Annotated in this window: 42 protein-coding genes; 30 read left to right on the plus strand and 12 right to left on the minus strand. The window is 66.2% G+C overall.

All coding sequences use genetic code 11. The features are described 5' to 3' along the window. From GXB81_RS14290 to bioB, 10 genes are all read left to right on the plus strand, one after another. Positions 1–1,015, plus strand: a 1,015-nt coding sequence (locus GXB81_RS14290; protein WP_205989486.1) for an acetyl-CoA C-acetyltransferase, incomplete at its 5' end; no start/stop codon positions are given. Between the two features lie 74 nt (positions 1,016–1,089). After that, positions 1,090–1,767, plus strand: a complete 678-nt coding sequence (locus tag GXB81_RS14295) for an SDR family oxidoreductase (protein WP_205989488.1) — start codon at positions 1,090–1,092, stop codon at positions 1,765–1,767. A gap of 11 nt (positions 1,768–1,778) precedes the next feature. After that, entirely contained in the window at positions 1,779–2,909 is a 1,131-nt protein-coding gene (locus tag GXB81_RS14300; protein WP_167042349.1) for an acyl-CoA dehydrogenase family protein, read from the plus strand. Between the two features lie 7 nt (positions 2,910–2,916). Beyond that, entirely contained in the window at positions 2,917–3,372 is a 456-nt protein-coding gene (locus tag GXB81_RS14305; protein WP_205989490.1) for a YchJ family protein, read from the plus strand. A 606-nt stretch (positions 3,373–3,978) separates the two neighbouring features. Further along, on the plus strand, positions 3,979–5,304 hold the full coding sequence (locus GXB81_RS14310) for a CocE/NonD family hydrolase (protein ID WP_167042345.1): 1,326 nt from the start codon (positions 3,979–3,981) through the stop codon (positions 5,302–5,304). Between the two features lie 187 nt (positions 5,305–5,491). Beyond that, positions 5,492–9,091: a hypothetical protein gene (locus GXB81_RS14315; RefSeq protein WP_205989492.1), complete on the plus strand. Its 3,600-nt coding sequence runs from the start codon at positions 5,492–5,494 to the stop codon at positions 9,089–9,091. Between the two features lie 547 nt (positions 9,092–9,638). Further along, a complete protein-coding gene (bioA, locus tag GXB81_RS14320; RefSeq protein ID WP_241016365.1) occupies positions 9,639–10,916 on the plus strand; it encodes an adenosylmethionine--8-amino-7-oxononanoate transaminase in 1,278 nt (425 codons plus the stop codon). After that, positions 10,916–12,100: an 8-amino-7-oxononanoate synthase gene (bioF, locus tag GXB81_RS14325; protein ID WP_205989495.1), complete on the plus strand. Its 1,185-nt coding sequence runs from the start codon at positions 10,916–10,918 to the stop codon at positions 12,098–12,100. The genes bioA and bioF overlap by 1 nt, the downstream gene beginning before the upstream one ends. Beyond that, positions 12,097–12,837: a dethiobiotin synthase gene (gene bioD, locus GXB81_RS14330; RefSeq protein WP_205989497.1), complete on the plus strand. Its 741-nt coding sequence runs from the start codon at positions 12,097–12,099 to the stop codon at positions 12,835–12,837. The genes bioF and bioD overlap by 4 nt, the downstream gene beginning before the upstream one ends. A 53-nt stretch (positions 12,838–12,890) precedes the next feature. Next, complete coding sequence (bioB, locus tag GXB81_RS14335) at positions 12,891–13,988, plus strand: biotin synthase BioB (RefSeq protein WP_205989498.1); 1,098 nt, start codon at positions 12,891–12,893, stop codon at positions 13,986–13,988. 213 nt (positions 13,989–14,201) lie between these two features. Here the strand turns inward: bioB and GXB81_RS14340 are convergent, their stop codons facing one another. Next, positions 14,202–14,804: an alpha/beta hydrolase gene (locus GXB81_RS14340; RefSeq protein WP_205989500.1), complete on the minus strand. Its 603-nt coding sequence runs from the start codon at positions 14,802–14,804 to the stop codon at positions 14,202–14,204. Positions 14,805–15,182: 378 nt separating this feature from the next. Between GXB81_RS14340 and GXB81_RS14345 the strand changes: the two genes are divergently transcribed. The 6 genes from GXB81_RS14345 to GXB81_RS14370 all read left to right on the plus strand — a co-directional run bounded on the left by GXB81_RS14345 (position 15,183) and on the right by GXB81_RS14370 (position 19,417). Continuing rightward, positions 15,183–16,124 carry a glyoxylate/hydroxypyruvate reductase A gene (locus GXB81_RS14345; protein ID WP_205989502.1) on the plus strand — a complete coding sequence of 314 codons (942 nt, stop codon included), beginning with the start codon at positions 15,183–15,185 and terminating at the stop codon, positions 16,122–16,124. 148 nt (positions 16,125–16,272) lie between these two features. After that, on the plus strand, positions 16,273–17,199 hold the full coding sequence (locus GXB81_RS14350; RefSeq protein WP_167042332.1) for a hydroxymethylglutaryl-CoA lyase: 927 nt from the start codon (positions 16,273–16,275) through the stop codon (positions 17,197–17,199). A gap of 58 nt (positions 17,200–17,257) precedes the next feature. Then, positions 17,258–17,779, plus strand: a complete 522-nt coding sequence (locus tag GXB81_RS14355; protein WP_205989503.1) for a YbaK/EbsC family protein — start codon at positions 17,258–17,260, stop codon at positions 17,777–17,779. Positions 17,780–17,787: 8 nt separating this feature from the next. Further along, positions 17,788–18,033 carry a DUF1289 domain-containing protein gene (locus tag GXB81_RS14360; RefSeq protein ID WP_205989505.1) on the plus strand — a complete coding sequence of 82 codons (246 nt, stop codon included), beginning with the start codon at positions 17,788–17,790 and terminating at the stop codon, positions 18,031–18,033. Then, positions 18,030–18,503: a MaoC family dehydratase gene (locus GXB81_RS14365; protein ID WP_205989507.1), complete on the plus strand. Its 474-nt coding sequence runs from the start codon at positions 18,030–18,032 to the stop codon at positions 18,501–18,503. Before GXB81_RS14360 ends, GXB81_RS14365 begins: the two co-directional genes overlap by 4 nt. Further along, positions 18,500–19,417, plus strand: a complete 918-nt coding sequence (locus tag GXB81_RS14370) for an MBL fold metallo-hydrolase (protein ID WP_205989509.1) — start codon at positions 18,500–18,502, stop codon at positions 19,415–19,417. The genes GXB81_RS14365 and GXB81_RS14370 overlap by 4 nt, the downstream gene beginning before the upstream one ends. Positions 19,418–19,751: 334 nt before the next feature. On the opposite strand, the gene GXB81_RS14375 is transcribed toward GXB81_RS14370, so the two are convergent. Continuing rightward, entirely contained in the window at positions 19,752–20,663 is a 912-nt protein-coding gene (locus GXB81_RS14375; RefSeq protein WP_205989510.1) for a DMT family transporter, read from the minus strand. A 111-nt stretch (positions 20,664–20,774) separates the two neighbouring features. Here GXB81_RS14375 and GXB81_RS14380 point away from each other — a divergent pair, with 111 nt between their 5' ends. Continuing rightward, positions 20,775–21,245 (plus strand): Lrp/AsnC family transcriptional regulator, encoded by a 471-nt coding sequence (locus GXB81_RS14380; protein ID WP_205989511.1) that lies wholly within the window; start codon positions 20,775–20,777, stop codon positions 21,243–21,245. A gap of 31 nt (positions 21,246–21,276) precedes the next feature. Here the strand turns inward: GXB81_RS14380 and GXB81_RS14385 are convergent, their stop codons facing one another. Continuing rightward, on the minus strand, positions 21,277–22,167 hold the full coding sequence (locus GXB81_RS14385; protein WP_205989513.1) for an alpha/beta hydrolase: 891 nt from the start codon (positions 22,165–22,167) through the stop codon (positions 21,277–21,279). A 312-nt stretch (positions 22,168–22,479) separates the two neighbouring features. Between GXB81_RS14385 and GXB81_RS14390 the strand changes: the two genes are divergently transcribed. Beyond that, the gene (locus GXB81_RS14390; protein ID WP_167042315.1) at positions 22,480–23,439 is read left to right on the plus strand and encodes a nitronate monooxygenase family protein; all 960 of its coding nucleotides are present in this window, start codon (positions 22,480–22,482) and stop codon (positions 23,437–23,439) included. Positions 23,440–23,553: 114 nt separating this feature from the next. Here GXB81_RS14390 and GXB81_RS14395 read toward each other — a convergent pair whose 3' ends face one another. From GXB81_RS14395 to GXB81_RS14410, 4 genes are all read right to left on the minus strand, one after another. Beyond that, positions 23,554–27,297, minus strand: coding sequence for a methylmalonyl-CoA mutase family protein (locus GXB81_RS14395; protein ID WP_205989515.1), 3,744 nt, complete (start codon positions 27,295–27,297; stop codon positions 23,554–23,556). A gap of 202 nt (positions 27,298–27,499) precedes the next feature. Continuing rightward, positions 27,500–28,432 carry a LysR family transcriptional regulator gene (locus GXB81_RS14400; protein WP_205989517.1) on the minus strand — a complete coding sequence of 311 codons (933 nt, stop codon included), beginning with the start codon at positions 28,430–28,432 and terminating at the stop codon, positions 27,500–27,502. 149 nt (positions 28,433–28,581) lie between these two features. Beyond that, positions 28,582–29,667, minus strand: a complete 1,086-nt coding sequence (locus GXB81_RS14405) for a porin (RefSeq protein WP_167042309.1) — start codon at positions 29,665–29,667, stop codon at positions 28,582–28,584. Positions 29,668–30,238: 571 nt separating this feature from the next. Continuing rightward, positions 30,239–30,787 (minus strand): hypothetical protein, encoded by a 549-nt coding sequence (locus tag GXB81_RS14410; protein ID WP_167042515.1) that lies wholly within the window; start codon positions 30,785–30,787, stop codon positions 30,239–30,241. 570 nt (positions 30,788–31,357) lie between these two features. Between GXB81_RS14410 and GXB81_RS14415 the strand changes: the two genes are divergently transcribed. The 6 genes from GXB81_RS14415 (at position 31,358) to GXB81_RS14440 (ending at position 36,631) form a co-directional block, all read left to right on the plus strand. Further along, a complete protein-coding gene (locus GXB81_RS14415; RefSeq protein ID WP_205989519.1) occupies positions 31,358–32,383 on the plus strand; it encodes a bile acid:sodium symporter family protein in 1,026 nt (341 codons plus the stop codon). A gap of 338 nt (positions 32,384–32,721) precedes the next feature. After that, positions 32,722–33,708 (plus strand): LacI family DNA-binding transcriptional regulator, encoded by a 987-nt coding sequence (locus tag GXB81_RS14420; protein WP_205989520.1) that lies wholly within the window; start codon positions 32,722–32,724, stop codon positions 33,706–33,708. Then, positions 33,705–35,006 carry an AGE family epimerase/isomerase gene (locus GXB81_RS14425; protein ID WP_205989522.1) on the plus strand — a complete coding sequence of 434 codons (1,302 nt, stop codon included), beginning with the start codon at positions 33,705–33,707 and terminating at the stop codon, positions 35,004–35,006. The genes GXB81_RS14420 and GXB81_RS14425 overlap by 4 nt, the downstream gene beginning before the upstream one ends. Continuing rightward, a complete protein-coding gene (locus tag GXB81_RS14430) occupies positions 35,003–35,911 on the plus strand; it encodes a carbohydrate kinase (RefSeq protein ID WP_205989524.1) in 909 nt (302 codons plus the stop codon). The genes GXB81_RS14425 and GXB81_RS14430 overlap by 4 nt, the downstream gene beginning before the upstream one ends. Before the next feature lie 191 nt (positions 35,912–36,102). After that, positions 36,103–36,333 (plus strand): hypothetical protein, encoded by a 231-nt coding sequence (locus GXB81_RS14435; RefSeq protein ID WP_167042299.1) that lies wholly within the window; start codon positions 36,103–36,105, stop codon positions 36,331–36,333. 52 nt (positions 36,334–36,385) lie between these two features. Then, complete coding sequence (locus GXB81_RS14440; protein ID WP_167042297.1) at positions 36,386–36,631, plus strand: hypothetical protein; 246 nt, start codon at positions 36,386–36,388, stop codon at positions 36,629–36,631. A 105-nt stretch (positions 36,632–36,736) separates the two neighbouring features. On the opposite strand, the gene GXB81_RS14445 is transcribed toward GXB81_RS14440, so the two are convergent. After that, entirely contained in the window at positions 36,737–37,198 is a 462-nt protein-coding gene (locus GXB81_RS14445) for a DUF3828 domain-containing protein (protein WP_205989526.1), read from the minus strand. A 144-nt stretch (positions 37,199–37,342) separates the two neighbouring features. Between GXB81_RS14445 and GXB81_RS14450 the strand changes: the two genes are divergently transcribed. Beyond that, positions 37,343–38,314, plus strand: a complete 972-nt coding sequence (locus GXB81_RS14450) for an ion channel (RefSeq protein WP_167042293.1) — start codon at positions 37,343–37,345, stop codon at positions 38,312–38,314. Between the two features lie 16 nt (positions 38,315–38,330). On the opposite strand, the gene GXB81_RS14455 is transcribed toward GXB81_RS14450, so the two are convergent. Further along, positions 38,331–39,437 carry a porin gene (locus GXB81_RS14455; RefSeq protein ID WP_167042291.1) on the minus strand — a complete coding sequence of 369 codons (1,107 nt, stop codon included), beginning with the start codon at positions 39,435–39,437 and terminating at the stop codon, positions 38,331–38,333. Positions 39,438–39,838: 401 nt separating this feature from the next. Here GXB81_RS14455 and GXB81_RS14460 point away from each other — a divergent pair, with 401 nt between their 5' ends. The 4 genes from GXB81_RS14460 to GXB81_RS14475 all read left to right on the plus strand — a co-directional run bounded on the left by GXB81_RS14460 (position 39,839) and on the right by GXB81_RS14475 (position 46,956). Next, the gene (locus tag GXB81_RS14460; protein ID WP_205989528.1) at positions 39,839–40,735 is read left to right on the plus strand and encodes an N-formylglutamate amidohydrolase; all 897 of its coding nucleotides are present in this window, start codon (positions 39,839–39,841) and stop codon (positions 40,733–40,735) included. 17 nt (positions 40,736–40,752) lie between these two features. Then, a complete protein-coding gene (locus tag GXB81_RS14465; protein WP_205989530.1) occupies positions 40,753–41,523 on the plus strand; it encodes an IclR family transcriptional regulator in 771 nt (256 codons plus the stop codon). A gap of 13 nt (positions 41,524–41,536) precedes the next feature. Beyond that, the gene (locus GXB81_RS14470) at positions 41,537–43,042 is read left to right on the plus strand and encodes a YfcC family protein (protein WP_167042285.1); all 1,506 of its coding nucleotides are present in this window, start codon (positions 41,537–41,539) and stop codon (positions 43,040–43,042) included. Positions 43,043–43,368: 326 nt separating this feature from the next. Continuing rightward, positions 43,369–46,956, plus strand: coding sequence for an indolepyruvate ferredoxin oxidoreductase family protein (locus tag GXB81_RS14475; RefSeq protein WP_205989531.1), 3,588 nt, complete (start codon positions 43,369–43,371; stop codon positions 46,954–46,956). 159 nt (positions 46,957–47,115) lie between these two features. Here GXB81_RS14475 and GXB81_RS14480 read toward each other — a convergent pair whose 3' ends face one another. After that, positions 47,116–47,817: a copper homeostasis protein CutC gene (locus GXB81_RS14480; protein ID WP_205989533.1), complete on the minus strand. Its 702-nt coding sequence runs from the start codon at positions 47,815–47,817 to the stop codon at positions 47,116–47,118. Between the two features lie 47 nt (positions 47,818–47,864). Next, positions 47,865–49,139 (minus strand): EAL domain-containing protein, encoded by a 1,275-nt coding sequence (locus GXB81_RS14485; protein WP_167042279.1) that lies wholly within the window; start codon positions 49,137–49,139, stop codon positions 47,865–47,867. Positions 49,140–49,543: 404 nt separating this feature from the next. Between GXB81_RS14485 and GXB81_RS14490 the strand changes: the two genes are divergently transcribed. Beyond that, entirely contained in the window at positions 49,544–51,199 is a 1,656-nt protein-coding gene (locus GXB81_RS14490) for a Na+/H+ antiporter (protein ID WP_205989535.1), read from the plus strand. A gap of 145 nt (positions 51,200–51,344) precedes the next feature. On the opposite strand, the gene GXB81_RS14495 is transcribed toward GXB81_RS14490, so the two are convergent. Next, complete coding sequence (locus GXB81_RS14495; RefSeq protein ID WP_205989537.1) at positions 51,345–52,652, minus strand: solute carrier family 23 protein; 1,308 nt, start codon at positions 52,650–52,652, stop codon at positions 51,345–51,347. Between the last annotated feature and the right edge of the window lie 293 nt (positions 52,653–52,945).

Here is a 52,945-nt window from a genome sequence, read left to right on the forward strand (position 1 = left end):
CGTGCTGCCCGCCGGCCTCGGCCAGGCGCCCGCGCGCCAGGCCGCGCTCGGCGCGGGCTTGCCGCTCGCCACCGGCTGCACGACCGTCAACAAGATGTGCGGCTCGGGCATGCGCGCGGCGATGTTCGCGCACGACATGCTCGCGGCCGGCTCGCTCGACGTGATCGTCGCGGGCGGCATGGAGAGCATGACGAATGCGCCGTACCTGCTGCCGAAGGCGCGCGGCGGCATGCGCATGGGCCACGGCCAGGTGCTCGACCATATGTTCTACGACGGCCTCGAAGACGCCTACGAAAAAGGCCGTCTGATGGGCACGTTCGCCGAGGAATGCGCGGCGTCGTTCGCTTTCACGCGCGAGGCGCAGGACGCGTTCGCGGTCGAATCGCTGAACCGCGCGAAGCGCGCGAACGAGGACGGCTCGTTCGACTGGGAAATCGCACCGGTCAAGGTGGCGAGCCGCAAGGGCGAGGTCACGATCACGCACGACGAGCAGCCGTTCAAGGCCAACCTCGAAAAGATCCCGACGCTCAAGCCCGCGTTCAGCAAGACCGGCACCGTGACGGCGGCGAATTCGTCGTCGATCTCGGACGGCGCCGCCGCGCTCGTGATGATGCGCGAATCGACGGCGAAGCGGCTCGGCGTCGCGCCGCTCGCGCGCGTGGTTGGTCATTCGACCTTCGCGCAGGAGCCCGCGAAGTTCACTACCGCGCCGGTCGGCGCGATCCATAAGCTGTTCGGCAAGAACGGCTGGCGTGCCGGCGAGGTCGATCTGTACGAGATCAACGAAGCGTTCGCGGTCGTCACGATGGCCGCGATGAAGGAACACGGCTTGCCGCACGACAAGGTCAACGTGCATGGCGGCGCATGTGCGCTCGGCCATCCGATCGGCGCCTCGGGGGCGCGCATTCTCGTCACGCTGATCGGCGCGCTCCGCCAGCGCGGCGGCAGGCGCGGCGTCGCGACGCTGTGCATCGGCGGCGGCGAGGCGACGGCGATGGGTATCGAACTCGTCTGACGCGCCGGCTTCGACACCTGATTCACGGCGCCGAAGCCGCGCCGGCAATGAATGAGAAACCAGCGAGGAATGCGATGAAAACAGTGTTGATCGTCGGTGCGTCACGCGGCATCGGCCAGGAATTCGTACGGCAGTACAGGAAGAGCGGCTGGCGCGTGCTCGCCACCGCGCGCGACGGCGCCGCGCTCGACGCGCTCAATGAACTCGGCGCCGAAACCTTCACGCTCGACGTGACCGCGCCCGAGGAAATCGCCGCGTTCGGCTGGAAGCTCGACGGCGAACGGCTCGATGCGGCGATCCTCGTGTCGGGCGTGTACGGCCCGCGCACCGAAGGTATCGAAACGATCACGGCCGAGGACTTCGATCACGTCATGCACACGAACGTGCGCGGCCCGATGCAACTGATGCCGATCGTGCTGCCGCTCGTCGAAGATGCGAACGGCGTGTTCGCGGTGATTTCGAGCCATATGGGCAGCATCGCCGATGCAACCGGCACGACCGGCTGGCTCTATCGCGCGAGCAAGGCCGCGCTGAACGACGTGCTGAAGCTCGCCTCGCTCGAAACGCGCCGCGCGACCTGCGTGTCGCTGCATCCGGGCTGGGTGCGCACCGACATGGGCGGCGCACAGGCGGCGCTCGATCCGGCGCACAGCGTCGCCGGCATGCGCGACGTGCTCGCCCAGGCCGCGGCCGCGCGCGACGCGTTCCACGGCCGCTTCTTTCAATACGACGGCACGCAGCTCGACTGGTAAGGAACTAGACCATGGTGCTCGATCAGGATCACCTGATGGTGCGCGACGCGCTGCGCACCTTCGTGCGCGAAGCAATCACGCCCTATGCGGCCGCCTGGGACCGCGAACGCACGTTCCCGCGCGACGTGCATCGCCAGCTCGCCGAACTCGGCGCGTATGGCGTGCTCGTGCCCGAAGCGTATGGCGGCGCGGGCATGGACGCCCTTGCGCTCGCCTTGATTCTCGAAGAAATCGCGGCCGGCGACGGCGGCACCTCGACCGCGATCTCGGTCAACAACTGCCCCGTGTGCAGCATCCTCTTGAGCTACGGCAACGACGCGCAGAAACGCGCCTGGCTCACGCCGCTCGCGCGCGGCGACATGCTCGGCGCGTTCTGCCTGACCGAACCGCAGGCGGGCTCCGACGCCTCGGCGCTACGCACCACCGCCACACGCGATGGCGACAGCTACGTGCTGAACGGCGTCAAGCAGTTCATCACGAGCGGCAGGAACGGCCAGGTGGCGATCGTCATGGCCGTCACCGATAAAGCCGCGGGCAAGCGCGGCATCAGCGCGTTCATCGTGCCGACCGATACGCCCGGCTACGGCGTCGCGCGCATCGAAGAAAAGCTCGGCCAGCATTCGTCGGATACCGCGCAGATCGTCTTCGAGAATTGCCGCGTGCCGGCCGCGAACCGGATCGGCGCCGAAGGCGAAGGCTACCGGATCGCGCTGTCGGGACTCGAAGGCGGGCGCATCGGCATCGCCGCGCAAAGCGTCGGCATGGCGCGCGCCGCGTTCGAGGCGGCATTGGGCTATGCGAAGGAGCGCGAGAGCTTCGGCGCGCCGCTCTTTTCGCATCAGGCGGTACAGTTCCGTCTCGCCGAGATGGCGACGCAACTCGAAGCCGCGCGTCAGCTGATCTGGCATGCGGCCTCGCTGAAGGACGCCGGCCAGCCCTGCCTGACCGAAGCCGCGATGGCGAAGCTGTTCGCCTCGGAAGCCGCCGAGCGCATCTGTTCGGCGGCCTTGCAGATTCACGGCGGCTACGGTTATCTGAGCGACTTTCCGGTCGAGCGGATTTACCGCGATGTGCGTGTATGTCAAATCTACGAAGGCACGAGCGACATCCAGAAGATCCTGATCGCTCGCGCGCTGAACTGAAATATCGATGAACAAGCCATTGCTGTCGCAGCAACGACCCGCCGACTGCCCATGCGGCGGCGCCACCCCCGAGCCACGCAGCGGCGCCGCCACGCGAGCGCCGCGCTTCGCGCAATGCTGCGGACGCTATATCGATGGCGGCGAAGCGGCGCCGCGCGCGCTCGAACTGATGCGCTCGCGCTACAGCGCCTACGTGCTCGGCGCGAACGACTATCTGCGCGCGACATGGGACGCTCGCACCTGCCCCGCCGATCTCGACGCGGACCCGGGCGCCCCCGGCGCGCCGCGCTGGCTCGGACTGCAGATCAAGTCGTTCGCCGAGAGCGACGCGCATCACGCAACCGTCGAGTTCATCGCGCGCTACAAGGTGGGCGGGCGCGCGCATCGGCTGCATGAACTGAGCCGCTTCGTGCGCGGCGACGACGGCCGCTGGCGCTACGTCGACGGCGACGTCAGCGAGTAAGCCTCATCGCATGGATATGGCCGCCAGCGCGCGCGCCGAACCTTTCTCTTCCCCTTCACCGGCTGACGCCAGGGTCGGCACACCACCGCACCCCAAGCCCTCGATCAGGGCTTTTTTTCGTGTTGGCCTCGCACCACAGCACGCAACCGACCATCGTTCGCCACTTGCCGCCATCCCGCGCCGAGGCCCGCCCGCCGTGGCTTTGCGGGCCCCGGCGCGGGTCCGGCAATTTCTGCGGCGCGGGTTCTCCTTGATTGCACAAAACAAAATTGTCATGCCAGGATGAGTCCGTTGTCTCATGACGTCACCTTGCGAGAGCGGGTCATACCGGCTCCGCGAAATGCGCAGGAAACCGTGCCGGCCGCCACGTCAACGCGAGCCGCGGCGGTTCGCAGCGCATGAAGTGACGCTCATCATCGGCGCGTGGGGTCGCGTCGGCCGTTGGGTTCATCCCGTGCGATCTCGATTGGCGTGCGTGCGCTTGGCGCACAACGTACGCGAGTGAGTCTGTTTGTCGAAAACGCTGACGAAAGCAGGCTGTCAGCAAGCGTTGTCGAGGAACGGACCGCACGGAGTTCAGGACAGGTCTTTCAGGCAGGTGCGTCAATGGTGTTGAGCAAGGTTCTGAAAAAGTGTGCGGCGGTCTGCGCCGCGACCACTTGCGCTGTCGCGATCGCACATGCCGATCCGCTCTCCTACGCGTCGACCTCCTCCAAGCTGAACGCCACGCCGCTCACCGACAACCAGGGCGGACCGCTCACGCGCGCCCGCGTGCCGCGCATCGCGCTCGACGACGACGCCTATCTGCCGACCGCGCACCTGAACGAGCAGATCATCCGCGTGCCGGTCAACGCGGATGGCTCGATCACGCTCGAAACGACGATCTACAAACCGGACGGCCCCGGCCCGTTCCCGATGATCGTGTTCAACCACGGCAAGATTCCGGGCGATCCGCACCTGCAGGAACGCAGCGACCCGCTGCCGTTCGCGCGCGAATTCGTCCGCCGCGGCTACGTGGTGGTCGCGCCGAACCGCCAGGGCTTCGGCCATTCGGACGGCGTGTACGAGCAGGACGGCTGCGACGTCGAACTCAACGGTCTCGGCCAGGCGAGCGACGTGGCCGCCACGATCGACTACATGGCAAAGCAATCGTATGTCGACGCGGCGCATATCGCGGTAGCCGGCACCTCGCACGGCGGTCTCGCGACGATCGCCTACGGCACCGAAGCCGCGCCGGGCGTGCGCGCGCTGATCAATTTCTCGGGCGGCCTGCGCCAGGACGCCTGCACCGACTGGCAGGGCAATCTGACACGCGCGTTCGGCGCGTATGGCGAAAAGAGCAAAGTACCGTCGCTGTGGCTGTACGGCGACAACGACTCGGTCTGGAACGCGCCGCTCGTCGCCGGCATGTATGCCGCCTATGGCGCGCACGGTGCGAGCGCGAAGATGGTCGATTTCGGCAACTACAAGAACGACGCGCATCGGCTGGTCGGCGATCGCGACGGCGTGCACGTGTGGTGGCCGGCCGTCGAGTCGTTCCTCGCGCGCGCCGGCATGCCGACGGCCGTGCAGTATCGCGTGGCCGATCCGTCCGCGCCGAAGGCCACCGGCTTTGCCGCGCTCGACGCGGTCGATGCGGTGCCGTATCTCGACGCGGCGGGCCGCGACGGCTATCGCAACTTCCTGCATCAGTATCCGAGCCGCGCGTTTGCGGTGTCGGATTCGGGCGCGTGGTCGTGGGCCGAGGGCGGCGACAATCCGATGTCGGTGGCGATCAACAATTGCCAGAAGCAGAGCGCCGATCCCTGCCGCCTGTATGCGGTCGACAACGCCGTCGTGTGGAACAACCAGGCTTCGCAGACGGCGGATGCGAACGGTTCTGCGCCGACGGCCGATGCCGATGGCCGGCACGCCATTGCGAGCCGCGAGTGACGCGCGCGCAGCGCTGGCCTTTCTAGCTGTTACGCATAAGTCGAGGCGAGGAATTTCACCTTCTATCTGCTGCGCATAAGTTAGGACAAGGAACTTCGCTGTTTGCGCGCTCGCTTCGCACGGGTCACTGGAGCGTCATCGGGCAAATCGATAGTGGGCCGCATGCCGCTATTGCTTCCGACCGCCCATGAACAATCCGATCCAGCCCACCTCCCGCAGGGATGCCGCAGTCTCGCAACTGCAAGGCGCCACCCCGCAGAACGCCTCCGCCGCGTCCACCTCCCGACCGGCCGCACCGCCCACGCCTGAGCGGAGCGGCGGCTTGCTCGAAGGACTGAAGCCACGCCTGCACGTGACGCACAAGGCCGCCGACGTCACCCTCGGATCGCTCTTCAGGTTCAGCACAAAGGGCAAACCGGTCCTGCCGTCGCATACCGTCGATGCCAGCAAGGCGGTGAAGATGCCGCCGGTCGTCGCCGGCGATGAGAGCCAGGCCGCCGAGTTTGCCTTTCCCGATCGGCGCTCGGCAGCGCCCAAACCCGAGAGCTCCATGCAGAAAGCGCTGGAGAGTTTCCATGCACGTCGAGGCGGGAACCCGCGCGTCATGAACACAGCCCCCGCGCATCTCGGGGCCAGCGAGGATCTCGAAACCGGCCGGATGCCCGTGCGCTTTTTTCCCCGTGCGAAGCCAGACCAACTCGAAGGGCTGACGGACCAGATCGATGAGGCGCTGTTGAAATTGCCCAACTCGCAATTTCACGAGGTGCGGACGATGCAGCGCGCGTTGGTGTTGAGCGCGCTGGAAACGGCTTCGGGTGGAGACCTTGAGATCGCGCAACAGGTGTTCGGCCGCATGCAGGCGGGACTGAGTTTCGACACTGGCGCAGCGGTCCAGCCGCGCCAGCCCGCAACGGCACCATCAGCGGCACCAGCGCCCGCGCCCACCACCACCCTTGACGCCTCGATGCTGGCGGTCTTCGACGATTTCGCCCGTAGCACGCCGCGCGCCGACATCGCCGACATTCACCTCGCGTCGCGCGACAACGACGGCGCGCCTTCGACACCCGCGACTCAGACACACGACCTCGATACACGCAACCTCGAAGCACGCGCCTGGCGCGCCGCCCAGGAACTGTCCATGACGGCGGGCGGTTTCGAGAGCCTGCGCGAAATCGCGGGACAGCATTGGCCCAGCGATGGCGAAGCGCGCTTCGCGCCGCGCGCCTGGCTTCAGGCCGCCGAGCTGCTCGCGCGGACGAACGGACACACGCCGCTCGACGCCGATCCGCCTAGCATCGAGCGAAGCGCGCAGCGCATTCTGAATAGCCCGGCACCCGCGCGCAACGACACCACGGCCCACACCCAACGGCATCTTGCCTCGATCGCGCTCGCGGCCACGAAGCTGATGCGCGTGAACGATCTGGAGCAGATGAGCACGCGCGAAGCGGGCGCGCTGCTTGCCGCCCGTCAGGGCTTTTTTGCCGACGGCGCCGGCACACCGCTCGCCGCGAGCAAGAACCGCCTCGAACGCTTCCTTAATCAAACGGTGCCGCGGGCGACGTCGACTCGCCCCGAACAGGACGGCCAACACGGCGACGGCGCGATGCCGGTGGCCCGGCAGCGCGGCCTCAATCGCCAATGGTACAAATCGATTGGACGGCCGTTCGGCTTCAACAAAAGCCCGCTCGTGGCGATGCAGGGCGGCATCGAAGGCACGGGCCTCGGCTCGTGGGACAAAGACGAACAGGCACTCGACAAGGCCACCGGCAAGATGATCGACGAACTGAACCGGGCGCTGTCGACGGGTGAAAACGCGGCGTCCGGCGCCCCGGCGAGCGAGCCGGGTGTCAAGGGCGACGGTACGGTCTCCGACCTCGTGAGCCGCACGCTGCTTCAGGTGCTCGCCGGTCGCCCCGAAGGCAGCGATGCAAGAAAGTTCGAAGCCCCTCTCGACGACAGCGTGATCGACGAAATCGCCGAACGTCTGCGCACGCATCTCGATACGCCCGGCGGCGCGCCGGCCTCGGGGTTCCGCGCCGGCCGCAAAGCGAAAGCGTTCGCGGCGTTCCGCGCGCGGCTCGCCACGCCGGAGAACGGCGGCAACGCCGACGACGCACGCAAGGCGATCCGCAAGCAGTTGCCCGGCGGAGCAGGCGTCATCGACGCGAAGCTGCTTCGCAAGTGGCACAAGTCCTACGCCAAAGGCACCGGCACCGCGAATAGCGATGCGCTGGACCATGCGCTCGACGTCATCGACCGGGTTGCGCTCGGCAAGGCAATCAAGCCCGCCGGCGATACGAACGAGGATTACCGTGCCGTGGGCGCGCGCATCATCGCCAACCTCGAAGGCGGCGGCAAGGCCATCGTGACCGAAGGCGGCATAGTCGGTCTGAGCACGCGAGGCGTGAGCGCAGCAGCGGCCTCGCTCCCGCTGGTCGCGCCGCGCCTGAACCTGCAAAGCTCGCGCGGGCGTCAGGCCGTACTCGAATACAGCCGCTCGACGCCCGCGTACAAGATCAGCTTCGGCACGCAGAAGCGCGCGCGGGCGAGCGCGGGCGCCGGCCTGCAGATCGGCCACGATTTCGGCATGGCGCGCCTCGCGGGCAACCTCGAAGCCGCGCACGAGTGGGACGACACCGAGCAATGCACGGTCGATCTGAGCATGGCCCGCCGTCTTCGCAGCGATAAGGATGCCTATGACGACGAACGCAGTAAGGAGCAACTCACACATATCAACAACTATTTATTCGATAACGCTGGACGCGGCCGCAGCGGTGACGAACTTTGGGGCAATCTGGCGAAGCAGTTTCTGAACAACGACGATTTCTCCGTCGCCTGGAACAATCAGAAAGGCGCGGTGCGCCACCACGGCGAATCGTTGACGTTCCGGCCCGGGCTCAAGATCGGCACGGGCACGGTGTCGGCGCGCACCAACGGGATCGTCGGCGTTTCGCACGACCGCGTCTACAAGGCCACGCTCGACGTGCAGGACCAGGCCGGTCACACGCAGATCGAATCGCACCGCTTCGGGCGCGGCAATCGCGTGACGTTCCAGGCGGGTGCGAACTTCAGCGTCAGCGACAAGGTCGAGAAGACCGGCGCCAGCGGCGCCGACCCCACCGACATCGCGAGCGTCTCGGTGTTCGCGCCGAACGCGGTGTCGCTCGAAATACCGATCTACGACGGTTTTCACCAGGCGAAGGCCACGCTCGTGCGCGAGGGCGGCAGGCTCCAGGCGCGCACCTCGCTCGCCGACACCGAGTTTTCGAGTCTCAACGACTACAAGAAAGCCTTGCGCGAAGACCCGGCGTGGCAACTCACGTTCGGCGTCGCGCCGGGCGAGCCGATGCCCGAGGGCGGCAACCTGACGGCGGCGATGGAGCGAGGGCGGCGGCGCATCGAGAAGTATCTGTCGGATCTCTCGGCCAACGAGGTGCAGAATCTCCGCTTTGTCGCGCGGCGGCGTCTGCGCAGTCACGCGGCGATCGGCGCCGATGCGCTCGACGACCAGATCGCGATGCTGAAGGCGCGCAATCGCGAGGACGAGCGCGGCAAGATCGACGTCCTGACGCAACGGCGCGATGCGCTTCTTCGCCGCGACAACGCCTGGCTGCCGACCGAGCTGATGGCCGTGCAGGCCAACGATCGTCAGGTGGCCGTGGGCCTGCGCATGGGCTTGCAGATGACGGCGACGAAGGGCTCGCGCGGCGAACGGGAAGTCGAATCGCTCAAACTCACGCCCAAGGACACCGACAGGCTCGACGGCGTGTGGCCGAGGCAGGCGTAAGCGTCGCCGCCTGCGTGCCCGATGCGGCCGGTTCCGGCACGGCCGTCCTGTCGGCGATTCATGTGGCACAGCCGAGCGGCCAGCCCCCAAAAAACCCGCTCGCCGCCGATTCCCGCTCATTCCCGCCAATTCCCGCCGGTCATGGCCCATTACTTTGACGTCGTCATCTGCGGCGATCGGCGGGCTTCGACCCCAAAGTGATTCCAGTTGTGCCGAACGACGCCAAACCCCGGCGCCATAAGGAAAACCGCGCCTCAAGTCGCTGATGCGCGCGATTAAAGAAACCGCTAATCTCGACCCCGTGCGCGCGCCGAGGCCTGCGTGCCGTGGTGCGAACAGTCCCATCGGCACGTCGAAAAAGCCCTGAAAAAGGGCTCAAAACAAAGGCGCCCAAACACCCTCGCGCGCTAGCGGCAAAAAAGCATCCTGGAGTACCTTTTTGGACAATTCAGCAGTACCTTCCGTCGCCCCGCCAGGGACGTCCTCGAACGCCCCTGACGACTGGGTCGCCCGCAGCCTGCGCGCGGTATGGCATCCGTGCACGCAGATGAAGCACCACGAACGTCTGCCGCTCGTGCCTGTCGCGCGGGGTCAGGGCGCGTGGCTCTACGACCGCGCCGGCCATCGCTATCTCGACGCGATCAGTTCGTGGTGGGTCAATCTGTTCGGTCACGCGAACCCGCGCATCAACGCGGCGCTGAAAGACCAGCTCGATACGCTCGAACACGCGATGCTCGCCGGCTGCACGCACGAGCCCGCCGTCGAACTCGCCGAACGTCTCGGCGCGCTGACCGGCAACACGCTCGGCCACGCGTTCTTCGCCTCGGATGGCGCGTCGGCGGTCGAGATCGCGCTGAAGATGAGCTTCCACAGCTGGCGCAACCGGGGCTTTGCCGACAAGCAGGAATTCGTCTGCATCGCCAACAGTTACCACGGCGAGACGATCGGCGCGCTCGGCGTGACCGACGTCGCGCTGTTCAAGGACGCCTACGATCCGCTGATCCGTCACGCGCATGTCGTCGCCTCGCCCGATGCGCGGCTCGCTCAGTCGGGAGAGACCGCCGCCGACGTCGCGCGCCGCGCGCTCGACAACGTGCGCACGCTGTTCGACGCACGCGCAAACCGCATCGCCGCGCTGATCGTCGAGCCGCTCGTGCAATGCGCGGCCGGCATGGCGATGCACGACGCGTCGTATATCGCGGGCTTGCGCGCGCTGTGCGACGAATACGGCGTGCATCTGATCGCCGACGAAATCGCGGTCGGCTGCGGACGCACCGGCACCTTCTTCGCCTGCGAACAGGCGCACGTGTGGCCGGACTTCCTGTGCCTGTCGAAAGGCATCAGCGGCGGTTATCTGCCGCTGTCGATCGTGCTGTCGCGCGACGAGATCTTCGCGGCCTTCTACCACGACGACACCGCGCGCGGCTTCCTGCACTCGCACTCGTACACCGGCAATCCGCTCGCGTGCCGCGCGGCGCTCGCGACGCTCGACCTGTTCGCGAGCGACGACGTGCTCGCCGCGAACGCACGCAAGTCGGCCACGCTGAAAGCCGCGCTCGCGCCGCTCGCCGGGCATGCGCAGGTGCGCAATCTGCGCCAGTGCGGCACGCTCTTCGCATTCGATGCGGTGATCGACGATGCTCAGCAGGCCCGAACGTTTTCGCGCCGCTTCTTCGACAACGCGTTGCAGCGCGAGCTATTGCTGCGCCCGATCGGCACCACCGTGTACCTGATGCCGCCGTACATCCTCGACGACGAAGAACTCGCGCTGCTTGCCGCCCGCACGCGCGAGACCTTCGACGCCACGCTCGCAGAGGTCCGCTGATGCATCTGCTCGACACGCTCGCCGCAGGGCTCGCAGACATCGACGCGCGCGGATTGCGCCGTCGCCGCCGCACCGCCGATACGCCCTGCGCCGCGCACATGACGGTCGACGGCCGCGAGATCATCGGCTTCGCGAGCAACGACTACCTCGGCCTCGCCGCGCATCCGCAACTGATCGAGGCCATCGCCGAAGGCGCGCGCCGGTACGGCGCGGGCAGCGGCGGCTCGCATCTGCTCGGCGGCCACTCGCGCGCGCATGCGCAACTCGAAGACGATCTCGCGGAATTCGCGGGCGGCTTCGTCGACGACCCGCGCGCGCTGTATTTCAGCACCGGTTATATGGCGAACCTCGCGACGGTGACCGCGCTCGCGGGCCGCGGCACGACGCTGTTCTCCGATGCGCTCAATCACGCCTCGCTGATCGACGGCGCGCGGCTGTCGCGCGCCGATGTGCAGGTCTATCCGCACGGCGACATGGACGCCTTAAGCGCACTGCTCGAAGCCTCGGCGTCGGACGTCAAGGTGATCGTCTCCGACACCGTGTTCAGCATGGACGGCGACATCGCCCCGCTGCCGCGTCTGCTCGAACTCGCGGAACGGCACGGCGCCTGGCTCATCGTCGACGATGCGCACGGCTTCGGCGTGCTCGGTCCGCAAGGCCGTGGCGCGGTTGCGCAGGCCGCGCTGCGCTCGCCGCATCTGATTTCGATCGGCACGCTCGGCAAGGCGGCCGGCGTCTCGGGCGCGTTCGTCGTCGCGCATGCGACCGTGATCGAATGGCTCGTGCAGCGCGCGCGTCCGTATATCTTCACGACCGCGTCGGTGCCGGCGGCCGCGCATGCGGTGTCGGCGAGCCTGCGTATCATCGGCGGCGAGGAAGGCGAGGCGAGGCGCGCACATCTTCGGCAGCTGATCGAGCGCACGCGCGCGATGCTGAAGGCGACGCCGTGGCTGCCCGTCGATTCGCACACCGCCGTGCAGCCGCTCATCATCGGCGCGAACGATGCGACGCTCGACCTCGCCGCCGCGCTCGATCGCGCCGGTTTGTGGGTGCCCGCGATCCGGCCGCCGACCGTGCCCGCCGGCACGTCGCGTCTGCGTATTTCGCTCTCGGCCGCGCATTCGCATGCGGACCTCGACCGGCTCGCAGCGGGCCTGCAACAACTCGAAGGGCACGGCGCATGAGTCATAAGAATTCCACCGGCGAGGCGCTGTCGCTGTTCGTCACCGGCACCGATACGGAAATCGGCAAGACGTTCGTGTCGTCGGCGCTATTGCGCGGCTTCGTGCGCGAGGGTCTGCAAGCGGCCGCGATGAAGCCGGTCGCCGCCGGCGCGTTCGACGTGGACGGCGTGCTGCACAACGAAGACGCGGATCAACTCGATGCCGCGTCGAGCGTGCTGCTGCCGCCCGCGCTGCGCACGCCGTATCTGCTGAAGGAACCGGCTGCGCCGCATATCGCGGCCGCGCTCGAAAACGTGACGTTCGATCTCGACCATATCGTCGCCTGCCATCGGGAAACGCTGACGCGCGCGGACATCGTCGTGGTCGAAGGCGTCGGCGGCTTTCGCGTGCCGCTGACCGCGACGCAGGACACCGCCGATCTCGCGGTCGCGCTGAAGCTGCCGGTCGTGCTCGTGGTCGGCATGCGGCTCGGCTGCATCAGCCACGCGCTGCTGACCGCCGAAGCGATCGCCGCGCGCGGCCTCACGCTCGCGGGCTGGGTCGCGAATCGCATCGATCCGGACATGACGTTCCCCGACGAAAACATCGCGTCGATTCGCGCGCATCTTTCGCGCGCCTACGGCGCGCCACTGCTCGGCAGCGTGCCGCATCTCGATCCGCTTTCGCCCGAGCTTGCGTCACGGCAACTCGACCTTCAACCGCTTCTGCACACGCTGCGCCGATTGCGCGCGGCCTAGCCGCTGCCTCGCAGCGCTGAACCCTATTTCATCCGTACACGAGGATCGATCACATGACACAACTGAACATCGCGGCGGGTACCGCCGACACGAGCGCCGACAGCAATCCGAACCCCGCCGCTGCTGAAGCGAAGCCGCTCGCGCGCTGGCGCGTCGCCGATATCGTCGCGCTGTACGAACTGCCGTTCAACGACCTGCTGTTCCGCGCGCAGCAAACGCACCGCGAGCATTTCGACGCGAACGCCGTGCAACTGTCGACGCTGCTGTCGATCAAGACCGGCGGCTGCGAGGAAGATTGCGCGTACTGTCCGCAGTCGGTGCATCACGACACGGGCCTCGCCGCCGACAAGCTGATGGCCGTCGACGACGTGCTCGCCGCCGCCCAGGTTGCCAAACAGAACGGCGCGACGCGCTTCTGCATGGGCGCCGCGTGGCGCAATCCGAAAGACCGTCACCTCGAACCGATCAAGGACATGATTCGCGGCGTGAAGGCGATGGGCCTCGAAACCTGCGTGACGCTCGGCATGCTCGAAACGCACCAGGCCCAAGCGCTGCGCGACGCGGGCCTCGACTACTACAACCACAACCTCGATACGTCGCCCGAGTTCTACGGCCAGATCATTTCGACGCGCACCTATCAGGACCGTCTCGACACGCTCGAACGCGTGCGCGACGCGGGCATCAACGTGTGCTGCGGCGGCATCGTCGGCATGGGCGAATCGCGCCGCGAGCGCGCGGGGCTGATCGCGCAGCTCGCCAACATGGAGCCGTATCCGGAATCGGTGCCGATCAACAATCTCGTGCAGGTGCAAGGCACGCCGCTCACCGGCACCGAGGCGATCGATCCGTTCGAGTTCGTGCGCACGATCGCGATCGCGCGCATCACGATGCCGCGCGCGATGGTGCGTCTGTCGGCAGGCCGCGAGCAGATGGACGAAGCCTTGCAGGCGATGTGCTTCCTCGCCGGCGCGAATTCGATTTTCTACGGCGACCAGTTGCTGACGACGAGCAACCCGCAAGCCGAAGCCGATCGCAAGCTGCTCGCGCGTCTCGGCATTCGCGCCGAGGCCGCGCAGCAGATGCCGGTCGAACAGAGCGGTTGCGAGCATGGCTGTGCGCAGGGTCATGAGGAGCATGCGGCGCCGAACTGAGCCGCTGAATCGTTGCGCCTCGCAGCGCCTTTGTACCGCCTGGCCGCATACGCCGGGCGTGCGTGCATGAAACAAGGCTGCTTCGTTTCGCGAGGCAGCCTTTTTCTTTTGACGCGAAACCCGGTGCTGACGTCCAGCGCACGATGATCCGATCGAACCTGCCGCCATCGGCACGATGAAAAACCGTGGCCGCCCATGCGCGGCGCGCAGCGCTCACACGAACGCGTGCTGCGCGGCCTCGAACGTCTCTTCGCGAAAGCGCACCGGCGCCGCGCAATGCACGAGCGTATCGACGAAGTACTTCGCGCGCGGCCACGGCCCGAAGCCGGCCGCCGTGTTGATATGCCCCGCATCGCCGAGATTGACGAACGCACTGCCTAAACGCTGCGCGAGATCGCGCGCATCGGCGAGCGGCATCCACGGATCGGTTTCGCTGCCGATCAGAATAGACGGCACGCCGATACGCCGCGCCTCGAACGGTCCCGCGAACGCGAATTTGCGCGGACTCGCGGGCGCGACGAACAGCACGCCGGCCACCTCGTTCGCGAGCGCGCTCTGCTGCAACGCCTGCGCGGTCGCGAGGCAGCCGAAGCTATGCGCGGCCAGCACGAACGGCCCGCGTTCGCGCGCGAGCAGATCGCGCAACGACTTCGCCCATCGCGCGATATCGGGCGCATCCCAGTTGGCCTGCTCGACGCGCAGCGAGCGCGCGAACTGCCGCTCCAGCCACGTCTGCCAATGCGCGCCTTCGCTGCCATGCAGACCGGGCACGGTGACGAGCCGTGGCGGCCATGTCGATCGGGTGCATGAAAACATGGAGATGCCTCGCTGCGGGAATCCGGGCAATCATTGTCATGCCGCGCGGCGCGCGGGCGAACCAAGTTTTTGTGCTTTGGTTATCGGGGTAAGGGGGAACATGGGGAAATGGGGGAATGGCAAAATCCGGCGAAACCCCGCCACGCCATGCGCCAACGAGGGCAAACCTGTGCGAACGCGCGCAATCCGCGTCGAAAAAGTAGAATGAGGCCTATCCATCACGGGAGGAGACCCGATGCCGCACGCGTCGTCCCATGCGCTTCAACCGCCGCCGTCCTTGCCGCCATGCCGGCTTGCCGTGGCGGCGGTCCGCCCCGCTCCCGCGGGCCTCGGCCCGGATACCTCCGCAGCCCCCACCACGAACGCGTTCCGGACCGTATGAAAATCCTCTTCTACATGCCGCATGCCGATGCCGCCGCCTGGCTGCGCGATCTCGCGCGTGCGCTGCCCGCCGCCGAATTGCGCGAGTGGCAGCCGGGCGATACGGAGCCGGCCGACTTCGCGATCGTGTGGCGCCCGCCGCGCGAGATGCTGGCCGGGCGCGATACGCTGCGCGCGATCTTCAATCTCGGCGCGGGCGTCGATGCGATCCTCGCGCTCGAACGCGAGCATCCAGGCACCCTGCCGCGCAACGCATCGCTGATCCGCCTCGAAGACACCGGCATGGCCGCGCAGATGGCCGAATACGTGACGCACGCGGTGCTGCGCTATCAGCGCCGCTTCGACGAATATCAGGTGCTGCAAAACGAGCGGCGCTGGCAGGTACTCGCGCCGCATCCGCTTGAGAGCTTCACGGTCGGCATACTCGGACTCGGCGTGCTCGGCACGCACGTCGCGCGAACCCTCGCGTCATTCGGCCTGCCGGTGCGCGGCTATAGCCGCAGCGCGAAGCAGATCGACGGCATCGCGACATTCGCGGGCGATACGCAGTTCGACGCCTTCCTCGATGGCGTGAAGGTGCTCGTGAATCTGCTGCCGCACACGCCCGACACCGAGAGCGTGCTGAACGCGCGCAACTTCGCGAAACTCGCGCACGGCGCGTATCTGGTCAACATCGCGCGCGGCGCGCATCTGGTCGAGGCGGATCTGCTCGACGCGCTCGCGAGCGGCCAGCTTGCCGCCGCCACGCTCGACGTGTTCCGCGAAGAACCGCTGCCCGCCGCTCATCCGTTCTGGCGCGAGCCGCGCATCACGATCACGCCGCATATCTCGGCGCTGACGTTGCGCGAGGAAGGCATCGCGCAAATCGCGCTCAAGATCGATGCGTTGATGCGCGGCGAGCCGGTCAGTGGCGTGGTGAATCTGGCACGCGGGTACTGAGGCCGGGCGCGCGAGACGAGACAAAGCGAGGCGAGGCAAGACAAAGCGCATCGGCCTGAACGACAGCAACGCCGCAAGCAACGGCGGCCCCCATCTCAGATGGGACCTAGATGGGATCGCAATAAACGCAAGGGATCGGAGACAGATCATGGCCTTACCCAAGCAGGTGAAAATCGTCGAAGTCGGTCCGCGCGACGGGCTGCAGAACGAAAAGGAATTCGTGCCCACCGCGACGAAGATCGAACTGATCGACCGTCTCTCGGCGGCCGGGTTCGTCAACGTCGAGGCGGCGTCGTTCGTGTCGCCGAAATGGGTGCCGCAGATGGCCGACGGCGCCGACGTGATGGCCGGCATCGAGCGCCGTCCCGGTACGATCTACTCGGTGCTGACACCGAATCTGCGCGGCTTCGAAGGCGCCGTCGCCGCGCGTGCCGACGAGATCGTGATCTTCGGCGCGGCAAGCGAAGCGTTTTCGCAGAAGAACATCAATTGCAGCATCGCCGAAAGCATCGAGCGCTTCGTGCCGGTCGCCCAGGCCGCGAAGGAGCACGGCCTGCGCATTCGCGGCAGCGTGTCGTGCGCGCTCGGCTGCCCGTATCAGGGCGACGTGCCGGTGGCTTCCGTCGTCGACGTGGTGCAGCGCTTCGCGGCGCTCGGCTGCGACGAGATCGATATCGCCGACACGATCGGCGTCGGCACCGCGGAGCGCACGCGCGAAGTGTTCCAGGCAGTCACCGAGGCGTTTCCGCGCGAGCATCTGTCGGGGCACTTCCACGATACCTATGGCCAGGCGCTCGCCAACATCTACGCGGCGCTCCTCGAAGGCATCGAGATTTTCCATGCGTCGGTCGCGGGACTCGGCGGCTGTCCGTATGCGAAGGGCGCGACCGGCAACGTCGCGACCGAAGACGTGCTGTATCTGATGAACGGCCTCGGCATCGAAACCGGCATCGATCTCGCGCAAGTGGTCGCCATCGGCGATTTCATTTCGAACGCGATCGGCCGGCCCAACGTGTCGCGCGCCGGCAAGGCGCTGCTCGCGAAGGCGCGCAGCGAAGCGAATACCTGCGCGTAACGAACGAATAATCGCGCGCCTCACCCGTATCGTCACATCTCAATCAGGATCACCCACGATGAGCGACCTCGCCCCCTTCGACTCCGACGATCTCGCCGCGCTGCCCGACTCGGCGCGCCGCGTCGCGCTGCTGCTGCGCGAACGCGGTCACGCGGGCCGGATCGTGATGTTGCCGGAAACCGGCAAGACTTCTGCCGAAGCCGCCGCCGGACTCGGCTGCGCGGTCGCGCAGATCGCCAAGTCGATCCTGTTTCGCCGCCGCGAGGACGACGCGCCCGTGCTCGTGATCGCGAGCGGCGCGAATCGCGTCGACGAACGGAAGGTGGCCGCGCAAGTCGGCGAAATCGGCCGCGCGGATGCAAAGTTCGTCCGCGAAAAAACCGGCTATGCGATTGGCGGCGTCTGTCCGGTCGGCCATGCCACGGAGCCGGTCACGCTGATCGACGCCGATCTGCTCGCGCTCGACAGCCTGTGGGCCGCCGCCGGCCATCCGCACGCGGTGTTCAACCTGACCGCGCAGCAGCTGGTCGCGCTGACGGGCGCGCCGGTCGTCGACGTCGCGCTGCGCGAAACGGCCTGAACACCGCGATGACGACAACGAGCGGCAGCGGCTACGAGCACCTGAACGATGACGACGACGGCTCGGTGCCGTCGCCGTGCATCAGCGTGTGCAGGATGGATGCGGCGACGGGCTGGTGCGAAGGCTGCCTGCGCACGATCGACGAAATCGCCGGCTGGTTGATCTTCGACGACGACGCGAAACGCGCGGTGTGGGACGCGATCGAAGCGCGTCACGCGGAGTTCATGGCGAAGCACACGAAGGAGCGGCCATGAACGCGCCGCGTGTCGTCACGCTGGGCGAGACGTTCAGCTCGACGGTCTCGTTCCCGGCGGATTCGATCAAGTCGTTTTCGCGGCTCGTCAACGATCTGAACCCGCTGCATCTCGACGAAGCGTATGCGGCGCAAAGCCGCTTCGGCGGGCTGATCGCCTCGGGCACGCAGCCCACCGCGTATTTCATGGCGCTGCTCGCGACGCATTTCTCGACCTACGCGCAGCCGCTCGGCCTCGAGTTCGACATCAAGCTGAAAAAAGCGGTGCATGTGCACGACACGCTGACGCTCACCTGGCGCGTGCGCGACGCTCACTGGAAGCCGAGCCTGAACGGCGATCTGACCTGTCTCGAAGGCTCGGCCGTCAATCAGCATGGCGAACTGATGCTGACCGGCACGTCGACGATTCTGGTCATGCCTAAACTCACCGAGTCCGCCGAACAGGTGGATGCCGGGCCCGCGCCATCATGATCGCGCTGCCCGCCTCGATGCGCGTGTTCGAGCGCGGCTGGCTGTCGTCGAACAACGTGCTGCTCGTCGACGACGCCTGCACCGCGCTCGTCGACACCGGCTATGCGACGCACGCGCCGCAAACCGTCGCGCTGGTACGCTCGGCCCTGAAAACACGGCCGCTCGACCTGATCGTCAACACCCATCTGCATTCGGACCACTGCGGCGGCAACGCGCTATTGCAGGCGACATGGCCGTGCCGCACGCTGATTCCAGCATCGGAAGCGAGCGCGGTGCGCGAATGGAACGAAGCCCGCTTGAGCTTTCGCGCCACCGGTCAGACCTGCGAGCGCTTCGGCTTCACCGGAACGATCGCGCCCGGCGCACAGTTGCGGCTCGGCGCGCTCGACTGGCAGGTGCTCGGCGCGCCCGGTCACGATCCGCATTCGCTGATGCTGTATTGCGCCGACGAACGCATCCTGATCAGTGCCGACGCGCTCTGGGAAAACGGCTTCGGCGTGATCTTTCCCGAACTAGAAGGCGAGAGCGGCTTCGCCGAACAGCAGGCGGTGCTCGATACGATCTCGACGCTCGACGTGCGCGTCGTGATTCCGGGCCATGGCGCGCCGTTCACGCATGTCGAACAGGCGCTGGAGCGCGCGTTTTCGCGCATCGCGTGGCTGCGCGCCGATCCCGCGCGCAATGCACGCAATGCGCTGAAGGTGCTGATCGTGTTCAAGCTGCTCGAAGTGCGCGAGATGAGCTTCGACGCGCTGCTGCGCATGACCGGCGAGGCGGCCGCGATGCGCGCCGCCGCGTCGCTGCTGAAGCCGAGCAGTGAATGGCCCGCGTTGCTGCGAGGCATGATCGAGGAACTGGCGACCCACCAGGGGCCGCTCGCGGTGGATGGCGCGCGCATCGTCGCGCGGCGTTAAGGCGTTAAGGCACTCAGGCGAACCGGCCGCCCAAACCGTCCCCACAAAAAGAAAGCCGCTCGACGAAGCGAGCGGCGGAACTTCTGTTGGACGTGATCAGCGTCGGTACGAATAATACGCGTGCTGTTTTTTGCAACGCATCGGTGATTTCCCTACAGAAATTTGACGGCGTGTTTCAAAAGCGCATACACGGCCGGTTGCAAAGCGGCGGCAGGCGCCTGAGTCCGTGCGATTGGCCCGCTCATATGAACAATGACAGGCGCGTGTTACTCCGGAATCCGTAGCATTTTCGTTTGCGGCGTGGCATTCATCAAACCGTCAAACCAGCGCATCGTCACGTCGAAGACCAACGCTTGCGCGGCACGATCCGCCAGCCGAGATTGACGCCGGCCGCCGCGATCAGAATCAGCGCCGCGCCGAGCACCTGAATCCACGCGAGCGTTTGCCCGAACGCCAGCCGATCGACAATGATCGCCACCACCGGATAGATGAACGACAGCGCCCCCGTCATCGACGTCGGCAGCTTCTGGATCGCGCCGTACAGCAGCACGTACATGAGCCCCGTGTGCACGACGCCGAGCACAACCAGTTCGAGCCACTGCGCGCCGCTTGCCGGCAGCGCATCGAAGCGCACGAACGGCGCAAGCAGCAGCACGCCGAGCGCCACCTGGAGCAGCGCGATCAGATGCGGCGGCGTGCCCTTCAAGCGCTTCGTGATGATCGACGACACCGCGTACATCGCCGCCGCGCCGACCGCATACGCAACGCCGACCAGATACTGCCCCGGCACCGCGAGCACGGCCGGCTCGACCTTCACGACGAACACGAGGCCGACGAAGGCGACCGCGAGCCACGCCATCGTCGAGGCGCTGATGCGTTCGCGAAACACGAGCGCGCCGAGTGCGACCAGCATGAACGGCTGCGTGTTGTAGACGGCCGTCGCCATCGAAATCGACGCGCGCGAATACGCGGCGAACAGCAGCACCCAGTTGATGACGATCGCAACTCCGCCGAAGAGCGCGAGGCCGAGCATCTTCCACGAGAACAGCTCGCGCCGGAAAAGACCGAGCCCCGCGCAAACGAGCGCGAGCGTCGCGCCGCCGAAGAGGCAGCGAAAAAACACCACGTTGAAAGGACTTTGCTGCGACGACACCACGAGCCAGCCGATGGTGCCCGACATCAGCATTGCCATGCTCATCTCCGCCGCGCCGCGGCGGATCTCGCTGGAACGCTTGTCTGAAGCCATGATTCGATCCCGGTCGATACCTGCATGCGGGCAGTGTAATCAATCCGCCGGCACCAATACATGGCTAAACTTAAGCGTCGCGGCGATTTCACCGATTAAACGAAGGTCATCATGAGCAAACACCTTGCTTCGGCAGCCCCCGTCGCGCTCGACGCAACCGACCACCTGCTGCTGGCCGCGCTCGCGCAGGACGCGCGCCAGCCGGTCAGCGAACTCGCGCGCCAGGTCGGCCTATCGGCGCCCAGCACGGCCGAACGCGTGCGGCGGCTCGAAGCGCAGGGCGTGATCGGGCGCTTCACGGTGCAGATCGATCCGCGCGCGCTCGGCTACACGCTGCAGGCGATCGTGCGCGTGAAGCCGCTACCCGGTCAGCTGCATCTGGTGGAAGACGTGATCCGGCGCATTCCGGAATTCGTCGAATGCGACAAGGTGACCGGCGACGATTGCTTCATCTGCCGCCTTTATCTGCATTCGATCGAACAGCTCGACGAGATTCTCTCGAAGGTCACCGAGCGCGCGGAGACGAGCACGGCGATCGTCAAATCGACGCCGGTCGCGCGCCGCCTGCCGCCGCTCGATTGAGCGGCGTGGGCCCAAGCCTGAACGAAGCACCCTACTGCTCGACCGCCTCGAAGAACGACAGCATCTCGGCGACCAGTTCTTTCGGCGCTTCCTCGGGCAGATAGTGCCCGCAGGCCAGCGCGCGGCCGCTCACGTCGCGCGCGACGTGCCGCCATTCAGCGAGCGCGTCGAAACATTTCTCGATCACACCCTTGTCGCCCCACAGCACGCGCAGCGGACAGCCGATCTTGTTGCCGCGCTCGATGTCGGCACGATCATGTTCGAGGTCGATGCTGGCCGACGCGCGGTAGTCCTCGCACATCGCATGCACCGCGCCCGGTTGCGCGAGCGCGGCGCGATAAGAGTCGAGCGCGGCGGGCGCGAACGGCGCGAAGCCCGCGTGACGGCCGCCCATCACCGCATCGACATAGGCGGCCGGATTCGCGCCGATCAGCGTTTCGGGCAGCGGCTCGGGCTGGATCAGGAAGAACCAGTGGAAATAGTGCGTCGCGAACGTGCGGTCGGTGGCTTCGTACATCGCGAGCGTCGGCGCGATGTCGAGCAGCATCAGACGCTCGACCGCGTCCGCGTGATCGAGCGCCATGCGATGCGCGACGCGCGCGCCGCGATCGTGCGCGCAGACAAGAAAGCGCTCGAAGCCGAAGTGGCGCATCACCGCGACCTGGTCGGCGGCCATCGTGCGTTTCGAGTACGGCGTGTGCGCGGCATCGCTCGGCGGTTTGCCCGATGCGCCGTAGCCGCGCAGGTCGGTAGCGATCACGGTGAAATGTTGCGCGAGCGGCGCGGCACAGCGCTCCCAGATCAGATGCGACTGCGGATGGCCGTGCAGCAGCAGCAGAGGCGGCCCCGCGCCGCCCTTCACTCCGAAAATATCGACATCGCCCACGGCGACGCGAAAGGGCGTGAAATTCTCGAAGGCCATGGCGTCTCTTGGTCGTTTGAGGGTGTCAGCATTGTAGAAGCCCGTCATGTCCGCGCGAGGTGGGTTAACCCACGCAAACATAGAACCTGAACACTCCTTCGAACTGTTCCGCACGCGCTGGCCGCACCGGGGCCATGGGCTTCACCTATAATCGCACGATCGTTCTTAAATTTTTGGGTGGCTTTGGGCGACCGCACCGTGGTTCAGCCACGAAGGCGGTCGACGCCGCGGCAAGCAGAGATACCGCCGGGGCATCGACGCGGCGCAGGCCGGGTACCGCTACACTCATCAAAGACAAAGGAGACTCCCATCATGGCATTGCCCGCCGTTCTGCAAAACCTCGCGCTGCCCGTCGTCGCCTCGCCGATGTTCATCGTCAGCTATCCCGAACTGGTGCTGGCCCAGTGCAAGGCTGGCATCGTCGGCTCGTTCCCGGCCCTCAACGCGCGTCCGGCCGAACTGCTCGACGAATGGCTCACGCAAATCCAGGCGCAGCTCGCCGAGCACAAGGCGGCCAACCCCGCGGCGATCATCGGGCCGATCGCCGTCAATCAGATCGTCCATCAGTCCAATACGCGGCTCGAACACGACGTGCGCGTGTGCGTCGAGCACAAGGTGCCGATCTTCATCACGAGCCTGCGCGCGCCGGCGCGCGAGATCGTCGATGCGGTGCACAGCTATGGCGGCATCGTGCTGCACGACGTGATCAACCTGCGGCATGCGCAGAAGGCGCTCGAAGCCGGCGTCGACGGCCTGATTCTGGTTGCATCGGGCGCGGGTGGCCATGCGGGCACGACCTCGCCATTCGCGCTGGTCGGCGAGGTGCGGCGCATTTTCGACGGCCCGATCGTGCTGTCGGGTTCGATCGCGAACGGCGGCTCGATTCTCGCCGCCCAGGCGATGGGCGCGGACCTCGCGTACATGGGCACGCGCTTCATCGCAACCCAGGAAGCGCACGCGGTCGACAGCTACAAGCAGGCCATCGTCAACGCCAGCGCTTCGGACATCATCTACACGAACCTCTTTACCGGCGTGCACGGCAACTACATCCGCGAGAGCATCCTGAACGCGGGGCTCGACCCGGACGCGCTGCCCGAATCGGACAAGACCAAGATGAACTTCGGCAGCGACAAGGCAAAGGCATGGAAGGACATCTGGGGCGCGGGCCAGGGCGTCGGTCTGATGGACGACGTGCCGAACGTCGGCGAACTCGTGCAGCGCCTGAAGCAGGAATACGACGACGCGAAGGCGCGGCTCGGTATCGTTCGCTGAGCGCGCCCGCCGCTCACCCGCATCCGTTACTGCGCGCCACGCGCCTCATGCCGGTATCGAAGCTCGCGCAACACTCGAAGCGAAGCGGCAAGGCCGCCGCTTCGAGCCGCGCGCCTACATGTTGCGCCGATACTGCCCGCCCACCTCGAACAGCGCGCGCGTGATCTGCCCGAGCGAACACACGCGCACCACGTCCATCAGCACCGCGAACACGTTGCCGTCGTCGATCACCGCGCGCTTCAGGCGTTCGAGCGCTTCGGGCGCGGTGTCGCGATGGCGCGTCTGGAACGCGCGCAGCCGCTGCAACTGACTCTGTTTTTCCGCATCGGTGGAACGCGCCAGCACGATCGGTCGCGGCGCTTCGTGCGGATGCGCGCTCAGAAACGTGTTCACGCCGACGATCGGATACGAGCCGTCATGCTTGCGATGCTCGTACAGCATCGACTCGTCCTGGATGCGTCCGCGCTGATAGCCGGTTTCCATCGCACCGAGCACGCCGCCGCGCTCGGTCAGCCGCTCGAACTCGGCCAGCACCGCTGCCTCGACGAGGTCGGTCAGCTCGTCGATCACGAAGCTGCCCTGGTGCGGATTCTGGTTCTTCGCGAGCCCCCATTCGCGATTGATAATCAGCTGGATCGCGACCGCGCGGCGCACCGAATCCTCGGTCGGCGTCGTGATTGCTTCGTCGAACGCATTCGTATGCAGCGAGTTGCAGTTGTCGTAGATCGCGATCAGCGCCTGCAGCGTCGTGCGGATGTCGTTGAAGTCGATCTCCTGCGCGTGCAGGCTGCGGCCCGAGGTCTGCACGTGATACTTGAGCTTCTGGCTGCGCTCGTTCGCGCCGTAGCGCTCGCGCATCGCTACCGCCCAGATGCGTCGCGCGACGCGGCCAAGCACCGTGTACTCCGGGTCCATGCCGTTCGAGAAGAAGAACGACAGATTCGGCGCGAAGTCGTCGATCGACATGCCGCGCGCGAGATACGCCTCGACGTACGTGAAGCCGTTCGCGAGCGTATAGGCGAGCTGCGAGATCGGGTTCGCACCGGCCTCGGCGATGTGGTAGCCGGAGATCGACACCGAATAGAAATTGCGCACGCCGTGCTCGACGAAATACGCCTGGATGTCGCCCATCACTTTCAGGCTGAACTCGGTCGAGAAGATGCAGGTGTTCTGCCCCTGGTCTTCCTTGAGGATGTCGGCTTGCACGGTGCCGCGCACGTTTTCGAGGGCCCCGCGGCGCGTTGCCGCGAGTTCGCTTTCGCTGAGCGGGCGGCCTTGCTCCGCTTCCTTGCGCGCAATCTGCTGGTCGATCGCAACATTGAAGAACATCGCGAGGATCGTCGGCGCGGGGCCGTTGATCGTCATCGAGACCGAGGTTTCCGGCGAGCACAGATCGAAGCCGTCGTAGAGCGTCTTCATGTCGTCGAGCGTCGCGACCGACACGCCCGAATTGCCGACCTTGCCGTAGATATCGGGGCGCTCGTGCGGCTCCTCGCCATAGAGCGTCACGGAGTCGAACGCGGTCGATAGCCGTTTGGCCGGCATCCCTTCGGAGAGCAGCTTGAAGCGGCGGTTCGTGCGCTGCGGATCGCCCTCGCCCGCGAACATGCGGGTCGGGTCTTCGTTCTCGCGGCGAAACGGAAACACGCCGGCCGTGAACGGGAAATAGCCAGGCAGATTGTCGAGCAGCAGCCAGCGCAGAATCTCGCCGTGATCGGCGAATTTCGGCAGCGAGACTTTGCGGACTGGCGAGCCCGAGAGCGTCGTCACCGTGAGTGCGGTGCGGATTTCGCGCTCGCGGATGCGCACGACGTGTTCGTCGCCGGAATAGGCGGCGACGATTTGCGGCCAGGTGTCGAGCAGTTGGCGCTCGCGTTTGCCGAGCGCGACACTGCGTTGGTCGATCAGGGCATCGAGGGAGGAGAGCAACGGGTTGGATTGGGTCGCATCGAGGCTTGCGTTCGAGCTTGCGTGCGCTCGCGCATCGGACGATTCGTTGCCGACGGCAGCCTGCACCGCGTTTGCATCGCTCCGCGCATTGGCGTTCATATCCACGCCTGAACTGGCGGTCCCCGTCGCCGCCATCGCCGTGCTCGCCCACGCCTGTGCTGCCACTCCTGCTTCGCCAAGCATCCGGCGCGTCTCGACCAGTTGCCAGCGTTCGCGTGCGATACGCGCCTGCGCGTCGGCACGCTCGCGGTAAGCGCGCAGCGTCCCGGCGATATCGGCCAGATAACGCACTCGCGCAGACGGCACGATCGCATGCAGGTTGCTCGAACAGCGCGCACCGTCGGGCGCGCCGAGCCGTCCGCCGCCCTCGCGCAAACCATGACGGCGCAGCGCCTCGGCGATATGCCGGTACAGCGCGGTCACGCCATCGTCGTTGAAGCGCGACGCGATCGTGCCGAACACCGGCATCGCGCCCGGCGGCGTCGCGAAGTCGGCGCGGTTGCGCTGCACCTGTTTCGCGACGTCGCGCAGCGCGTCCTGCGCACCCTTGCGGTCGAACTTGTTGATCGCGACGAAGCTCGCGAAGTCGAGCATGTCGATCTTTTCGAGCTGGCTCGCCGCGCCGAACTCGGGCGTCATCACGTACAGCGACTCGTCGACGAACGGCACGATCGCCGCATCGCCCTGACCGATCCCGGACGTCTCGACGACGATCAGATCGAAGCGCGCCGCCTTGCACAGCATCAGCGCGGCAGGCAGCGCATCGGACAGTTCGCTCGACGCCTCGCGCGTCGCCATCGAGCGCATATAGACGCGCGCGCCGCCGCCCCAATCGCCGATCGCGTTCATGCGGATGCGGTCGCCGAGCAAGGCACCGCCCGATTTGCGGCGCGACGGGTCGATCGCGAGCACGGCGATGGTCAGCGCGTCGCCGTAGTCGAGCCGGAAGCGGCGGATCAGCTCGTCGGTCAGCGACGATTTGCCAGCGCCGCCCGTGCCGGTGATGCCGAGCACGGGCACGTAGGCCGCATCGGCCAGCGATCGCAGTTGGTCTCGCGCGGGAGCGTCGGCGCTGGCGGATTCGAACGCGCTGATCAGTTGGGCGAGGCGGCGGAAGACGGGGGTGGTGGAATCGGTGGAATCGGTGGAGTCGGTGGAGTCGGTGGAGTCGGTGGAGTCGGTGGAGTCGGTGGAGTCGGTGGAGTCGGCGCAGCGCGTGCTCGCGCGCGCCGCTTCGCACGGCCGGCTCGCTCCGGCACCTTGCCCACCTTGCGCGTCATCTGCCTCGCGAATTGCCGGAGCGGCCTCGCTCGCCTCGGCTCGCCGCTCATCGATATGCGCCGTCTCCAGCGAACCAGAACCGCCGAAGCGCGGCAACGGCTGTGCGGCAAGCCCGGCGAGCCATTCGTCCACCGGCGCCGGCCGTGCCGCACCGGCCGCGCGCGCGCCTTCGACACAGCGCGCGATCATGTCGTCGATCATGCCTTGCAGACCGAGCCGCTGGCCGTCGTGCGGCGAGTAGATTTTCTCGACGCCGTCGCGTTCGAGCGCGGCGATTTCCTCGGGGACGATCACCCCGCCACCGCCGCCGAACACCTTGATACGCTCGCCGCCACGCGCGCGCAGCAGCTCGACGAGATAGCGGAAGTATTCGTTGTGGCCGCCCTGGTAGCTCGACACGGCGACGCCGTCGGCGTCCTCGTTGAGCGCGGCGGTCGCGACTTCATCGACGGAGCGGTTGTGGCCGAGGTGAATCACCTCGACGCCGCTCGCCTGCAGGATGCGTCGCATGATGTTGATCGACGCATCGTGGCCGTCGAACAGCGCGGCGGCGGTAACGAAGCGCAGCCGCCGGCCGGCGGGCAACGCGTGGCTGCCGGCGCGCCGCGGCGTGGACAGATCGGTCATGTCTCCCCCGGATCATGAGCTGACGGGTGCTGGCAACCAGTATAGCCAAACGGGGTAAGGCGGCAGGAGCGCAGGCCCGGCGAGCGGTCCTAGGGTTGGGCGGGCGGTCCGGCGTCGTTGTCCGACTGCGCTTTTGAGCACGCTTTTTTGAGCACGCGGAGCGACGTATTCGGCGCGCGCCCGCGCAGCGTTTTTCGACTCGCTACCGCACCGCCAACGCCTTGATCTGTTCGAGCGACGGCCACAGCGACTCGCTTCCGAACCGCGCGACGAGAAAATCGACGAACGAACGCACCTTCGCCGACAGATGCCGCCGGCTCGTATAAACGACGTGAATCGGCAACTCGCGCGGCGGCACTTCGTCGACGAGCAGCGGCACGAGGCGCCCTTCGGCGAGATCGTCGCCGATCACCTCGGTGCCGAGCATCGCGATGCCCGCGCCGTGCAGCACGACCACGCGCTGCGCTTCGAGCTGGTTGACGACCAGATTGCCCGACAGACGCGCGCGCGAGGACGCCTCTCCGGTCACGACTTCGAGCGCCGACACGCCCGAGTACTGCAGATAGTTGTGGCGCGCCAGATCGGCGACGCTCTTCGGCGCGCCGTGCTTGCGCAGATAGGCCGGCGAGGCGCACAGCACGAGATGCGCGGTCGCGATCTGCCGCGCGATCAGCGACGACGACTTCAGCCCGCCCGGCGAGGCGCGGATCGCGACGTCGAAGCCCTCGTCGATCAGCTCGACGACGCGGTCGGACAGCGTCATATCGACGGTGACCTGCGGATACTGCGCGGCGTAGTCCGCGACCGCGGCCATCACATGACTCAGGCCGAATGCCGACAACGACGATACGCGCAGCCGCCCCTGCGGCACGACGCTCGCCGCGCCGACCGCCTGGCCGGCTTCGTCGAGCTCGGTGAGCGCCTGGCTCAGGCGCTCGTAGTATTCGCGGCCCGCCTCGGTCGGCGCGACGCGGCGCGTGGTGCGGTTCAGGAGCCGCGCGCCGAGCTGCTGCTCGAGATGCATCACATGCTTGCTCGCCATCGCCGCCGACATCTCCATGCGCTCCGCCGCGCCGACAAAACTGCCGGCCTCGACCACGTGGCGAAACACTTTCATGCTGACGAGGGTATCCATCTCAATCGCTCGCTTCAGGAATCAATCGACGCCATTTTGCCGGGTTTATCAAAAGAACGGCAGCAAAGGCTCGTCTCGACGATGCCCGAAAACGACAAAGCCCGCGTTCCGGCCGGAACGCGGGCTTCGTGGCGAGACTTGGGTGCTACTCAGAACTTCGTGCGCAGCCCCGCGCCGTACGTGTTGCCGCTCGACTGACCGGTGATGTGGTCATACAGGTACGCGGCATAGATGTCCGTGCGCTTGGACAGCGGGTAGTCGTAGCCGACCGCCGCCGTCTGGCGCGTCTGGTTCGAGCCGCCGCCGTTACGCGAATACGCGTACGACGCCATCACCGAGCCCGGGCCGAACGGCACCGTCACGCCGCCCTGTCCCGTGTTGACGTGCCAGCTCGTGACCTGCTGGTTGTTGTACGTGTACATGTACTGGCCGTACAGCTTGACGAACTTCAGGTCGTACGAGACGCCCGCCTGCGCGACGCTCTGGCTGCGCAGGCCGGGCACGCCCGAGGTCTCGAAACTGCCGAGGTCGCCCGGCACGTTGTTGAAGTTCACGTACTGGTACACCGCGGTCGCCGCGAACGGGCCGTGGAAGTACAGCACCTGGCCGCTCCACTTCTTCGCGCCGTTCTGCGTCGTGTTGCCGAGCGCGTACATCGCCGTCGCCGAGAGTCCGTTGAAGTTCGGCGTCGCGTACGACACCGCGTTGTTCCAGCCCGAGTCGCCGGTTACGCCTTGATCGGTCGTGTAGCTCGGGAACGTACCGAGGCCGAGATAGGTGTGATAGACCATCGGCGAGAACACGTACGAATCGATGAACGGATTGAACAGGATCGTCGAGACGAACAGCGGCGTCGTGAGACGGCCGGCCGTGACCGTGCCGTACGGCGATTCGATGCCGACGTAGGCGTTGCGCGAGAACGTCGTGTCGCCGGTGAAGCGGCCGTACTCGCCGGTCTGCGCGCGGAAGAAGCCTTCGATCGTGAAGATCGCCTTGTAGCCGTTGCCCAGATCCTCGGTCCCCTTGAAGCCCCAGTACGAGGTGGACATGCCGCCGCCCGACACCACCGCCGCCGCCTTGCCGTCCGGGAATTTCTGCGAGCCGACCCATTCGTCGACCTGGCCGTAGAGCTGCACGCTCGATTGCGCGAAAGCGGACGATGCGCTCGCCAGCAAGGCAGCGCAGACGCTGGCCTTGAGAGTGGTCTTCAGCGCGCTGCTGAGGCTTGTTTTCATGGAATCTCCAATCTTTGTCAAAAGGGTGTGGCTGTGCGAAAGGGGGCGCTCGCGCGAACCATTGTTGTTATCCGTTCGACTGTCGAGCCAATCGGGGCTGGACCATCTTTACGGACCATTTTTATGAACAAAAATAGTGCTGCTTATTGCCGGTATATCGGTCTGCTTAGTTTGGTCGTTGATCGGCCTGATACGGCGGCTTGCCGGGGGCCTCGCCGGCCCGCCGAAGATGGCGCGAGTGCCGCATGGGGCGCGGCGGACGGCGCGCCGAAGGGGTAGTGACGCTCCGTATGGCAGCGAAATGACGCGCCGCCGCGAGAATGCCCTGATTTGGCAGTAGCGGGTACGTCGCAGCCTGGCGTTTTCAGAAAAGTGTGGCGTCGAAACGTCAGATTGGGGATGACGCGGGGGATGGGAGGGGAGAACGTGAAGTGAAGGACGTGAAACGGCGGCGGTGATGCGGCGGCATCGCCGCAAGCGCTTGCGGCGATGCAGGGGGAAAAAGCGGGGAAGCTGAAGATTGGAGCGACGGCAGCAGACACTGCCCGATGAGCGCCGCTAACCAGACCGGTTAGTTGCGATAAGGCGAGCCTTCCGGCTGACGCGGATCGTCGGACGGGCGCTGCATCGCGCGCGCGGCGCCGCGCTCTTCGTTGTAGCGGGCAACGTCGGCCCGAATCGAGCCGTTGCGCATCGGCACGCTGGGCGGCGGACGCGGCACCGGCCGCGCGTCGGCGCTGACCGGCGTGATGGCGCCGGCGTACTGCATATGCCCGCGCCCGTCGGCGTACCCGGACGATGGTCCTGTGACGCGGCGCATGCCCGGCTTATAGCCGCCGAAGCCGTCGCCATAATTGGCGTCCGCGAAGTTCGCGCCACGCGGCATGCGCGGATCGCGCGCGCTCATCGCATTGCGGAAAGGCCGTGCGCTGGAGAGGCCGACGGCACCGGCATAGTGGCCGCTGTGCATCTGCATGCCCATGGCGCGGTTGGCGCCGCCGTGCGCAAAACCGGCACCGCCGCCGTGCGGCATGCCAGGTCCTTTTGCATAGGCGAACGAACACAGCGCGGCAATGACCACGCCCCACGCCCAGCGCCTCGTTCTCGACAACCCGTCCACCTTGTGACTCTCGCGCCCGAAGACTTGCCTGACATCCACCGTTCGAGCTGCGGTGGACGATTGCGGGACTGGCGAAAAGCGCCGCGTTCATCGCGCGGCGCGGGTATCCCTACGGCCTTTGAACCGTAATTTATGGGCGTCGGCAAAGGGTGTCGAGCCAAAAAGTGTTAGGTCTCATCGGTTGATGTAACACCTTGTTACTGCGACGTTTTTCTGCGACAAAGCCCTTGCGCGACGGCTCTGGAAGGGCTTCCTGGCGGGCGTTTGCGCGATTCCGCGCGAACCTCGCGCAGCCGCCGCGGCATCGGCTTGCCTGGCCGATTACGTGTCCGATCGTTAAATCGGCGAGGCCTCGGCGAAGCGCGTCACCCGTACTGAAACCTTACAGCGGCCAGCACGGGCCATGCCGCTCGCGGCTGGCCTGTTGATGCGCAGTAATCATTAATCAATTCGGCAAATGAATTTGCTTTTTGAATCGAATTTCAACAACAATAGCCGCTTCCCATTGCGGGAAACGGCGCTCCCGGGCGCGTCCCGCACTCTTTCGCGTCATTGAATCGAGATTCCGACATGGCTCGCCCCAAACTACTTCCCGACAACTTCACCCTGTGCCTCGTGGGCACCGTGATCCTCGCCAGCCTTCTGCCCGTGCACGGGCAAGCCGCCGTGGGGTTCAACTGGGTGACCAACATCGCCGTCGGTCTGCTGTTCTTCCTGCACGGCGCCAAGCTCTCACGCGAAGCGATCATCGCGGGCGCGACGCACTGGCGCCTTCATGCGGTAGTGCTGCTGAGCACGTTCGCGCTCTTTCCGCTGCTCGGCCTCGCGCTTAAGCCGCTCCTTTCGCCGCTTGTCACGCCGGCTCTCTATGCGGGGGTCCTCTTCCTCTGCACGCTGCCATCGACGGTCCAGTCGTCGATTGCGTTCACGTCCATTGCCAAGGGCAACGTACCGGCCGCGGTGTGCAGCGCGTCGGCCTCGAGCCTGCTCGGCATCTTCATCACCCCAGCGCTCGTCAGCATCGTCATCACCAATCAGGCGGCGAGCGGCGGCGGCTCGCCGTGGCATACGATCGGCAACATCGTGCTGCAACTGCTGGTGCCGTTCATTGCCGGCCAGCTGCTGCGCCCGCTGATCGGCAAGTGGATCGAGCGCAATCGCAGCGTGCTGAAGTTCGTCGACCAGGGCTCGATCCTGCTCGTCGTGTACGGCGCGTTCAGCGAGGCTGTCAACGAAGGCCTGTGGCATCAGATTCCGCTCTCCGCGCTCGGCGGCCTCGTGGTGGTGAGCGCCGTTCTGCTGGCGCTCGCACTGGCCGTGACGATGTTGACCAGCAAGCGGCTCGGCTTTAGTCGTGCCGACCAGATCACGATCATCTTCTGCGGTTCGAAGAAGAGCCTTGCCGCCGGCGTGCCGATGGCCAAGGTCATCTTCGCCTCGCATGCGGTGGGCGCCGTGGTGCTGCCGCTGATGCTGTTCCACCAGATCCAGTTGATGGTGTGCGCCGCGCTCGCGCAGCGCTGGGGCGCCCGCGACCTCAGCGGCGAAACTGCGGCCGCCGCGCAGCAGCCCGCCGCGGCCGTCGCGCGCCGTTGAGAACACGCGCAATGCAAACAGGACATTCATAAGCGCCCTCCCTGAGCGTCGTCGTTTGAAAAAGCCGCCTTGTGCGGCTTTTTTTCGTTGGCTGTGTCGTTATTTCACGCCCAAACGCTCGCGCTGTCGCCTCGGCCTGATGGCATAGGAAAATTCCTGGAGCCTCGCCCACACCATGTTTAGTGAATTTTACTAAACATAAAAATTCACTTTAACTCCATAAAATACGGGTATTTACGGGTGATTAACCACGCGTTTTCGGGGTGTTTCGCGTACGTTTTACTATACAATCGCCCGAACCCAACCCATGAGCCGCGTCGGCGCGGCTGCTTCATTCGATGGCTACAACCATCCGCGACGTCGCCCGCGCGGCCAGCGTTTCGATCGGCACCGTCTCGCGTGCGCTGAAAAACCAGCCCGGTCTCTCCGAGGCCACCCGCGAGCGCGTCGTCGAAGCGGCGCGGCAGCTCGGCTACGATCCGGCGCAACTGCGTCCGCGCATCCGCCGCCTGACCTTCCTGCTGCATCGTCAGCACAACAATTTCGCCGCCAGCCCGTTCTTCTCGCACGTGCTGCACGGTGTCGAAGATGCCTGCCGCGAGCGCGGCATCGTGCCGTCCGTGCTAACCGCCGGCCCGACCGAGGACGTGATTCACCAGTTGCGCCTGCACGCGCCCGACGCCGTGGCGATCGCCGGCTTCGTCGAGCCCGAAACGCTCGCCGCACTGGTCGCGATGCAGCGCCCGCTCGTGCTGATCGATCTGTGGTCGCCGGGCCTGCGCTCGGTCAATCTCGACAACGCCGCCGGCGCCGCGCTCGCGATGCGCCATCTGTTCGGGCAGCAGCGCAAGCGCATCGCGTTCATCGGCGGCTCGCTCGCGCATTTCAGCATCGCCGAGCGTGCGCTCGGCTACCGGCGTGCGTTCTTCGAAGCGGGACTGCTGTTCGACCCGTCGCTCGAAGTGAACATCGACGCCGGGCTCGACCCCGACACCGGCGCCGCGCGCGCGATGCAGCGCCTGCTCGACGCGCCGGGCCCGCGCCCCGACGCCGTGTTCGCCTATAACGACGCCGCCGCGCTCGCCGCGCTGCGCGTGTGCCTCGCGCGCGGCCTCAGCGTGCCCGACGACATCGCGATCATCGGCTTCGACGATATTCCCGCCGCCGCCCACGCCACCCCGCCGCTGTCGACGATCGCAGTCGACAAGGAAGCGCTCGGCCGGCGCGGCGTCGAGCTGCTGCTCGAAGACTCGCCCGCCGAGCTCGAGGTCCGCTTGCCCGTTCAACTCGTTGCCCGTGCCAGTACTTTGGTGAAAACGCCATGACGCAAACCGATCCGCTTCACCCCGCCGCCGACGCCGCCAAGGCGCCGCCCGTCGCCAGCTTCCGCCACCGCGCGTTCCTGCTCGCGCACATCGAGGACACGCTGCGCTTTTACGCGCCGAACGTGCTCGACCCGAGCGGCGGCTTCTATCATTTCTTCCGCGACGACGGCTCGATCTACGACCGCACCACGCGCCACCTCGTCAGCAGTTGCCGCTACGTGTTCAACTACGCGATGGCGTATCGCCAGTTCGGCGACCCCAAGCACCTCGACTATGCGCGCCACGGTCTGCGCTTTCTGCGCGACGCGCACTGGGACGCGCAGCACGAGGGCTACGACTGGGAGCTCGAATGGCGCGACGGCAGCAAGCGCACGCTCGACGCGACGCGCCACTGCTACGGCCTCGCGTTCGTGCTGCTCGCGTACTCGCATGCGGCGATGGCCGGCATCGAGGAAGCGAAGCCGATGATCGGCGCGACCTTCGAGCTGATGGAGCACCGCTTCTGGGATGCCGCCGCCGGCCTCTACGCCGACGACGCCTCGGCCGAATGGCAGGTCAGCTCGTATCGCGGGCAGAACGCCAACATGCACACGACCGAGGCGCTGCTCGCCGCCTACGAGGCGACCGGTCATCTGGTCTACCTCGATCGCGCCGAGCGCGTCGCGTCGAACATCACGCTGCGCCAGGCGAAGCTGTCGCAAGGGCTCGTGTGGGAACACTTTCACGCGGACTGGTCGGTCGACTGGCATTACAACGAGGAAGACAGCTCGAACATTTTCCGCCCGTGGGGCTTCCAGCCCGGCCATCAGACCGAATGGGCGAAGCTGCTGCTGATTCTCGAACGCTTCCGCCCGCTGCCGTGGCTGCTGCCGCGCGCAATCGAACTGTTCGACGCCGCCATGACGCACGCCTGGGACGAAGACCACGGCGGCCTCTATTACGGCTTCGGCCCCGACGGCACGGTCTGCGATCACGACAAGTACTTCTGGGTACAGGCCGAAACGTTCGCGACCGCCGCGCTGCTCGGCAAGCGCACCGGCAACGAGCGCTTCTGGGACTGGTACGACGAAATCTGGCGCTATAGCTGGACGCATTTCGTCGATCACCAGTACGGTGCGTGGTATCGCATCCTCACCTGCGACAACCGCAAGTACAGCGACGAAAAGAGCCCGGCCGGCAAGACCGACTATCACACGATGGGCGCGTGCTACGAGGTGCTCGCGCATGCGCTCGGCGAAAACGCGGCGGCTGAATCCACCGCCCCCGCCGCAGCGGCTTCCGCGGAGAAAACACAATGAGCGCAACCACAGGCTTCCCCGTTTTTGTCTCCGCCGGCGACATCCTCACCGACCTCGTGCGCACCGGCGCCTCGCAGTGGCTCTCGCGTCCAGGCGGCGCGGGCTGGAACGTCGCGCGCTGCGTCGCGCGGCTCGGCTTGCCGAGCGCGAGCGCGGGCTCGCTCGGCGTCGATAATTTCTCCGACGAACTGTGGGACGCGAGCGTCGCCGCCGGCCTCGACATGCGCTTCCTGCAGCGCGTCGAGCGCCCGCCGTTGCTCGCGATCGTGCATCAGACGCATCCGCCCGCGTACTTCTTCATGGGCGAGAACGGCGCCGATCTCGCGTTCGATCCGGCACAGCTGTCGGCCGGCTGGATGAGCGAGGTGAAGTGGGCGCACTTCGGCTGCATCAGCCTCGTGCGTCAGCCGCTCGGCGACACGCTGGCGAAGCTCGCGGCCGAGTTGCGTGCGCGCGGCGTGAAGATCAGCTTCGATCCGAACTATCGCAATCTGATGGAACACGGCTACGAGCCGACATTGCGCCGGATGGCCGCGCTCGCGGACCTCATCAAGGTATCGGACGAAGACCTGCGCATGATCTTCAAGACCCACGACGAAGCCGCCGCGCTCGCGCAATTGCGCGCGCTGAATCCGGCCGCCACGGTGCTCGTCACGCGCGGCCCCGACGCGGCGCTGCTGCTCGACGGCGCCGCGGTGATCGAGGCGAAGCCGCCGCGCGTCGCCGTGGTCGATACGGTCGGCGCGGGCGATGCGTCGATCGGCGGGCTGCTGTTCAGCCTGATGAGCGCGCCGCAACGCGCGTGGCCCGAGCATCTCGCGTTCGCGCTCGCGGCGGGCGCGGCGGCCTGCGGACATGCGGGCGCGCATGCGCCGACGCTCGACGAGGTCGTGGCGTTGCTGTGATGACCTCGCCGTGATGGCGTCGCTGTAACTTTCCTGCCTTGGGGTGCGCGTAGTGTCGTCGGTGTCGGGAACATCCTGCACGCGAAGCGCCGCCCCGAGCGCTCTCTTGGGCACCGCTCGGGCCCGGAGCCGAACCGCCATTGCCGTGCTACGATGAAAACATCGAGACCTTTGCAAAAAGGAGCGAGGCCATGGAAGACGTCACCTACACCAAAGGGATCTACACGGCCACGGCGTCGATAAGAGAAATCGCACAGGACGCCTGGCAGGGTCTCGTCACACTGGCGCGCGACGAAGGCGAGCCCGCCGCCGATCAGGAAACCACGCTCTACGAAGTCGAATCCACTTCGTCGACACCGGAAGAGGCGCTCGAAGAAGCCAAGGCGCTCGCTCATCGTATCCTCGGGGAAATCGAACTGTAGGCCGAACTTCAGGCAGCGCGCCGCTGCCGGAATCGGCCGGCTGGAGGCGATCATGGCTGAGCAGCTTTTTCTCTACGGCGTGTATTCGATACACGTCCGCCCGCTCGAACTCGACGGCGCGCGCTGGGATGCGGAGTACGAAATCCGCCATCGCGAGAAAGCCGTCAAGACGTGGACCACCGTCGGCGGCGACGCGGGCTATGCCGATCAGGCCGAAGCGGTGGAAAACGCGCATCGGCAAGCTGTGAACGATATCGAACATGGCGCGGGCATTCCGAAGCCGCGCGTGTTTCCGTGAGGGGTCGGGATGCGCCTGTTTGGGCGCAGTGAGATTCGCTGCTTCGCAACGTGGCGCGGCGCGATTGAGCGCCGTACGCTGCGAAGCACGGCAACACGTCGGCGATTACCGGTAATCGAGGGTATCCACGACCTTCGTGATTTTCCAGGTGCCGTTTTCCTGACGCAAAAATACGATATTGGTCTGCTTGTCTTTCGAGCCGAGCGTAACGGGTACGAGCGCCACCTTGTCGAGCATGACGGCGGGATGCACGGCGATATGTGCGGCCCAATCCTTCTCGTCGAAGTCTTGTGCTTTCGTGAAGTATTCCGCGTCTTCGGCCAGGTTATTGGCCTTGTATTGCTTTCGTAAAAAATCAACGGTTGCTTTGGCAACGTGCCGGTTTATCTCTGCGTTCATGACCGGATAATCGCGATCAGCGGCAAGGTGTGGAATAAACCATGTATAGAAATCTTTGACTTGTGTCTCGGGAGTGATCTGCCCGTCATGGGTCGTGCTTCCCGCGTATGAAATGTTATTAAAGGCCAGTAACAGAGTGGCGATAAAAATCGTCAGATATTTTTTCATGTACTCAAAATCCCAGTCGTAACGGCGCGCGCAATCCGCGCTCTCATCTCACAGTCAAAATTTCATCCTAACCCGGTTTGCCCCCCTCTGCGCGAACCACGCGCCATGCTACGCTGTGCCCGTTTTCATCCTCACGAGCAGGTGATGGCAAGCGAACCGTCAGACCGTTTTGCGCCCCTCGGCGACGCCGACGCAGACGCGCCGAAGCGTCGCGCGCGCGGCAGCCGCGAAATGCGTCTCGACGATCGCGTGGTGATCGCGCACGGCATGCCGACGCCGCTCTGGCAGGATCTCTACCATCGCGCGCTCGGGGTGCGCTGGCCGGTGTTTTTCGTGGCGCTCGCCGTGCTGTTCCTGCTGCTCAACACGACGTTCGCCGCGCTCTACATGTTCGGCAACGCGCCGATCGCGAATCAGTTTCCGAAGGGCTTCGGCGGCGCGTTCTTCTTCAGCGTCGAAACGCTCGCGACGGTCGGCTACGGCGACATGCATCCGCAAACCGTCTACGCGCACTGGGTCGCGACGCTCGAAATCTTCGTCGGCATGTCGAGCATCGCGTTGGCGACGGGGCTCATCTTCGCGCGCTTCTCGCGGCCGCACGCGAAGATCATGTTCGCGCGCTACGCGGTGGTCCGGCCGATCGACGGCCGCATGACGCTGATGGTGCGCGCGGCCAACGCACGCCAGAACGTGATTGCCGAAGCGCGCGCACGGCTGCGCATCCTGCGTCAGGAGACGTCCGTCGAAGGCTTCTCGCTGTACAAGCTCTACGACCTCGCGCTCGTGCGCGACCAGCATCCGGTGTTCAAGCTCGGCTGGATGCTGATGCACGTCATCGACGAAAGCAGTCCGCTGTTCGGCGAAAACGCCGAAACGCTCAAGGGCAGCGACATGTCGCTGCTGCTCACGCTCGAAGGCATCGACGAATCGACGTCGCAAACGATGCAGGCGCGCCATATGTGGACCTGCGAGCAGATCTTCTGGCAGCACCGTTTCGTCGACATCATGAGCGAGCGCGACGGCATGAGCCACATCGACTATTCGCATTTCGACGAGATCGCGCCGCTCGAGGCGGCGCCGTTGCAAATGGACCCCGCCGCGCGGCAAACGCCCTAAGCGGCGCGCCGCGCCATCAGAACTTGTGGCGTATGCCCACCACGCCCACCACCTGCGTTCTCGAACTCGACGGATTGCTCACCCCCTCGATAGCCGCCACCGTATTCGCCGACGAGCGCTGATAGATCGCATTCAGATAAAGATCGGTGCGCTTCGACAGGAAATACTGCACGCCCGCGCTGGTTTGCAGGTAATGCATGCTCGGCTCGGTACTCTGCGTCGTCAGAACCTGCGTGTAGGTCTCGCCGATCGCGAACAGCAACGCGGGCATGAAACGGTAGCGGAAGCTGCCTTCGTAGTTGTTGAAGCGCTGCGACGACCCTGTCTGTAAATTGAACAGTGAGGTCGTGTACAGCAAGCCGAACGTGGCGTCGCCGAATTCGTAAGTACCGGCCGCGCCCCATATCTGCTGCTTCGTAATGCCCTTCAGGAACGTATAGTAGTTATCCGAAGGAATCGCACCGGTGGTGTCGAGCGCCGGATTGTCGAGCACCACGTAGGCCACGCCGAGATGCACCGGTCCCTGCGCATAGGTGCCGCCGACGCTCCAGCTGCGGTTCGCCGCGAAGTTCGTCGAATTGGAAAAGCCGTACATCGCATTGCCCTGCAAACCGGAGAAACTCGGCGTCACGTATTTCACCGAGTTGTCGGTGCGGAACGTGTTGTTCAGGTCGTCGGTATCGAAGGGATGCAGCGCGAACTGCGTCAATGACGTGCTTGCGCCGATCTGCAACGGCGCGAGCGAATCCTGCGCGGCGTTGTACTGGCGGCCCATCGTAAAGGTGCCCCAGCGCGGGTTCGACATGCCGACCCACGCCTGGCGGCCGAACAGGCGGCCGTTCGCGCTCGCGGTGCCGGTCTCGATGTTGAAGCCGTTCTCCAGCTTGAAGATCGCCGTGGTTCCGCCGCCGAGGTCTTCCGAGCCCGTCATGCCCCAGCGCGTGCCCTGCTCGTTGCCGCCCGTCGCCTGCCAAGTCGAACTGCCCTTCTGGTTGCTCGTGTACGTGATGCCGGAATCGACGATGCCGTACAACGTCACGCTCGATTGCGCGACCGCGTTGCCGCACAGTGCAACGCCCATTCCGGCGCCCGCCAGCGCCATCGCCAAACCTTTGCTGTTCATCTGTGTTTTCCCTTGTCTTGAGTGTTCGGATCTGGATGCCGAAGCCGCGGATACCGTTTGTGCCTACGCCACCCACATGTTTTATTGAATAAAACAATGTGTTATTAATTATTTGAAATGCAAAAACGGTAGGTCAAGGCAGGGATAAAACTCTGGTTTTCACGCATTGACGACAATATGCGACACAGGAAGTTTTATCAGCCGATACGGCGCAAATCCTTGCCTATCAAGGTCTCTCGAATTGAACACCCGAATGGCAAGGCTTTGGACGAACGACTTGACCTGCAATAATGTCTGTCGTTAAATATTGATATGCTGTTTTATTAAATAAAACACGCGAAGCGTTTATCGGGCGACGTCCCCCTTCGGAGGGACGCCGGCCATCGCAAAAGGAGTTCTGTTTGACGCCCAATAACAACACTTCGGCGGCCTCTTCAAGCGCGCCGTTCTTCGTCGCCGAACCTGCGGGTGCCCGGCTGCCGATCGTTTTCGATTCGCCCCACAGCGGCATTGCGCTGCCGGCCGACTTCGGCACCTGCGCGCCGGTGTCCGCGATCCGCACGTCGTGGGACGCATTCGTCGACGAACTGTGGGCGGGCGTGCCTGAACACGGCGGCGTGCTGATCGGTGCGCATTTTCCGCGCGCCTATATCGACCCGAATCGCGCGCTCGCCGATATCGACGCGCAACTGCTCGCCGAGCCGTGGCCCGAACCGCTGTCGCCCGAGAAGTACACGCTGCGCGGCATGGGGCTGATCCGGCGCGATGCCTTGCCGAACCAGCCGATGTACGACCGCAAGCTGTCCGTCGCCGAGGTGCGGCACCGGATCGACGCGTACTACCGCCCCTATCGCGCGGCGCTCGCCGCCGCGGCGGAACACGCGTACGCGGAACACGGCGCGCTGTGGCACGTCGATTGCCATTCGATGAAATCGCGTGGCAACGAGATGAACGTCGACGCGGGCGCGGCGCGGCCCGACTTCGTCATCAGCGACCGGCGCGGCGCCACCGCCGCGCCGGCCTTCACGCAATGGGTGGCCGACTGGTTCAGCGGCGCCGGCTATCGCGTGCAGACGAACGAGCCGTATCAGGGCGGCGACCTGCTGACCGCCGTCAGCGATCCGGCGCGGCACCGCCACAGCATCCAGATCGAACTGAATCGCGCGCTCTACATGGACGAAGCCGCGTTCGTCAAACACACGGGCTTCGCCGCGCTCAAGCGCGATCTCGACGCGTTTGCCGCCGCGCTCGCCGCTTACGTGCACGCGCAACTCGCCGCCTTGCGCGCGGCGCCGTGAATCGTGAAGGAGCAACCGTGAACTACATCGTCGATTCCGTCGACAGCGCGCTCAAGCTGCTCAGCCATGTCGCCGAGCATCCCGGCCTGGGCGTCACCGAACTCGCGAACCGGCTCGGCATCAACAAGTCGCGCGCGTACCGGATGCTATGCACGCTCGAACTGCATCGCTTCGTCGTGCTGGACACCCGCGCGTCGACCTACTCGCTCGGCCCGCAGGCCTTCGTGATCGGCGTCGCCGCGGCCCAGCAGAACACGCTGGTGCGCTCCGCGCAAAAGCACATGCTCTCGCTGAACCAGGCGATCAACGAAACCGTCGTGCTGCGCGTGCGCGAAGGGCTGGAAACCGTGTGCGTCGCCCGTTGCGAGACCACGCACGAAATGCGCACCGTCGGCGCGGTCGGCAATCGCCGGCCGCTCAATAGCGGCGCGTCCGGCAGAATCCTGCTCGCGTTCGCGCCCGCCGCCGTCAGGACCGAATATCTGGCACGCCTGAAGAAATTGCCGCAGCCCCCGGACCTGATGAAGCTCGTCGACGAACTCGATGCGATCGCGCGCAAAGGCTATGCGGTCAGCGTAGGCGAGGTCACGGCCGGCGCGGTCGCGATCTCAGTGCCAGTGCGCGACGTGAGCGGCGACACGATTGCGGCGGTCAGCATTTCGGGGCCGGAAATGCGGATCAGCCGGATCGAGATTCCCGATTACCTCGAACGTCTGCAGGCATGCAGCCGCACGATTTCCGCCGAGCTAGGCTACGCCGCGCCGCAGCTCACGCCGCAACCGGCATGACAGGAAGCCGCCCATGACTCCACTTGGTCCCTCCGCGGCGCCCGTCGCCGACGATCCTCTTGCGCCGCGCAGCCATGCCGGCGACGCCGTCCGCGACGAGGACAACCACGGCGGCAGCGGCAACAAACCGCACGGCAAGATGCTGCACCCTGTCGTGATGATGATCTGGGTGCTGCTCGCCGCGGTGGCGCTCACCTATCTGATCGATGCCGGCCACTTCGAGCGGCGCGACAAGCTGGTGGTGCCGGGCACGTACCAGGTCGTACCGAAGAGCCGAAGTCTCGCCACGCTGGCCGCACCGCGCGTCAGCAAAAGCACGCCCGAACAGGCCGCGCCGGCGAGCCTCGTCTCCGCGTTCGTCGCGGTGCCCAACGGCCTCATCAAGAATGCGCCGCTGATCTTCATGGTGATGTTCGTGGGCGGCATGTTCGGCGTGATGCGCAAGACAGGCGTGGTAGACGCGGGTATCGACAGGCTGCTGCAGCTCACCGCCGGCAACGTCTATGTGCTCGCACCGCTGCTGATGCTGCTGATCGGTCTCGGCAGCACGCTGCTCGGCTTCATCTCCGAATACCTCGTGATCATTCCGATGGTGCTGGTGCTGTCGCGGCGGCTCGGCCTGTCGAACCTGTTCGCGGTCGGCCTCGTCGCGATTGCGGCGAAGATTGGCTATATCGCGTCGGTGACCAACCCATTGTCGCTCGCGGTCGCGCAGCCGATCGTCGGCGTGCCGCTCTTCAGCGGCATTGCCATGCGTATCGGCGTGTTCGTCGTGTTCCTGACGCTCGGCATCCTGTATCTGCTGATCCACGTGCGGCGCAGCGGCTACCGGCTCGCGGCCGCGCGCGCGAGCATCGGCGAACATCCGCGGGCCGCGCTGTCGCGCCGCCACAAGGCGACCCTCGCCGTGCTGGCGATCGCCGCCGCCATGCTGGTGATCGGCACGCGCGAGCTGCATTGGGGCAATGTGGAGCTATCGGCGTTCTACATCTTCATCAGCATCGTGACGGCGGCGGTCGGCCGGCTCGACTCGCGCGGCGCGGCCGATGCGTTCGTCGACGGCATGAAGGGCATGATGCTGGCGGGTCTGCTGATCGGGCTCGCCGCCTCGGTCGAACTGATCCTGCAGAACAGCCTCGTGCTCGATACGCTGATCGAGCGCTTCACGCGCCTTGCGAATGGCCAGTCGCCGGTCTGGGTCGCCAACGGACTAATGGCGGTGCAGATGGTGCTCGACGTGTTCATTCCGTCGGTGTCCGGCAAGGCCGCGGTCAGCATGCCGATCATCGGACCGATCGCGCAACTCTCCGGCGTCAGCGGACAGACCTCGGTGCTCGCATTCGTGCTGGGGGGCGGCTTGACGAACATGGTGACGCCGACCTCGGGGATGCTGCTCGCCTATCTCGCCACCGCGCGGGTCGGCTTCGGCCAGTGGCTGCGCTTTATCCTGCCGCTCTTCGTGATGCTGCTTCTGCTCTCGGGCGGCGCACTGGCGCTCGCGGTGTGGACCGGGTACTGAACACGCGGTGAACGCCCCAGGGCATACCCGAAGCGCGCCGCCGCCTGGCAAATCCGGCTCAAAAGCCCGTCAAAACGCGCGACTCCTCGCGCCCGTTCATGGGCGCGCGATTAAAGAAGAAAGAAATCACTCCGAGGGCGGCTGAAAAATAGAGTCTCTTCCGCTGCGTCGTCTGCGTGGTCCCCACCACGGCGCGCGGAACCGAAAGCAACGAAGTTGCATGGGACCGGCGTAAGCGCTAAAGCGCCAACTCCGGTCGACCGCCTTGCGTGGGATCGGAGTAGGCGCTAAAGCGCCAACTCCGATCGACAAATGGAGACTCGCCCATGACTGCCCGCCTGCCCATCGACGGCACGCCCGCTCTCGCCGATTACCGGCTTTCCGACAACCTCACCGCGACGCGCGGCCGGATCTTTCTGACCGGCACGCAGGCGCTCGTGCGCCTCGCCTTGATGCAGCGCGCGCTCGATCAGGCGCGCGGCCTGAATACCGCCGGCTTCATCAGCGGCTATCGCGGCTCGCCGCTCGGCATGGTCGATCAGCAACTGTGGAAAGCGAACACGCTGCTCGCCGCGAGCGACATCCACTTCCTGCCCGCGATCAACGAGGAACTCGGCGGCACCGCCGTGCTCGGCACGCAGCGCGTCGAGGCCGACCCGGAGCGCACCGTCGAAGGCGTGTTCGCGATGTGGTACGGCAAGGGCCCCGGCGTCGATCGCGCCGGCGACGCGCTCAAGCACGGCAACGCGTACGGCTCGTCGCCGCACGGCGGCGTGCTGGTGGTGGCGGGCGACGATCACGGCTGCGTGTCGTCGTCGATGCCACATCAGAGCGACTTCGCGATGATCGCGTGGCACATGCCGGTCGTGAATCCGTCGAACATCGCGGATATGCTCGAATTCGGCCTGTACGGTTGGGCGCTGTCGCGCTTCTCGGGTGCGTGGGTCGGCTACAAGGCAATCTCGGAGACAGTCGAATCGGGCTCGACCGTCGATCTCGACGCGCTGCAGACCGACTGGACCGTCCCCGAAGATTTCGCTGCACCGGCGGGCGGCCTGCACAACCGCTGGCCCGATCTGCCGAGCCTCACGATCGAAGCGCGTCTGCATGCGAAGCTCGACGCGGTGCGCCACTTCGCGCGCACGAACAGCATCGACAAATGGATCGCGCCGAGCCCGCAGGCGAACGTCGGCATCGTCACCTGCGGCAAGGCGCATCTGGACCTGATGGAAGCGCTGCGCCGGCTCGACCTGACCGTCGCCGATCTCGACGCGGCCGGCGTGCGCATCTACAAGGTCGGACTGTCGTTTCCGCTCGAAATGACGCGCATCGACGCGTTCGTCTCGGGCCTCGCCGAAGTGCTCGTGATCGAAGAGAAAGGCCCTGTGATCGAGCAGCAGATCAAGGACTATCTGTACAACCGCACGCAAGGCACGCGACCGGTCGTGATCGGCAAGCATGCCGAGGACGGCACGTTGCTGCTGTCGTCGCTCGGCGAATTGCGGCCGTCGCGCATCCTGCCCGTGTTCGCGAACTGGCTCGCGAAGCACAAGCCCGCGCTCGATCGCCGCGAGCGCGTAGTCGATCTGGTCGCGCCGCAAATCCTCTCGAATGCCGCCGACAGCGTGAAGCGCACGCCGTACTTCTGCTCCGGCTGCCCGCACAACACCTCGACGAAAGTACCGGACGGCTCGATCGCGCAGGCCGGCATCGGCTGTCACTTCATGGCCTCGTGGATGGAGCGCGACACGACCGGCCTCATCCAGATGGGCGGCGAAGGCGTCGATTGGGCCTCGCATTCGATGTTCACGAAAACGCGCCACGTGTTCCAGAATCTCGGCGACGGCACCTACTTCCACTCCGGCATTCTCGCGATTCGCCAGGCAGTCGCGGCGAAAGCGACGATCACCTACAAGATTCTCTATAACGACGCGGTCGCGATGACGGGCGGCCAGCCCGTCGACGGCAGCATCTCGGTGCCGCAGATCGCGCGCCAGGTGGAAGCCGAAGGCGTGTCGCGCTTCGTCGTGGTCAGCGACGAGCCCGAGAAATACGATGGCCATCACGGCCAGTTTCCGAAGGGCACGACGTTCCACCATCGCAGCGAAATGGACGCCGTGCAGCGCGAATTGCGCGACACCGACGGCGTGACCGTGCTGATCTACGACCAGACCTGCGCGGCCGAAAAACGCCGGCGCCGCAAGAAAGGCGAATTCCCCGATCCGGACCAGCGGCTCTTCATCAACGAGGAAGTCTGCGAAGGCTGCGGCGATTGTGGCGTGCAGTCGAATTGCCTGTCGGTCGAGCCAGTCGAAACCGCGTTGGGACGCAAGCGCCGCATCGATCAATCGTCGTGCAACAAGGACTATTCGTGCGTGAACGGCTTCTGCCCGAGCTTCGTCACGGTCGCGGGCGGCAAGCTGAAAAAAGCGGCCGGCGTCGCGTTCGATCCGCAAGCACTCGCCGCGAGTGTCGACGCGCTGGCGCTGCCCGCGACGCAGCTCGATGCCGCGCCGTACGACATCCTCGTCACGGGCGTGGGCGGCACCGGCGTCGTGACGGTCGGCGCGCTGATCAGCATGGCCGCGCATCTCGAAGGCAAGAGCGCGTCGGTGCTCGACTTCATGGGTTTCGCACAGAAGGGCGGCTCGGTGCTGTCGTTCGTGCGCTTCGCCGCGCGCGACGAATGGCTGAACCAGGTGCGCATCGACACGCAGCAGGCCGACGTGCTGCTCGCCTGCGACATGGTGGTCGGCGCGAGCGCCGATGCCTTGCAGACGGTGCGGCATGGCCGCACGCGCATCGTCGTCAACACGCATGCGATTCCGAACGCGAGCTTCGTGCAGAACCCGGACGCGACGCTGCATGCCGATGCGCTGATCGACAAGATGCGTCACGCGGCCGGTGAAGAGCGCATGTCGACCTGCGACGCGCAGGCGCTCGCGACGCGTTTTCTCGGCGACACGATCGGCGCGAATATCCTGATGCTCGGTTTCGCATGGCAGCTCGGTCTCGTGCCGGTGTCGTTCGCGGCGATGATGCGCGCGATCGAACTGAACAACGTCGCCGTGCAGATGAACCAGCTTGCATTTTCGATCGGCCGCATGGCCGCCGCCGATCCGGCCGGGCTCGAATCGCTCTGGCAGGCGCGTCATGCGCCGAAGCCGGGCGTGCGCGTCGATACGCTCGACGAACTGATCGCGCATCGCGAAGGCCGCTTGCTCGCCTACGGCGGCGCGGCGTATGTGAAGCGCTATCGCGCGCTCGTCGATGCGGCGCGCCGTGCCGAAAGTGCGGTCGACACCGCGAGCGAACGCGTGACGCGCGCGGTCGCGACCACGTTCTACCGGCTGCTGGCGGTGAAGGACGAATACGAAGTCGCGCGCTTGCATACCGATGCCGCGTTCCGCGAAGCACTCGAAGCGCAATTCGAAGGCGTGGCCGGCAAGGACTTCAGCATCAGCTTCAACCTCGCGCCGCCGACGCTCACGCGCGCGCAAGCGGGTGTCGCACCGCGCAAGAAAACCTTCGGTCAATGGATGTGGCCGGTGCTCGGCATGCTCGCGAAGTGGCGCGGTCTGCGCGGCACGCCGCTCGATCCGTTCGGCCGCACGCTCGAACGCAAGATGGAGCGCGAACTCGCGAGCGATTACGAAACCACGTTGCAGCGCGCGCTCGCGAAACTCGACGCCAGCCATCTCGACGACATCGCCAAACTCGCCGATCTGCATGCGCGCGTGCGCGGTTACGGTCACGTGAAGCTGGCAAATCTCGCGGGCGTGAAGCGCGCGGAGCGTGAACTCGCGACACGTCTCGGCATCGATGCGGCGACGGGTGCCGCCGTGAAGAAGTCACTCGAAGAGATGAAAGGCACCGGGCAGTTGCGCGGGATTCCCGTGGTGGTCGCGAAGTAGGTCGCGGCGCGCTGGCCGATTGTCATGCTGGGTTGCGTTGGGTCACGTTGCATCAAGCCGGGCCACGTTGGGTCACGCGAGCATGGCCGCGCCGCAACGAAAAGCCGCTTCGGTTCAGCGCCGAAGCGGCTTTGTTTCTGGCGCGCGATTCTGCACGCGTCAGCGCGCCACCGCATCGAGCAGCGCCCTCGCCTGCGCCACTTTCGCGGCCTCGACGGGCGCAAGCCCGTGGCCATTCACGCGCACGCCCGAGCCGAAATGCACAGCCTCGACGTGCGTCTCGCTCACGAAGTCCGCCACCGCCTCCAGCGTCAAACCGGCGCCGGCGAGCACCGTGCACGGCGAGCCGTCCGCTTGCCGCACGAGTTCGCGAATCACGGCTTGCGCCTGCAACACCGACGGTTTTCCGCCCGACGTCAGCACGTTTTTCACCGCCTCGACACGCAGCAGCACGTCGAGCGCCTCGCGCAGATCGCGCGCTTCGTCGAATGCGCGGTGAAACGTGACGTCGAGGCCATCGGCGGCTTCGCAGGCACGCGCGAGACCTTCGCGGTCGATCGCGCCAGCGGCGTCGAGCATGCCGATCACGATGCCGTTCGCGCCCGCCGCCTTCACCGCACGAATGTCGCGCAGCATCACCGCGTAGTCGTCGGCGTCGTAGACGAACGAGCGGCTATGCGGCCGCACGATCACGTTGACGGGAATCGCGACCGCGTCGACCACCGCCTCGATCAGCCCGACGCTCGGCGTCAGGCCACCCTCGCCCATCGCGGTCACGAGTTCGAGACGGTCGGCGCCGGCCCGCGCGGCAACGCGCGCATCGGCGACGGTCGTGGCAATCACTTCGAGCAGCACGGGCATGAGCGCAACCTGGTGTCGTTGAAAGCGACATCATCGCAGAAGCGCGCTCAGCGCTCTTCGTCCACCCAGTCGATATCGCCGCACAGCACGCAGATCTGCTCGCCGACGCGCGTCGCCACCGACAGCGTCACGCACGGCAACGCCTCGTTGATCGACAGATACGGCCGCGTCACGTGCACGCGCTCCGGCGCATTGATCGCGGCGCTGAAATACGGCCGGCGCAGCCAGTTCGCGCCCTGCGCGTCGGCGAGCGGCAGAAAGCGCGTTTCGTGCGCCGCGCGGTCGGCGCGCAGCACGACGTTGCGGCCCGCCTGCCGGCCCTTCGCGTCGAGCAGGAAACAGCGCGCGGCGTGATCGAGCGCGAGGAAATTCCAGCACACTTCGTCGAGCGGTTCGCCGGCGGCCAGCCGCTCGGCGGCACGCTCGAACGCGCGCAGATACGGCGCGAGACGGCTCGCGCCGCGCCGCTCGCGCGCTTCGGCCTGCTCGCGATAACGCTCGGTGACTTCGCCGATGCACGCCGCCGCCTGCGCGGCGTCGGCCACGCCCGGATTCGGCCGGCCGAAGAAAAAGCCCTGCACGAAGTCGGCGTTGCAGGCGAGCGCCATCTGCGCTTCGTGCTCGGTCTCGACGCCCTCGATCAGCACGAGCTTGCCCGCTTCGTGCAAGAGCGCCACGAGGCCCGGCAGGATCGTCGCCATGTCGGGGCGATGCGCGGCGTGCGAGAGCATGACGCGGTCGAGCTTCACGATGTCGGGATTCAACTGCCAGATCCGCTCGATGTTCGAATGGCCGGCGCCGAAGTCGTCGAGCGCGATCAGGAAGCCGCGCTCGCGAAACTGGCGCACCGCGTCCGCGAGCCGTTCAAGGTCGTCCGCGCTCTGTTCGAGCACTTCGAGCACGATGCGCCGCGGCGACAGATCGAGCCGTTGCAGGCTCGCGAGCAGCGCCGCGGCGAGATACGGATCGGTCAGCACGCCGGGATGCGCGTTGAGGAACAGCCATTCGCGCTCGGCGCCGAGCACCTTGAAGTTTTCCAGATGCAGCGTCTGCGCGAGCCGGTCGACCTGCAGCGCCTCGCCGACCCGCGCGGCGGCGCCGAATACGTCGAGCGGCGAGACGGCGCGATCGAGCGCGTCATGCGCGCGCAGCAAGCCCTCGTAGCCGACCGCGCGCATGTGCGACAGGCTGAAAATCGGCTGGAAGACACTCGTCAGCGTCAGCTCGCCATGCTGCACCGAATAGCGTTGCAGGCCCGAGGCCACCTCGACCTCGAAGCCGTGCGGCATGCTCGCTGCCCTGTCCTGTTGCTCAATCGTCATGCCGTCCTCTCGCGCCGGAGCCGGTTCTAAAAATGTGCGTCATCGGCAGCGGTTAAGCAAGCTCCATGCGCACGCTGGCCCACAAAGCGCTGTCATCCGGCTGACCGGGCGCACCGCCGACACGGCCCGTGCGCCGCGCATGGGCGCGGCGCGCACCGTTGCGGTGCACGACTCGATGCGCATTTAGGGGCTGCCTCGCGCGCCGGCGGGCTACACTCGACCCTGCGCCTTGCGCGGCCTTGCTTGTGGCCTTGCTTGTGGCCTGTGCTTGCGGCTCCTGCTTGCAGCCCTTGTGGTGCGAACGGTGGCCGCACGTAACGCGCGGCGGCGCACCTGCCACACCTGTCGCCCCTGCCGTGCCACCGCCACCTGAAACGCCCTCGTTCATCTGCCCGGAACACCCGATGGAAATTGTCTTCACCGTCCTGATCCTGTTGCTCGCCGTTGCCGCTTCCGGCGTGCTGACGCACGCGCTGCCGTTCAACCTGCCGTTGCCGCTCGTGCAGATCGCAATCGGCGCGCTGCTCGCGTGGCCTCGCCTCGACCTGCACGTCAGGTTCGATCCGGAAATCTTCATGCTGCTGTTCATTCCGCCGCTGCTGTTCGCGGATGGCTGGCGCATCCCGAAGCGCGAATTCTTCATGGCGCGCCGCGCGATCCTGATGCTCGCGCTCGGCCTCGTCTTCATGACGGTGCTCGTGGTCGGCTATTTCGTGCACGCGCTCGTGCCGGAAATCTCGCTGCCGGTCGCGTTCGCGCTCGCCGCGGTGCTGTCGCCGACCGACGCGGTCGCGCTCTCGGGCATCGCCGGCAAGGGCAAGATTCCGGGCCAGCTGATGCACATCCTCGAAGGCGAGGCGCTGATGAACGACGCATCCGGCCTCGTCGCGCTGAAGTTCGCGATCGCGGCGGCGCTGACCGGCGCGTTTTCGCTGCGCGACGCCTCGGTCAGCTTCGTGATTATCGCGCTGGGCGGCCTCGCAGTCGGCGCGGCGGTGAGCGCGATATTCAGCTTCGTGTCGGCGCACTTCCTCTCTCTCGTCGAAGAGGGCGACCCCGCCCCCGGCATCGTGATGACGCTGCTGATTCCGTTCGCCGCCTACCTGACCGCCGAGCGCTTCGATCTGTCGGGCATCCTCGCGGCGGTGGCGGCCGGCATGATGATGAACTACGCAAGCATCGCGAATACGTGGCAGGCGACCTCGCGCGTGCGGACCACGAGCACATGGACGATGATCGAGTTCGTCTTCAACGGCATGGTGTTCATCATGCTCGGGCTGCAGTTTCCGCACATCCTCGGGCGCGCGCTGCTCGACGCGCACGAGACCGACGACGCGCAGGTCGCGCTGCTGATCGGCTACATCGTCGCGGTGGCGTTCGCGCTCTATGCGATGCGCTTCGTGTGGGTATGGCTGCTGCGCTGGTTCGCAAGCCGCGGCGCGGCCAAGCAAGGCGTCACGAACGCGGTGCCGGGGCTGCGCATGGTGTCGGTCACGACGGTGGCCGGCGTGCGCGGCGCGGTGACGCTGGCGGGCGTGCTGTCGCTGCCGGAGCTGCTGCCGAACGGCACACCGCTGCCGGGGCGCGATCTGGCGATCTTCATCGCCTCGGGCGTGATCCTGCTGTCGCTGCTGGTGGCGGTGGCTGCGTTGCCGCTGCTGCTGCGCGGCTGGCGGCGCGGCAAGGACCCGCACGCGGCCGAGGAAGCGCTCGCGCGCACGCTCGCCGCGCAAGCCGCGATTCGCGCCATCGACGATATTCACGATACCGAGTGCGCGGACCTCGAAGAATCGGCGCAGGCGTATGCGACCGACGTGACCGCGCGCGTGATGGACCTGTACCAGCGCCGCCTCGCGACGCTCGACTGCGAACAGGAACCGCGCGAACTCGCGCGGCGCGCCGACGCGCTCGAATTCCACATGAAGCTCTCGGCGATGCGCGCCGAACGCAAGGAGTTGCTCGAATTGCGCAGCAGCCAGCAGATCAACGACGAGACGCTGAACAAGCTGATGCGCGAGGTGGATCTGTTGGAGACGGCGCTGACGGCGCGCAAGAGGTAGCGGCTCGGGCGCCTGGGTGACGGCGGCGGCCGTCGGGCCGCTCGCCGGCTCCGATATCGGCAAGGCCGGCTGTGCGCGCTGAGCGGCGCGGGCCGTCACCGACGGCGAGCGGCAGCCAGCGCCGCCGGCACCGCCCAGAAGAAGCTCAGGCCACCGGCCCTTGCGTCGGCTTCCTTCTCAGAAGCGCATACAGGATGATCGCGCCGAACGTCGCGGTGCCGATGCCGCCAAGCCCGAAGCCGCCGAGCTTCAGCGAGAAGTCGCCGGCGCCGAGCACGAGCGTGACGGCCGCGACGATCAGGTTGCGGTTATCGGAGAAGTCCACCTTGTTGACGACCCAGATGCGCGCGCCCGTCACCGCGATCAGCCCGAACACGACGATCGACACGCCGCCCAGCACCGGCCCCGGAATCGTCTGGATCACCGCGCCGAATTTCGGCGAGAAGCCGAGCACGAGCGCGATCAGCGCGGCGATCACGAACACCAGCGTCGAGTAGATTTTCGTCACCGCCATCACGCCGATGTTCTCGGCGTAGGTCGTCATGCCGGTGCCGCCCGCGAAACCGGACACGATCGTCGCGAGCCCGTCGCCGAGAAACGCGCGGCCGACGTAGCGGTCGAGGTTCTGCCCCGTCATCGCGCTGACCGCCTTGATATGGCCGAGATTTTCGGCGACGAGGATCACCGCGATCGGCGTGAGCAGCGTCATCGCGTGCGAGTCGAACACCGGCGACATGAAGTGCGGCATGCCGAACCACGCGGCGTTCGCGACGACCGCGAAGTCGATCGGCTTGCCCATGCCGAGACCGTTGGTGACGATCGCGTAGATCGCGTAGGCGAGCAGCAGGCCGATCAGGATCAGGAGACGCTGCAGCATGCCGCGCGTGAACACCGCGACCGCGCCGACGCACAGCACGGTCACGAGCGCCATCCACGAATCGAAGTTGCTGCCGCTCACGCCGTGCACGGCGATCGGCGCGAGGTTCAGGCCGATCACGCAGACGATCGCGCCGGTTACGACCGGCGGCATCAGCGTTTCGATCCAGCGCGTGCCGACCGCCGAGACGATCAGCCCGACCACCGCATACGCGACGCCGCACGCGATGATGCCGCCCAGCGCCACCGGGATGTTCTGATTCGCGCCGTGGCCGCCGTAGCCGGTCACCGCGATCACGAGGCCGATGAACGCGAAGCTCGAACCGAGATAGCTCGGCACGCGGCCGCCGACCAGCACGAAGAACAGCAGCGTGCCGATCCCCGACATGAAGATGCACAGGTTCGGATCGAAGCCCATCAGGAGCGGCGCGAGCACGGTCGAGCCGAACATCGCGACGACGTGCTGGATGCCCATCGCGAACATCTGCGGCCATGCGAGCCGTTCGTCGATGCCGACGATGCCGCCCTCGGCGGCGGCAGGCTGGCGGCGCCAGCGGGGGAAATAGGATTCGGCCATCGCGGGGGTTCTCCTCTTGGTCGGCTCGGTGTGGGTGGGGTGTGCGCCGCACGGCGGCATCTCGCGCGCGCGGGCGGGGTCCAGCAAAGTCACGCGCGAGTTTACGGAGCGCAATCAGGACTGGCAAGCGCCGTCGGCGCGCGCCTCAGCTTACGCCGCGCCCGTCCGTGGCCGGCGTCGCTGCGGCGCCGTTCGCCGCCGCCGTGTCGGCCGACGCGCGGTCCATCATCACGCGGTTGCGGCCCGCATCCTTCGCGCGGTAGAGCGCCTCGTCGGCGGCGTCGACGAGCGCG

This window comes from Paraburkholderia sp. Ac-20336 (assembly GCF_017105025.1).
Lineage (GTDB): Bacteria > Pseudomonadota > Gammaproteobacteria > Burkholderiales > Burkholderiaceae > Paraburkholderia.

Bases quoted from the DNA above. Each gene is read 5' to 3' on its own strand.
- GXB81_RS14485 (WP_167042279.1), bottom strand. From the start codon at position 49,139: ATGACGATTGAGCAACAGGACAGGGCAGCGAGCATGCCGCACGGCTTC.
- GXB81_RS14345 (WP_205989502.1), top strand. From the start codon at position 15,183: ATGAAAATCCTCTTCTACATGCCGCATGCCGATGCCGCCGCCTGGCTG.
- GXB81_RS14310 (WP_167042345.1), top strand. From the start codon at position 3,979: ATGGTGTTGAGCAAGGTTCTGAAAAAGTGTGCGGCGGTCTGCGCCGCG.
- GXB81_RS14305 (WP_205989490.1), top strand. From the start codon at position 2,917: ATGAACAAGCCATTGCTGTCGCAGCAACGACCCGCCGACTGCCCATGC.
- GXB81_RS14360 (WP_205989505.1), top strand. From the start codon at position 17,788: ATGACGACAACGAGCGGCAGCGGCTACGAGCACCTGAACGATGACGAC.
- GXB81_RS14490 (WP_205989535.1), top strand. From the start codon at position 49,544: ATGGAAATTGTCTTCACCGTCCTGATCCTGTTGCTCGCCGTTGCCGCT.
- GXB81_RS14455 (WP_167042291.1), bottom strand. From the start codon at position 39,437: ATGAACAGCAAAGGTTTGGCGATGGCGCTGGCGGGCGCCGGAATGGGC.
- GXB81_RS14445 (WP_205989526.1), bottom strand. From the start codon at position 37,198: ATGAAAAAATATCTGACGATTTTTATCGCCACTCTGTTACTGGCCTTT.
- bioD (WP_205989497.1), top strand. From the start codon at position 12,097: ATGAGTCATAAGAATTCCACCGGCGAGGCGCTGTCGCTGTTCGTCACC.
- GXB81_RS14395 (WP_205989515.1), bottom strand. From the start codon at position 27,297: ATGACCGATCTGTCCACGCCGCGGCGCGCCGGCAGCCACGCGTTGCCC.
- bioF (WP_205989495.1), top strand. From the start codon at position 10,916: ATGCATCTGCTCGACACGCTCGCCGCAGGGCTCGCAGACATCGACGCG.
- GXB81_RS14355 (WP_205989503.1), top strand. From the start codon at position 17,258: ATGAGCGACCTCGCCCCCTTCGACTCCGACGATCTCGCCGCGCTGCCC.
- GXB81_RS14295 (WP_205989488.1), top strand. From the start codon at position 1,090: ATGAAAACAGTGTTGATCGTCGGTGCGTCACGCGGCATCGGCCAGGAA.
- GXB81_RS14430 (WP_205989524.1), top strand. From the start codon at position 35,003: ATGAGCGCAACCACAGGCTTCCCCGTTTTTGTCTCCGCCGGCGACATC.
- GXB81_RS14315 (WP_205989492.1), top strand. From the start codon at position 5,492: ATGAACAATCCGATCCAGCCCACCTCCCGCAGGGATGCCGCAGTCTCG.
- GXB81_RS14400 (WP_205989517.1), bottom strand. From the start codon at position 28,432: ATGGATACCCTCGTCAGCATGAAAGTGTTTCGCCACGTGGTCGAGGCC.
- bioB (WP_205989498.1), top strand. From the start codon at position 12,891: ATGACACAACTGAACATCGCGGCGGGTACCGCCGACACGAGCGCCGAC.
- GXB81_RS14370 (WP_205989509.1), top strand. From the start codon at position 18,500: ATGATCGCGCTGCCCGCCTCGATGCGCGTGTTCGAGCGCGGCTGGCTG.
- GXB81_RS14375 (WP_205989510.1), bottom strand. From the start codon at position 20,663: ATGGCTTCAGACAAGCGTTCCAGCGAGATCCGCCGCGGCGCGGCGGAG.
- GXB81_RS14390 (WP_167042315.1), top strand. From the start codon at position 22,480: ATGGCATTGCCCGCCGTTCTGCAAAACCTCGCGCTGCCCGTCGTCGCC.
- GXB81_RS14365 (WP_205989507.1), top strand. From the start codon at position 18,030: ATGAACGCGCCGCGTGTCGTCACGCTGGGCGAGACGTTCAGCTCGACG.
- GXB81_RS14435 (WP_167042299.1), top strand. From the start codon at position 36,103: ATGGAAGACGTCACCTACACCAAAGGGATCTACACGGCCACGGCGTCG.
- GXB81_RS14405 (WP_167042309.1), bottom strand. From the start codon at position 29,667: ATGAAAACAAGCCTCAGCAGCGCGCTGAAGACCACTCTCAAGGCCAGC.
- GXB81_RS14420 (WP_205989520.1), top strand. From the start codon at position 32,722: ATGGCTACAACCATCCGCGACGTCGCCCGCGCGGCCAGCGTTTCGATC.
- GXB81_RS14350 (WP_167042332.1), top strand. From the start codon at position 16,273: ATGGCCTTACCCAAGCAGGTGAAAATCGTCGAAGTCGGTCCGCGCGAC.
- GXB81_RS14450 (WP_167042293.1), top strand. From the start codon at position 37,343: ATGGCAAGCGAACCGTCAGACCGTTTTGCGCCCCTCGGCGACGCCGAC.
- GXB81_RS14385 (WP_205989513.1), bottom strand. From the start codon at position 22,167: ATGGCCTTCGAGAATTTCACGCCCTTTCGCGTCGCCGTGGGCGATGTC.
- GXB81_RS14440 (WP_167042297.1), top strand. From the start codon at position 36,386: ATGGCTGAGCAGCTTTTTCTCTACGGCGTGTATTCGATACACGTCCGC.
- GXB81_RS14480 (WP_205989533.1), bottom strand. From the start codon at position 47,817: ATGCCCGTGCTGCTCGAAGTGATTGCCACGACCGTCGCCGATGCGCGC.
- GXB81_RS14425 (WP_205989522.1), top strand. From the start codon at position 33,705: ATGACGCAAACCGATCCGCTTCACCCCGCCGCCGACGCCGCCAAGGCG.
- GXB81_RS14475 (WP_205989531.1), top strand. From the start codon at position 43,369: ATGACTGCCCGCCTGCCCATCGACGGCACGCCCGCTCTCGCCGATTAC.
- GXB81_RS14380 (WP_205989511.1), top strand. From the start codon at position 20,775: ATGAGCAAACACCTTGCTTCGGCAGCCCCCGTCGCGCTCGACGCAACC.
- bioA (WP_241016365.1), top strand. From the start codon at position 9,639: ATGAAGCACCACGAACGTCTGCCGCTCGTGCCTGTCGCGCGGGGTCAG.
- GXB81_RS14340 (WP_205989500.1), bottom strand. From the start codon at position 14,804: ATGTTTTCATGCACCCGATCGACATGGCCGCCACGGCTCGTCACCGTG.
- GXB81_RS14415 (WP_205989519.1), top strand. From the start codon at position 31,358: ATGGCTCGCCCCAAACTACTTCCCGACAACTTCACCCTGTGCCTCGTG.
- GXB81_RS14470 (WP_167042285.1), top strand. From the start codon at position 41,537: ATGACTCCACTTGGTCCCTCCGCGGCGCCCGTCGCCGACGATCCTCTT.
- GXB81_RS14300 (WP_167042349.1), top strand. From the start codon at position 1,779: ATGGTGCTCGATCAGGATCACCTGATGGTGCGCGACGCGCTGCGCACC.
- GXB81_RS14495 (WP_205989537.1), bottom strand. From the start codon at position 52,652: ATGGCCGAATCCTATTTCCCCCGCTGGCGCCGCCAGCCTGCCGCCGCC.